The following is a 57,671-nucleotide window of genomic DNA, read 5'->3' on the forward strand; positions in this document are numbered from 1 at the left end:
TGCGATTGATGAGCCATCGACCGGTGATCGGAAAGGCTCCTGAGAACTCCGGCAGTCGTCTCCCCGGGCGGACTGCCGGCGGCCCGCGGTCGGCAGGCGCGCGTTTCAGCTCGAAACCGCGTCGGCCGACCCGTGGAAGGGCGCCGGAGCCGGCCCCGCACCCCCGGCGGGACCGGCTCCGCGCACGGCCCGGAGAACACGGCGGCATGCTCGGAGGAGACGGGACAGATGATCGACAGCGTGATCGACAGCCGGTGGTTCCGCCGTCACCCGGCGGCGGACGGTCCGGCGACCAAGCGGCTGGTCTGTCTGCCGCACGCGGGCGGTGCCGCGAGTACGTTCCACAGTTGGAGCGGCCGCCTCGGGAACGGGGTGGAGCTCCTGGCGGCCAAGTACCCGGGGCGGCACGAGCGGATCGGTGAGTCGAGCCTGGAGAGCATGACGGAGCTCGCCGACGCGGTCACCGAGGCCCTGCTGCCCTTCGCGGACCTGCCGCTGTCCCTCTTCGGCCACAGCATGGGCTCCTACGTCGCCCACGAGGTGGCGTGCCGGCTGGAGGGCGTGCACGGCGTGCGGCTGGAGGGGCTCTACCTGTCCGGCGCCCGGGCGCCGCACCTGTTCGAGCCCAAGGCGGCCTACCTGGGCGGTGACGAGGCCGTCCTCGACGAGGTGCGCCGACTCGGCGGCACGGAGGCCGCGCTGTTGACCGACCCGGATCTGTTCGAGCTGGTGATGCCGGCCATCCGGGCCGACTTCAGGATCATGGGGGCCTACCGACCGAATGCCCTCGTCGTGCACTGCCCGATGGTCGCCTACGTCGGTGACCGGGACCTGGACGTCGCGCCCGCGGACATGGCGGCCTGGGCGGATCTCGCCTCCGGCTCCTTCGACATGACGGTCTTTCCCGGCGACCACTTCTACCTCGTGGGCCAGCCGGACGGGCTGATGCGCGATCTCGCCGCACGGATCGCGTGACCAGATGGACACGGTAACCTCGGGGCCGAGCAGCGGCGTCGGCGTCCTGGACAAGACCTCGCTGCTTCTCGGCGTGCTGGCTGACGGTCCGGCCTCGTTGCGGACCCTGAGCGACGTCACCGGTCTGTCCAGGGCGACCGTGCACCGGCTCGCGCTCGCCCTGGAGAGCATCCGCCTGCTGACCCGGGACGCCCGGGGGCGGTTTGTGATCGGCCCGCGGATCGGTGAGTTGGCCGAGGAAGCCGGCCGTGACCGGTTGATGCAGAGCGCCCGTCACGTGCTGGCGGAGCTGCGGACGCGCACCGGGGCCAGTGCGCGGCTCTACCGGCGTGCCGGCGGCCTGCGGATCTGCGTGGCGACGGCGGAGGGTCCGGGTACCGAGCGGCAAGCCCGGTCGGCGGAGGGCGTGGCGCTGCCGATGAAGGTCGGTGCGGGCGCCCAGGTGTTGCTGGCGTGGGAGGACCCGTGCGAGATCACCCGGGCGGTCCGGGGAGCCGGCTTCGACGTGATGGCCCTGGCCAAGGTGCGTCGGCAGGGCTGGGCGCAGAGCCTGGGAACCGGCGAGCTGGGCTTCGGCGCGGCTGCGGTGCCCGTGCGCGGGACCGCCGGGAAGGTCGTGGCCGCGCTCGTGCTGGACGGACCGGTCACGCTGATGTCCCGCGCTCCGGGTTTGCGGTACGGCCGTCTGTTGATCGACGCGGCCGCCCGACTCGACACCGGGCTGACCTGACCGGCCGACCGCGTCTTCCTGACAGCTAGCTGCAGAACGTCTTGTCCGTGCCCTCGGGAAATCGATAGAAATCCATCTGGCTGTTCATTTGTGAATTCCTTGGAGACAGTGATGGCAAGAAAGCCGCCGCGCTGGTACTTCTCGTTCAGCAGCGCGTACTCGTGGATGGCGTATCGGGATCTGATCACCCGGTACCCGGACGTCGCGGAAGCGGTCGAGTGGCTGCCGTTCTGGGAACCGGACGACGCTCACCACAACCACCTGGAGTCCTCGGGGGTGCAGCTGCCCTACGTGGCGCTGTCCCGGGAGAAGTACCTCTACGTGCTCCAGGACATCCGCCGGCTGGCCCTGGAGAGGGACCTGCAGATGGTCTGGCCGGTGGACCGCGCGCCCAACTGGGAGGTCTCGCACCTGGCCTACCTGGTGGCCAGGGACCACGGGCTCGGCCGGCAGTTCATCGACGGCACCTACCGGGCCAGGTGGGAGGAGGGGCTGGACATCTCCTCCCCCGAGGTCGTCGCCGCCACCGGCGCGCGTATCGGCCTCGACCCTGTCGTGCTCGGCGCCGCGTGGCAGGACCCGGAGGTGCGCGCCCGGGGCCTGGAGACACTCAGCGCCCCGTACCGGGATGGCGTGTTCGGAGTGCCGTACTTCATCGACGGCTTCCAGCGCTTCTGGGGCATCGACCGACTGCCGGGATTCGTCTCCGCGGTGCGCCACCGCATGGCGGCCGCCACCGCGGCCGCCCGCTGATCAACGTCGGCCGACGTCAACGGACGCCGACGAACCGCAACATCCGCAACCACCGACAGGAGCCCGATCCATCATGGCGACCAACCCGTTCGAGGACGACAGCGCCTCCTACTACGTTCTCGTCAACGAGGAGAACCAGCACTCGCTCTGGCCCGCCTTCGCCGAGGTGCCGGCCGGCTGGACCGTCGTGCACGGCCAGGAGAGCCGCGAGTCCTGCCTCGAGTACATCAACACCAACTGGACGGACATGCGCCCGAAGAGCCTCGTCGAGGCGATGGGCGCCTGACCCACGATCACCCCACGGCGGCTCCCCACGGCCGCCTCCACCGCACTCAGGCCCCGGTCCGCCCCCCTTGGGTTCTAACGGTCGTCGCAACACCCCAGCTCAAGGTGTGCGATGGACTTCGAGATCCGCAGGGACCGGAAGCCGCAGGGGCGTAGGAAGCTCCCTGGCGAGCGGGAGGAATACTTCCGGCTCGTGCGACAGGGCTACAGCAACAAAGAGGCGTCCCGGCTCGTGGGAGTTCACGAGCGGACCGGCCGTGAGTGGCGCAACGGCCGGCCCGAGGGCCGCGTGAAGAGGCCTCGGCCGCCCGCGCAACCGGCGCGGGCGGCCGTCCTCTCGCCACGCGGGCCGTCCCGGTACCTGCGTGAGGACGAGCGCATCCACATCGCCGACCGGCTGCGGGAGAAGGCCGCCGTGCGGGCGATCGCGGCCGAGCTGGGCCGCAGCCCGTCCACGGTCAGCCGGGAGATCCGGCGCAACCGCCATCCGGGCAGCGGCAGTTACCGGCCGCACGCCGCGCAGGCCCGCGCCGACGCCCGCCGGCCCCGACCCAAGCCCGGCAAGATCGCCCGGGACCCGCAGCTGAGGGACTTCATCCAGCACCACCTGGACAAGAAGGGGAGTCCGGAGCAGATCTGCCAGGCTCTACGGGACACCTTTCCCGACCGGCCGGAGATGCACGTGGCCCACGAAACCGTCTACCAGGCCCTCTACATCCAGGGCCGCGGCGAGCTCCGCCGGGAGCTCGCCGGCGCCCTGCGCACCGGCCGCGCCCGCCGTGTCCCCCATCGGCAGGCCAACTGCCGCAGGCCTCGCTTCATCGACCCGATGGTCATGATCAGCGAGCGTCCTGCCGAGGCGGAGGACCGGGCGGTGCCACGGCACTGGGAGGGCGACCTGATCCTCGGCAAGGACAACGCCTCCGCGATCGGCACCCTGGTCGAGCGCCACACCCGCTACGTGATGCTCCTGCACCTGCCGAACGGCCGCACCGCCGAGCACGTCCGCGACGCCCTCGTGGAAACCGTGCGGACGCTGCCCGCCCACCTGGTCCGTTCGCTGACCTGGGACCAGGGCTCCGAGATGGCCTCCCACGGCTCGTTCACCGTCGCCACCGGCGTCCCGGTCTACTTCTGCGACCCGGCCAGCCCCTGGCAGCGCGGCTCGAACGAGAACACCAACGGCCTGCTCCGCCAGTACTTCCCCAAGGGCACCGACCTGGCCGTCCACGGCCCCGAACACCTGGCCTTCGTCGCCGCCGAACTCAACGGCCGCCCACGCAAAACGCTCGGCTGGGACACCCCAGCCGAGCGCCTGCATAAACTCATCGCGGCCTGATCAAACCGACCACGTGTTGCAACGACCCCTGGAAACCGCCCCCTCGCGGACCGGGGCCTGTCGTCTGCCCGCTGGCAGGTTGTTGCCATGCTGCCCCTGAGGGTCCGGCTGACCCTCGATCCCGGACCTAGGGTCGGGTTCGAACGATTGTGCCGACGCTTCGTCCGGAGGAACGATGACCACGCTGACCGCCGAGCCCCTGCCGGACTCTCTGGTGGCCCGCCTGGCCCTGACCGACCAGGGGCTCGCCGACCGGCTGCAGCACGGCCTGGCCGACGCCGAGACCCGGCTGCGCGAGGTGGCGGCCGACGTGCCGAACGCACTGGTCGCCGAGTGGTCGCGCTACCTGATCGACGCCGGCGGTAAGCGGCTGCGCCCGCTGCTGGTGCTGCTCGCGGCCGAATTCGGTGCGGCGGCTTCGGAGGACAGGTCGGACCGGGTCCCGGACGCAGCCGCCCTGGTGGAACTGATACACGTGGCCTCGCTGCACCACGACGACGTGATGGACGGCGCCCTTACCCGGCACGGTGTGCCGAGCGCTTCGGCCCGCTGGGGCAACCGGGCGGCCGTGCAGCTCGGCAACCGGCTGCTGATCAGGGCCGGCCGGCTCGCCGCGGACCTGGGCGACGAGGTGGTCAGGCTGCAGGGCGTCGCCGCGGAACGCCTGGTCCGAGGCCAGCTACGGGAGTTGACCGGCGCGGCGGCGGGGGAGTCCCCGCTGACCCACCACTTCACAGTGATCGCGGACAAGACGGCCTCGCTCATCTCCCTGGCGCTGCGCGTGGGTGGCACGGTGGCGGGTGTCCCCGTCCCGGCCGTCCGGGCGCTGGCCGAGTACGGCGAGTACCTCGGTATCGTCTTCCAACTCTCCGACGACCTGCTGGACTTCGTCGCTGACCCGGCGGAGTCCGGCAAGGACGCCGGGATCGACCTCGCCGCGGGGGTGCGGACCCTGCCGGTGCTGCTGGCACTCAGCGAGGACGGGCCGCGCGCGGCCGAGCTGAGCCGGCTGCTGGAAGGCGGGCCGCTCGTCGACGAGGGCGGCCGCCGTCGTGCGGTGGAGCTGCTGCGCAGCTCCACCGCGGAGGCGCGTGCCCGTGAACTCCTGCACTCCTACGCGACGGACGCCCGCGACGCGCTGTCCGATCTACCGGACGTCCCGGCTCGGGCCGCGCTGGCCGCTCTGGTGGGAGTGGTGGAACACCGCACCTCGTGAGCACCACGCCTCCTGAGCCCTGCTGATGCGAGGGGGCCGCCGGGTCGGATTCGACCCGGCGGCCCCCTCGCCGTCGCCGACGCAGGTCAGCCCGTGGTGCGGCCGCTGCCGACCAGAAGGGGCTCCTCGCCGGCCGGGGCCGGCGCCTGCTCCTTCAGCCCGGGCCACCAGGCCCGGCGGCCGAGCAGTGTGGTGGCGGCCGGAACGAGGAACAGCGCCATGACGAAGGCGGTGAGCAGGATGCCGAACGCCACCGCGAAGCCCATCTGCTGGAGCATCGAGTTGTCCGCGAGCATCAGGACACCGAAGGTGCCCGCCAGGATGATCGCCGCGGCGCCCATCGTCGGTGCGGACCGGGCCACCGCGTGCTTGATCGCCGCCCGCGGGTCGTTGCCCTCGCGGATCTCCTCGCGCAGCCGGGCGACCATCAGGATGTTGTAGTCGGTGCCGATCGCGACCACGAAGAGGTAGACCAGGATCGGAAGGCTGAACAGGACACCGTTGGCGCCCTTGACACCCTGGAAGAGCCAGACCGTGGCGCCGAGCGTGCCGGCGAACCCGAGGCCGACGGAGAGCATCAGGAACCACGGCGCGACGACGCTGCGCAGCAACAGGCCGAGGATCAGCATGATGGCGAGGGCGGCGACAGGGAACACCACGGTGTAGTCGTGGTTGGTGGCGGTGCGGATGTTTGCCATGACGGCGGTCATGCCGCCGACCAGGGCGCGGGTGCCGGCCGGTGCGGCGGCGTGTGCCTGGTCCCGCAGGGTGCCGTCGACCAGGTCGATCGCCTTCTCCTCCATCGGCTTGTAGGCGAGCGAGACGCTGAACTGGGCGACGGCGCCGTCGGCCGAGCGCACCGCCGGGGAGACCTGGGCGACACCGCCGATGCCGGCGAGCTTGTCGTGGTAGGCGGTCAGCTGGTCCTCGGCGAGTTGACCGCCGCCGGTGTTCTCCAGGAGCACCAGGGTCGGATCGGCCCGGCCGGCTGAGAAGGCGCCCTGCAGGTCGTCCATCGCCTGCACCGACTCCAGGTTCTTCGGCAGCGAGCTGCCGGAGTCGAAGTCGGCCTTGAACCCGAGGGCACCGGCCGCGAGCACCACCAGCAGACCGCCGGAGACCGCCGCAACCAGCCCCGGACGGCGGGACGTCAGCCCGCCGACCTTCTGGGCCAGCACGTTCCTCGGCTCGCGCTTCCAAGCCTTGGAGGGCCAGAACGCGGCACGGCCGAGCAGCGCGAACACGGCCGGCACCAGCGTGACGCCGGCGACCATGCTGACTCCGACGGCGATGGCGAGTGAGGGGCCCATGGCGCGCAGCATGCCCATGGTGGAGAGGGTCAGCGCGAGGAAGGCCACCGCCACCGCGCCGGCCGCGGAGGCGATGGTCTCGCCGACTCGGGCGACGGCCTCGGCCATCGCCGGGCGCGGTTCCATCCCGGCCCGCAGGAACTCGCGGTAGCGGAAGAGCAGGAAGAGCAGGTAGTCGGTGCCCACGCCGAACAGGACCACGATCAGCATGGTCGAGACGGAGGAGTCGGCGGTCAGCCCGAAGACGGAGCTGGCGGTGGCGATCAGCCCGGTGGCGGTCAGGTACACCATAAGGATCACGAGCACCGGCAGGAACGCGATCAGCGGACTGCGGAAGATGACGCCGAGCAGGACGATGATCAGTAGCAGGGTGGCCATCATGATCATGCCGTCGGTGTTGCTGCCGGACTCCTTGGAGTCCAGCGCCGTGGCGGACTGGCCGGTGACGCCGAGCTTGAGGTCGGTGCCCTTCAGGAGGTCCTTGGCGTCCGCCCGCAGCTGCTTGACGTCGCTGGTGACGGAGTCGTCGTAGAACTCCTTGGTGTCGGCGTAGATGTTCGCCAGGCCGATCTTCCCGTCGGGGGAGACCGCGTTGGGGTCGGTCTGGACCTTCTTCAGGTGTGTGTACTGCTTGGCCTCCAGGCCGGCGGCGATCTTCGCCAGGTCGGCCTTGTCGCCGTCGGTGAGCACGGCGCCGTCGGTCCGCTGGAAGACGGCGATCGCGGCGGGCTGATCGGGCCCGGGGAAGGCCCGCTTCTGCACGTCGGTCACCTGGACCGATTCGTAGTGCGAGGGCAGGAACTCGGCCTGGTCGGTGGTCGATTCCAGCTTGGGCGAGAGGACGGTCAGGGCGACCGCCGCGACCAGCCAGGCGATGACGACCAGCCACGGGCGGCGGACGACGAACCGTCCGATCCGTGTGAACATGACACTCCTTGACGTCCGGCGGTGTCCGGCGGCCCCGGCCGGGCGGGCCAGTGGGGGCGGTGCGGACTGCTGGGTGGTGTGCGATCGAAATGTCGCGATCGCAGTGCGTGGGGATGCAGCATCGCACCGTCACCCGACGGCGCACCTGCACCGTGGCAGCTTGTGGCCACTCCGGGCGGCGCGGAGGCGCGGAGCAGGCCGGCCGGTACAGCTTGCGGACCGGCGCCGGGTGAACCGTGGCGCGCCGCCGCGGGCGCTGCCTACCGTCGGGGGACCGTCGAGGAGCAGAAGGGGGGACGGCCGGTGCCGGACACCACGACGACCGCGGTCGCCGCATCCACCATGCGTGACCGGGTCGAGGAGCTGCGGAGCCTGCGGGCCGGGATCCGCGCGGGAGACCCGAGGGCCACCGAGGCCCAGCGTGACAAGGGCAAGCTGACCGCCCGTGAGCGCATCGAGCTGCTCTTTGACGAGGGCTCGTTCCGCGAGGTGGAGCCGCTGCGCCGGCACCGCGCCACCGGCTTCGGCCTGGAGGCGAAGAAGCCGCACACCGACGGCGTCGTCGTCGGCTGGGGCACGGTGCACGGCCGGACGGTCTTCACCTACGCCCATGACTTCCGGATCTTCGGCGGCGCGCTGGGCGAGGCCCATGCCCAGAAGATCCACAAGATCATGGACATGGCCATCGCGGCCGGTGCGCCGCTGGTGTCGCTGAACGACGGCGCCGGCGCCCGCATCCAGGAGGGCGTCACCGCCCTGGCCGGCTACGGCGGCATCTTCCAGCGCAACACCCGTGCCTCCGGCGTCATCCCGCAGATCTCGGTGATGCTCGGCCCGTGCGCCGGCGGCGCCGCGTACTCCCCGGCCCTGACGGACTTCGTGTTCATGGTCCGCGAGACCTCGCAGATGTTCATCACCGGCCCGGACGTGGTCCAGGCTGTGACCGGCGAGAAGATCAGCCAGAACGGCCTGGGCGGCGCCGACGTCCACTCCGGGGTCTCCGGCGTCTCGCACTTCGCCTACGACGACGAGCAGTCCTGCATCGAGGAGGTCCGCTACCTCCTGTCGCTGCTGCCGCAGAACAACCGCGAGATGCCGCCGACCGTCGTCAACGACGACCCGGTGGACCGCCGCAACGACGCGCTGCTCGACCTGGTGCCGGTCGACGGCAACCGCCCGTACGACATGCGCAAGGTGATCGAGGAGATCGTCGACCACGGCGAGTACCTGGAGGTCCACGAGCACTGGGCCACCAACGTGCTCTGCGTGCTGGCCCGACTCGGCGGCCGGCCGGTCGGTGTGGTGGCCAGCCAGCCGCAGTCGATGGCCGGCGTGCTGGACATCCACGCCTCCGAGAAGGCCGCGCGCTTCGTGCAGTTCTGTGACGCCTTCACCATCCCGCTGGTGACCCTGGTCGACGTCCCGGGCTTCCTGCCCGGCGTCGGCCAGGAGCACGACGGCATCATCCGGCACGGCGCCAAGCTGCTGTACGCCTACTGCAACGCCACCGTGCCGCGCGTCCAGCTGATCCTGCGCAAGGCCTACGGCGGCGCGTACATCGTGATGGACTCCCGTTCGATCGGCGCGGACCTCTCGTTCGCCTGGCCGACCAACGAGATCGCCGTCATGGGCGCCGAGGGCGCCGCCAACGTCGTCTTCCGCCGGGAGATCGCCGCCTCCGACACGCCGGACGCCACCCGCGCCCAGCTGGTCAAGGAGTACACCGCCGAGCTGATGCACCCGTACTACGCGGCCGAGCGCGGCCTCGTGGACGACGTCATCGACCCCGCGGAGACCCGGGCCACCCTGATCGCGGCGCTCGACATGCTGGCGACCAAGCACGCGCTGCTGCCGGCCCGCAAGCACGGGAACCCGCCGCAGTGAGCGCCGTCCACGCCCCCGCCGTCCCCGCCCTCGCCGGGCCCGAACCGGGCGGGTCCGAACCGGGCGGGCCCGAACCCGCCGGGCCCGAACCGGGCGATTGCGGTCCGCGCGGGCCGGTGCTGCGGGTCCTCCGCGGGCGGCCCACCGGCGACGAACTGGCGGTGCTGGCGGCGGTGCTGACCGCGGTGCTGGCGCCGGCCGTCCGCCGGGCGGCGACCGTGCCGCCGGTCCGGCCGGCCCCGCCGGCGCGCTGGGAGCGTGCCGAGCCGCGGCCGGTGCACCGACCGTGACACGTTCCTGCAGGTCCGCTTGTCGCTGCCGAGAAGCGGCTGGTAAGAACGACCAGTCTTGGAAGATCAACAACGGATGCGGCCGGCTCACCACACGGCCGCGGTTGAGGGGAGGCGACTGATGCTCCAGGTGGTTTTCAGGATCCTCGGCCCTCTGGACGTCCAGGTGGACGGCCGACCGGTCCCGCTCTCCGGAGCCCGGCAGCGCACCATCCTCGCCATGCTGCTGCTCTCCGCCGACCACGTCGTCTCGGTCGATACCCTCGCCGAGGCGGTCTGGCAGGGCTCGCCCCCGACGACGTTCGTGAACCAGATCGCGATCTGCGTGTCGGGCCTGCGCAAGGCCTTCAAGGCGGCGGTCGGGGCGGACGACCTGATCGTCACCTCCCACCCCGGCTACCAGCTTGCCACCGGCACCCACCGCATCGACGCCGCCGAGTTCGACCAGCTGGTGGACGAGGCCCGCGAGGCGCGGCGGCGCGGGCGCACCGCCGTGGCGGCCGGGCTGCTGGAGCAGGCGCTCGGCCTCTGGCGCGGCCGCGCGCTCGAAGGCGTGGCGGCCGGGCGGGTGGCGGCCGAGGCGGCCCGGCTCGACGAGCAGCGCCTCGCCGTCCACGAGGAGTTCACCTCGCTCCGGCTCGACCTCGGCCGGCACCGCGAACTCATCGGCGAACTGACGTCGTTCCTCGCCGAGCACGGGCTGCGCGAGCAGGCCCGGGCCCAGCTGATGCTCGCCCAGTACCGGTCGGGCCTGCGGGCCGAGGCACTGGAGACCTACCGGGACGCCCGCCGGCTCTTCGCCGACGAGCTCGGCATCGAACCCGGACCGCGGCTGCGGCAGCTGCACGACGCGGTGCTCGCCGACGAGGCGTGGCTGGCCGGGCCGGCCGTCGAGCCGACGGCCGGGGGAACGCCCCCCGACCCGGGACCGCCGGCCGCCGGTGGGCCACGGTCCGGCCCCGCCGCAGCCGCCGCAGCCGCCGGTACAGCGGACGCCGGTGCGGAACGGAAAGGATTCCGTTCCGCTTTCGAGCCCGTTTCACAGCGTCGCGGCCGCCCGCGGCAGCCCACCGTCCCGGCGGCCCGGACGCGGGGCACGGATCGGCGCTCCGAGCCCGTCGAGGTCCCGCTCGCCCGGTCCCCGCGGAACATCCAACCGGCTGCATCCGCACTGGAGTTCCGGCTGCTCGGGCCGGTCGAGGCGATTGCCGGCGGCCGGGAGATCCCGCTGGACGGTGCCAAGCAGCGCTCCGTCCTGGCCGCCCTGCTCCTGGCCGACGGCCGGTTGCTGCCCGACGACCGGCTCTCCACCCTGATCTGGGGCTGGGAACCGCCGGCCACCTGGACGGCCCAACTGCACACCTACGCCTCCCGGTTGCGCGGGCGGCTCGGCCCGCTCGTCGACCTGGTCCGGCGGGGCCCGGGCTACCGGCTGGACATCGGGCCGGCCCGGCTGGACCTGCGCGAGTTCCGGCGCGACGCCGACCTCGGCCACCGTGCCCTGGAGAACGGCGCCTACGCCCGCGCGGCCGAACTGCTCTCCGCCGCGCTCGGGCAGTGGCGGGGCGAGCCGCTCACCGGCGTCACCCCGCAGCTCGCGGAGAAGGAGCTGCCGGCGTTGGAGGAGAGCCGCCTCGCCGTGCTGGAGGACCGCATCGAGGCGGAGCTCGCCCTCGGCGGCCACCGCGCGGCCGTCCCCGAACTGCTCCGCCTGGTCGCCGAACACCCCACCCGGGAGCGACTGCGCGGCCAGCTGATGATCGGCCTGTACCGCTGCGACCGGCAGGGCGACGCACTGGAGGTGTACGAGGCCGGTCGGCGGCTGCTCGCCGAAGAGCTGGGTGTGGACCCGGGACCGGCGCTGCGGCGGCTCCACCACCAGGTGCTCACCGGGGACCTCACCCACCCCGGGGTGCCCGAGGGATCGGCCGCGGTGCTGGCACCGGCCGTCCGGCTCGCCCCCGCGCCACCGCGCGGCACCCGCCCGGCCGTCGCACCGGCCGGCGGGGAGGAGCGCGGCGGGCTGGTCCCGGCGATGCTGCCACCCGCCACCGCCGACTTCATCGGCCGGGAACGCCACCTCACGGCCCTGGCGGCAGCCCTGCGCGGCGTCCGGCCCGACGGCCCGGCGGCCGCGGCCGCCGTCGAGGACCCGGCCGCCCCGGCAGGGCCGGTGGTGCTGACCGGCAGCGCCGGGACCGGGAAGTCCACACTCGCCGTCCACGCCGCGCACCTCGTCCGGGACGACTTCCCGGACGGGCACCTCTACGCGGACCTGACCGCCCCGGACGGCACCCCGCGCGATCCCGGCGCGGTGCTCGGGGGATTCCTGCGTGCCCTCGGCGCCGACGAGCCCGAGCTGCCGGAAGCCCTGGACGAACGGGTCCGGCTCTACCGCAGCCGGCTCGCCGGCCGGCACGTCCTGGTGGTCCTGGACAACGCCGCCGACGACCGCCAGGTCCGCCCGCTGCTCACCGCGGAGAGCCGCAGCCGGACCCTGGTCACCAGCCGGGCCGCGCTCGGCGTGCTGGAGGGCGCCCGGCGCTTCCAGGTCGGCCCGCTGGACTTCCCCGGCGCCTACCAACTGCTCGCCGCGGCCGGCCGCGAGCGGGTGGCCGCCGACCCCGCCGCGACGGCGCGGATCGTCGAGCTGTGCGAGCGCCTGCCGCTCGCACTGCGGGTCTGCGCCGCCCGGCTGGCCGCCCATGCGCACTGGTCCCCGGCCCGGCTCGCCGACCGGCTCACTCCGGCCGAGCACCGGCTGGACGAGCTGCGCCTCGGCGACCTGGACGTCCGGGCCCGCCTCTGCTCCGGCCTGCCCGGCCTCGACCCCGTCGCCCGGGCCGCCCTGGGCGTGCTCGCCCGGGCGGACGCCGACAGCTGGACCCCCGTGGACGCCGCCGCCCTGCTCGGCTCGTCCGAGCGGGACGCCGAGGAGGTCCTGGAGCTACTGACCGGCGCCCGGCTGCTCACCGCCGCCGAGGACCGGGCCGAGCTGCGGTACCGCTTCGCGCCGCTGGTGCGCCTCGTCGCGCTGGAGGAGTGCCGCACGGCCGTGGCCGTCTGAGCCTGCCCCCGGTCCGTCCGCCCCGCACGTGGCGGGGTGGACGGACCGGCCTCCCCCTGCGGGGCGGGACACGCCCTACCCGCAGCCGCCGGCGTGGCCGACGTCCAGACTGCGGGCCGGCAGCGCGACGGCCAGCAGGTCCGGCTCGCTGAGCAGCAGTTCGAGGTCGAGGTACTGCGGCCACTGCCGTTCTTCGACGGCGGTGTCGGTGCTCGTGGTCTCCATCGTCGCCTCCGGGCTCCGTGCTTCTCGGTGGAGAGAGCATGGGTCCGGCGGCTATGGCGCCCCTATCAATCCTCTGCGGATCGCCTCTGCCGCTCGGGGGATCGGATGAGAGCGCGAATATAGAAATTCTATGGAGGCTTGGGGCAGGGTCGCGGCGGGGACGTCCGGGCCGGTGTACCGGGAGGCGCCCGGGCAGGGCGGCCACCCGGTCACGGCCCCGGTCGGCCCGGTCAGCCGTCGATCAGCCGGGCGAAGACGACGGTGTCGAAGATGTCCTCCATCCGCACCGCCCGGCCGTCGCGGAACGTCCACGAGTGGACGAACGACAGGGTCTCGGTGCGCCCGCTCAGCGAGGTGACGGCGCGGACGCCGAAGACCACCACGCGGTCGCCGGAGTGGACGAACTCCTTCGGCTCCAGCCGCATTCCTCCGAGGACGGTCGGCACCCGGGCCAGGAACTCGCGGACGCCCGCGTGGCCGAGCTTGGTCCCGCCGAGCCCGTACGGGGCCAGCCCGTCGGGGTGGACCCACTCGATGCCCGGGTCCATGGTCGCCAGCAGCGCGGCGAGGTCCCGATCGTGGAAGGCCCGGTACGCGGCGTGGACGACGGCGAGGTTGTCGTGGCTGCCGCGGCGGTCGGCGGCGGCGAGCTCGTCGACAAAGGAAAGGTCGGCGTAGTCGACAGTCATCAGGGTGGCTCTCCTCAGCGGATGTGGTCGGGGTACAGGGCTTCGAGGGTCAGGCGGATGCCCTCGCGCCAGTCGACCTCGCACGGCCCGGTCAGCGCGCGGCGTCGGGTCGGGTCGAACCGGTAGGTCTCCCGCGTGACTTCGCTCGGCACCAGCTCGGCCGGCACGCCGGTGAGCTCCTCGATGTAGCGCAGGCAGTCGGTGATTCCGACCGCCTCGTCGCCGCCCCAGTTGACCAGGGTCGTCGGCACCGAGGCGGCCGCCCACAGGTGCGGGACCTGCCGGACCAGGTCGCTGGTGTACAGCAGCGAGCACCAGTTCTGGCCCTCCAGCGGCACCGGGATCGGCTGGCCCGCGAGCATCCGACGGAAGTACAGCATCGGCACACCGCCGTAACCGCCCGGGCCGTAGGCGATGTTGAGCCGGGCGATGGTGGTCGGCAGACCCAGCACCCGGGCGAGCGCGCGGACCGCCCCCTCGGTGGCGATCTTGCCCACCGGGTAGGCCGGCAACCAGTCCGCGACGCCGTCGATCGGGTCGTCCTCGGTGTAGGCGTGGTCCAGCGTCTGCCGGGCGTAGAGCGCACCGGTCGAGACGTAGAGGAACGACTCCGCAGTTCGGCAGTGCGCCATCAGCCGGCCGGTGGCCGAGACGTTGACGTCGATCGCCCGGTTGAAGTCGCCGTCCTCGCCGCGCCGGACCGCCGAGTGGATGACGTGGGTGAAGTCCTGCGGCACGCCCTTGAGCGCGTACTCGCCGTCGTCCTCCATGTCCCAGCGCCAGGTGGTGATTCCCCGTGCCCGCAGGTCGTCCTCGACGCCCGGCGTGCCGAAGCGGCCCAGGCACCAGACCTCGTTGCCCTGTTCGGCGAGCGCCTCCGCCACCGGCCGGGCGACCTGACCGGTGCCCCCGGTCACCAGGATCTTGCTGCCCTTCACTTGCCCTCTCCCATCGCCAGGTCCAGCTCCTTGCGCAGAATCGCCTGGAACGCCGCCACGTGCTGCGGGCTCATCAGCGTGTAGTGCTCACCGGGCACTTCGACGTACCGGTTCGGTTCCTCGGTGAAGTCGTCCCAGCACCGAAGCTCGTTCTCCAGCCAGTCCTCCTTGGTGCCCCGCAGCGGGATCGCGTAGAAGACCGACATCCGGCGGACGCTGCCCTCCGGCCGGTAGCTGCGCCCCAGGTCGGTGAGCCGGTCGGCGAGCTCCGCCCAGGCCGCGAACTTCTCGGCGTCCAGGTCGAGTTCGGCGATCCGATCGGCCGGCGCCAGGGCCAGCAGACGGTCCAGCTGCAGCTCCCGGGGGAGTCCGCGAAGTCGGGCGGGCAACTCCCGGGCCTGCTTCTTGTCGACGAGCGCGAGGAAGAAGGCCAGGTTGACGGCGGTCTCGGCGAAGTCGAGTTCGTCCATCCGGTACTTGATGTTCGGCGGCAGGTTGAAGCTGCCGACGAAGTCGACCCGCTCGCCCTCCGACTCCAGCACCTTGGCGATCTCGAAGGCGACCGCGCCGCCGTAGGAGTAGCCGGCCACGGCGTACGGACCGTGCGGCTGCCGTTCGCGGATCGCGGCGACGTAGGTGTCGACCATCTCCTCGAAGGTCCGGAACGGCTTCTCACCCTCGTTGAAACCGCGGGCGCGCAGCGCGTAGAAGGGCCGGTCCCCCACGAAGTACTGGGCCAGGTTGACGAAGACCAGCACCTCGCCGACCCCCGGGTGGACGCAGAACAGCGGCGTCTTGTCGCCGCTCAGCTGCATCGGCACGATCGGGTCGTAGGCGGTCTCGCCGGGCCCCCGCAGCCCGGCGAGAGCGCCCGCGAGCGAGCGTACGGTCGGCGCGGTCAGCACCGTGATGATCTGCAGGTCGTCCGCACCCAGCCGCTCCGCGACCTTGCTGCGCAGCCGCAGGATGTCCAGCGACGTGCCGCCCAGGTCGAAGAAGCTGGCGGTGGCGCTGATCCGGGCCGGGTCGAGGTCGAACAGCTCGCCGTAGATCTCGGCGAGGGCGTGCTCGGTGTCACCCTCCGGCGCGGTGTACCCACCGAGCCGACGGTCCGTCAACTCCTCGACCGAGCCGATCTGCTGTGCATAGCAGCCGGTCTCCAGTCGGTGGCGCATCAGAGCCCGCTGGACCTTGCCGAGGCTGGTCTTGGGGAAGGCCTCCTTCGGGAGCGGCAGGATCAGCGCCGGGCGGAAGCCCCAGTGCATCACCACCGTGCTGCGCACCGCGGCCAGCACCCGGTAGCGGCCGGACTCGTCCTCCTTGGGCACCTCGCAGTGGAAGGCCACCACCAGCTGCTCGGTGTCGGCGCCGGCCGGGCGGGTGGGGAAGGCCGCGACGAACGATCCTGCCACGCCCTCCAGTTGCTCCAGCGCGGTCTCGATCTCGTGGCTGAAGTAGTTGACTCCGTTGACGATCACGCTGTCCTTGCTGCGGCCGACGAGGGTGAGCCGGCCCTCGTCGATCCGGCCGAGGTCGCCACTGCGGAACCAGCCGTCGGAGGTGAACGCCCCGCGGGTGGCCGCCTCGTCGTTGTGGTAGCCGCGGGTGATCATCGGGCCGCTGAGCTGGAGTTCGCCGACCTCGCCCTCGGGCAGCGCGCGGTCCTCGGGGTCGGCGACTCTGATCCGCAGACCGGCCACCGGCATGCCGAGGTTGGCGAACTCCTGGCCCTCGTCGCGGTGCGGGAAGCCCAGCGAGTAGATGCTTCCGGCGCAGGTCTCCGTCATGCCGAACGCGGGCCAGAGGGCGTCACGGCTCAGCCCGAACGGCGCGTACCGGTCGAGGAAGGCGGTGCCGGTGGCGCAGACCACCGCCTCGCCGCCGCTGACGATGTGCCGCAGCCGGGAGAGGTCCAGCCGTTCCCGGTCCGCCGCGGGTATCCGATCGGCGGCCGCGTTCAGCAGGCCCAGCAGGAAGTTCGGGGTGAAGGTCATCGTCACCCGGTGCTCGGAGATCAGCCGCAGGAACTCCAGCGGCTCACCGAGCACCACCTGGGCCGGTGCGTGGACCTGCCGGCAGCCGACGGAGAGCGGCAGCAGGTGGCACTCCAGCAGGGCGGCCACGTGGTCGAAGGAGACCCAGTTGAGACTGGTGTCGGCGGCGGTGAGCCGGTGGTAGCCGTTCTTCGCGGCCATCGACGCCAGCAGGTTGGCGTGGCTGAGCTCCACGGCCTTGGAGTTGCCGGTCGAGCCGGAGGTCAGCACGAGGACGGCGACGTCCGACGGCTGCGCCCGGTGCGGCTCCTCGTCGGCCGCCGCGCCGGTGCCCTGCCCGCTCTCCTCGAGCAGGGCGGTGAGCGTGGTGACGGAGAGACCGTCCACCCGTGGCATCTCGGCCGCGAGCGCGTCGCTGGTGATGACCAGCGGCTGGTCCAGCAGATCGTTCGCATGGGTGAGTTGAGCGGCCCAGCGGTCCTGGTCGCCGCGCAGCGGAGCCATCGGGCAGGGGACGAAGCCGCCGAGCACGGCGGCCCAGAAGGCGGGCAGGAAGTCGGGGTGCTGCTCCAGCAGCAGGACGACCTTGTCCTCGGGGCGCAGGCCGCGGGCGCGCAGGCCGACGAGCAGACGGCCTGCCTCGGCGAGGAGTTCGGGGTGGGTCTGGTCGCGGTGGTCGGTGCCGGCGCCGCCCGAGCAGTAACGGACACCGTGGGCGGGCTGCCGCTCGGCGGCGGCGAGTAGCAGGTCGGCGATGGTCTGGGTGGGGACGTCCATCGTTCTCTCCATGGCTCGGTGGATCTCCAGGGCGGTCAAGCGGGGGAGAAGGGCACGAGTCGGCGCGTGCCGGCGCAGCGGTGGACCGAGTGGGGCGAGGGGCGGAAGCGTGACCGTCGGTCGGAGGTGGCCCCAGGGGTCACGGTGAGAACGTAGGGCGACTCTCCGGTGCCGGAACGGGCGGTGGCCTGAAGCGGCGCGGGGCGCTACGGGTGGTGAGGGGGGCGTCGCCCGCGGTGGCGGAAGCGGAGTGGCCGACCATCTGTTCGGGCGGGCGGTGGCATCTTCTTGCCTCACGCGTGACGGGACCGTGTGCCCCCCGTAGGGCCTGGTGTAGCGGCCGGTTTCAGCCTGCGCACATTCGTTGACGCTCAGGGATGGACGAACTAGTGTCAGCGATGATCTATGTCCCGTCGCGCGACCCTTGACACTCATGACGAACGGTCAAGTACCGATCCGGTAGCCGGTGCACCGCACGGCCGCCACCGGCCCGGGTCGCGCGCAGGGAGTAGTACGGGGTGGATCAACGGGGGCGAGGAATGGTGGAGCAGAAGAGCACGGCTGCCCTGGAGGCGGCCATGACACAGGTCCATGCGGAGCGGGTGGAGCAGGCGTTGCTCCAGGCCCGCGCCCTGATCGAGTCCACGGTATCGCTGCACCGGCGACGGTCGGGCGGTCCGCCGCCCGTCGCACGGACGGAGGCCGAGGCGCTCGGCGAGGCGCTCGACCAGCTGGTGAGCGGCGCCCGGCGCTCTGTGAGCCTGGCGCTGCCCACCACCGGCGAGTTCGCTGCCCGCGCGGCGCCCGCGCTGGCCGCGCTGGCGGCCCAGTGGTCGGCGGACCAGGCGCGCGCCGCCGGCGGCGGTCCGGCCGCCCCGTCGGTCCAGGAGGGGCTGGTGGTCCGGGTGCTCTGCGTGGGCAGCGGCATCGACACCGCCCTTGCCCTCGCCCGCCGGCTGCGCGGCCCCCGGGTCGAGATCAGGGTCTCCGAGACCGAGTTGCGCGAGGCGCTGGTCGTCGACGGTCGCGGCGCGCTGGTCCGCTCCGGGGCCGAGCACAGCGGCGGCAACGCCGTGACGGTCAACGACCCGGCCGTCGTCCGCGCGCTCGATCTGCTCTTCGCCAGCGCCTGGACGCGCGCCCGCCCGCTGGTCGACCACCTGGGCCTGAGCTCCAGGCTTGTCAAGGACCCGGCCCGGCGCATCCTGGAGATGCTGAGCGAGGGCCACACCGACGAGGCCGCCGCCCAGGAGCTGAACGTCTCGCTGCGGACGTACCGCCGCCACGTGGCCGAGATCATGCGGGAACTGGGCGCCAACTCCCGCTTCCAGGCGGGGGTCCGGGCCGTCGAGCTGGGGCTGCTGTCCACCTATGGCTGAGACGACCGGAGCAGGCCCCCGAAACGGTGGGGAGCGGGCCCGCGGCGCGGGAGAGACGACGGGCCAAGCCGTCGGGGAGACGAGGAGCGCGGTGCCGAACCAGGCCGAGGACGAGCTGGAGGAGGCCCTGCTCGAAGTCAGCGCGATGATCGAGTCGACCGTCGCCATGCACCGGGACCGCTACTCCACCGACCGGATGCTCAGCACGGTGGACGGCGACTACGACGCCGTCCTCGACACCGCGCACGAGATCATCGTCGGGGCCACGACCAGCATCGACATCGTGCACGCCCGGCGCGTCGCCGGGGAGGGCCGACAGGGGCGCTCCGAGCGGCAGTTGCTCTACAGCGCGGATGCGGCCGTCGGTGTGCGGCTGCTCAGCTCGCCCGAGATGCTCGACGACGAGTTCGTCCGCGAGCAGCTCGGCCGGGAACGCCCGGTCGCGGTGCGCGTCGCGCGGGTTCCGCCGCTGCAGGCGATCATCGCCGACGGGACCACCGCGTTGGTCGTCACCGGCACGGCCGTGGCCCGCCGTGCCTCGGTGATCCGGGTGCCCGAGGTGATCCACACCCTGCACATCCTCTTCGACAACGTCTGGCGCACCGCCGTGCCGGCCAACGAGCGGATCGTCTTCGGCGACCGCGCGCGGGCCGCCTTCGCCCGCCAGATCCTCGGCGCGCTGCGGGCCGGCGTCACCGACGAGGTCGCCGCCCGCGACCTGACCGTCTCGGTGCGCACCTACCGGCGCTACGTGGCGGAGATCATGGCCCTGCTCGGGGCCAACTCCCGCTTCCAGGCGGGGGTGAGAGCGGCCGAGCTGGGCCTGCTGCCCCCGTCCGGCCCGGACGGCCGGCCGCCGGCCCGCAGCGGGGAGTAGCGCGGCCGGCCCGGCGGCCCACCGCCGGGCCGCCGACCGCTGCCCCTCCCGCGTACGGGTCCCCGGTGCCTGCGACGTCACGCCCCGCATGCTACGGGCACCCGGTTTCGCCACTCTTTCGCTCCTCTTTCACGCTCTCCCCCCACCCGTGGCTCACTCCTCCTCGACCTCCGGCGGCTGCGCCGGCTGCGAGGCGATGAGCTCGGTGAGCACGTCGATGTACCTGGCCAGCACGTCTCCCCAGGGTGCGTCGCCGGCCCGCAACTCGGCTTCCTGCTCGGCGTCGTGGTCCTGCTCGATCTGTTCCAGGACGGCAAGCGGGTGCGGGATCTGGACGGAGTCGAACCGGTCGTCGCTCAATGTTTCCTCCTGAAAGTGGCGCCGTTCCCATGGTGCCCCCGCGCCCTCAGGATTCCCTTGACCGATATGGTCTTCCTTGCGGGCGCCTATATTCGCCGTCGCACGGTTCGGACGCGCGGTGCGTCGTCCCCGGTTCCTCGGCGGCCGCGGGCGGCCACGCCCCACACGGTACGTCAGGATGCTTTCTCTGCTTCGCATTTGAACGACGTGGCGCCGCCCGATGGTTCACCGGGCGGCGCCACGCGCCGGCCCTACCGCCCCTGGCGGCCCCGGATCGCCGTGACCAGCTCGTCGATGCCCTGCTCCCGCAGCACGGCGTAGTGGTCGCCGGCCAGCGACAGCACGGTCGGCGGGGTGCTGGCGTAGCCGGACCGGCCCTCCAGGAAGGCGTACTCGTCGCCCGCCGCCTTGACGACGGTCACCGGGGCCGCCAGCCGCCGGTCGGCCAGCTCGCGGAAGCTGTACTCGAACTCGTACGTCTCCTCGACGATCCGGGTGATCCGGCGGATCAACTCCTCGTCCAGCTCCGGGAAGTTGCGGTGCACGAAGGCGGTGAAGCCGTCCGCGTCCCGCACCTGGGCGAGGCAGGCCTCCAGTCCGGGCCCGCTGATCGAGCCGGCGAACACCGAGTACAGGATGGTCAGGTAGGCCGGGTTGCGGTAGGACGACTCGCGCCCGTACCGCTCGCCGTCCGCCCGGCGCACCTCCGGGTTGCCGGGGCAGATCAGCAGCAGGTCCGCGACCTGCTCGCCGGCCTGCTCCAGCTGCCAGGCGGTCTCGAAGGCCACCCGGGCTCCGAAGGAGTACCCCCAGAGGGTGTAGGGCCCCGCCGGCTGCACCCGGCGGATCTCGGCGAGGTCGGCGGCGGCCGTCTCGCGGACGGTCGGGTACGGCGTCTCGCCGGCGTTCAGGCCGTACGCCTGGACGCCGTAGAACGGCCGGCCCGTCCGGCTGCCGAGCAGCCGCAGGTTCATCGGGTAGCCGCCCAGCCCCGGCCAGCAGAACACCGGAGCGCCGGCGCCCTCCCGGTGCAGCGGCACCAGCCGCGAGGCGGGCTCCGCGGTGCCGGCGTCGATCCGGGCGGCGAGGTCCGCCAGCTTGGGGCTGCCGAACAGCACCTGCATCGGCAGCCGGGTGCCGAACTCGCGGTTGACCCGGTTGATCAGCGCCACGGCGCTCAGCGAGTTGCCGCCGACGGCGAAGAACTCGTCCTCCGTCGAGACGTCCGGGTACTTCAGCGCGGCCGACCAGGCCGCGGCGAGCCGCTGCTCGGTCGGCGTGGCCGGGGCCGCGAACGGGCCGCCCGCCGGCGTGCCGCGGACCTCCTCCCGGGAGGCCAGCACCTTCAGGTCGACCTTGCCGTTGGCGGTCAGCGGCAGCTCGTCCAGGACCAGCACCCGGTTGGGGACCATGTAGTCGGGCAGCAGGGCGACCAGGTCGTCCCGGACGATCTCGGCCGGGCCCTTCATGTGGACGGCGTCCTCCACCATGCCCTCGCTGCGGATCTGCTCCTCGCCGACCCGCCCGCCGAGGAAGAAGTACGACGGACCGGTGGCGATCCCGCACTCGGTGAGCACGGCGTCGATCCGCCGGGCCGACGGCAGCGGGTGCCCGGACTTCGAGCTGTAGCCCGAGGACATCAGCCCCAGACCGAGGGTCACGCCCCGGCGCTGCAGGTGGTGCAGCACAGTGCCGAGGCGGAGGTAGGCCAGCCAGGGCTGTTCGGCCCGGCCGAGCGCGGTGATGCCGAACGCCGCCCGCCGGTACACCTGCTGGTTGATCGCGATCACCTGCCGCGACTCCACCAATGCGTCCGAGATCCGGGTCAACTCCCCGTCGGCGTAGCGGTACTGGCCGGCGGGCAGGCCCTCGACCCGGCCCGGGTGGGCCTGGAGGAGCAGCTCGGTGCGGCGCGGCACGGCCCGGCCGTCCTCCGGGGCGATCGTGAAGCTCCCGAGGTAGTGGTCCTGCGGCGCGACGTCCAACCGGCCCTTCACCTCCGGGTGGTGGCCGAGCGGCCGGATCGCCAGCCCGAAGCCGGGCAGCACCTCCTCGAAGACGCCCACCATGTGGCCGGCCTCGAACTCCAGCACCTCCTGGATGTTGTTGCGGTACACCGGCTCGATCGCCCCGCGCCGGCCGAGGAAGTGCACGGCCAGGCCCGGGCCGCCGGCGGCCGCGTCGCCGACCCGCACCAGGGTGTGCTCGACGGGGTGGTGGTAGTACACGCCCGAGGGGAGTCCGGCCGGGCCGCCGGTGCCGTCCGTCTCCAGGTAGAGCTGGGTGGCGTAGAGCGCGCCGGGCGAGGCGTAGGAGTACTTCGGCAGCAGCCGCTCCTCGCTGTGGAACTGCCCGAACCACCTCAGGATCGTGCCGAGTTCGGCGAGCTCCGGCCCGTCCTTCCGGCGTGCGGCCGGGGCGGCCGGACGCGGGGCCAGCAGCGCGAGCAGCTCGTCCCGGGTGACCGGACCGTCCTGGTAGCAGCGGTAGGTCTTGCGGGCGAACGTCTCCCGGCGCTGCTGCTCGGTCTCCCGCCGGCCGGGCAGCGCCACGACGGGCCGGCCGGCCAGGTCCTCCGCGGTCCGGACCCCCGGGTCCGACAGCTGGGCACGCACCTGGACCCGGCCGGCCTTGGACTGGTGGTGGCCGCCGTGGTTGCCCTGGTCCATCAGGGCCGCCTCACGGGGGTTGAGCTCGATGCACGCGACCAGGGTCGGCCGGCCGGTCCGCGGATCGCCGGTGACCACGGCCGCGGCCCGCCGCACCCAGGTGTGCTCCTCGACGGCGAGTGCGACCTCGTCCAACTCGACGCGGTAGCCGCGTAGTTTGACCTGGTTGTCGGCCCGGCCGGTGCACTGCAGGGTGCCGTCCGGGTTCCAGTGGGCGAGGTCGCCCGTGCGGTACAACCGCTCGCCGGGCAGGTGCGGCGAGGAGACGAATCGCTCCGCCGTCAGGTCGGGCCGGTGCAGGTAGCCCCGGGCGAGCTGGACGCCCGCCAGGTGGAGCTCGCCGGTCGCGCCCGGCTCGACCGGCGCCAGGTCCGCGTCCAGGACGAAGCAGCGGGTGCGGTCGACCGGCAGCCCGATCGGCACCGACCCGGCCTCCCCGGCGAGCTCGTCGGGGTCGACCAGGTGCGCGGTCGCGTTGATCGTGCACTCGGTCGGCCCGTAGAGGTTGACCAGGGACGCCCCCGGCAACGCGGTGAGCACCGACCGCGCCAGGCGGCGGGAGAGCGGCTCGCCGCCCGAGTACACCCGGCGCAGCGAGGTGCAGCCGGCCAGCTCCTCGTGCTCCACCAGGGCCTGGAGCAGGGTGGGCACGCACTGCAGGGTGGTCACGCCGTGCTCCCGGACGGTGGCGATCAGGCGCTCGGGGTCGCGGTGGATGCCCGGTGCGCCCATCACCACCCGCGCGCCGGCGGCCGGCGCGAGGATCTCCCACTGCGCGGCGTCGAAGCTCATCGGCGTCTTCTGCAACACCGTGCTGTCGGGGCCCAGGTGGCCCTGGGCGCCCAGCCAGCGCAGCTGGGAGACGATGCTGCGGTGCTCGATCATCACGCCCTTCGGCCGGCCCGTGGAGCCGGAGGTGTAGACGACGTAGGCCAGCGAGGCGGGGTGCGGGCCGGGGGTCGGCTCGCCGGGGCCGTGGCCCTGACCGGGGATCGGGTGCGTGCCGGACTCGGCGTGCGCGTCCGGCGGGGCGCCCCTCTCGGGCTGCGCGGTGCGGCCGGCCGGGATCCGGGGGTGCACGCCGGCGACGACGATCCGGGTTCCGTGCGGGGCGAGGTCGGCCAGCCGGGCCCGGAGGTGCTCCTGGGTGACGACCACCCCGGTCCGGCTGGACTCGATCATGTAGCGGATCCGCTCCTCCGGGTACTCCGGGGAGAGCGGCAGGTACGCGGCCCCCGCGCAGAGGATGCCCCAGACCCCGGTCATCAGCTCCAGCGACGGCTCCACGAACAGGCCGACGCAGTCGTCGGCCCGCACGCCGAGGGGGCGCAGGCGGGCGGCCAGCGCGTCGGCGGCCGCTTCGAGCTGTCGGAATCCGAGGCGTTCGCCGTCGGCGACGACGGCCGTGGCGTCGGGCCGCTCGGCGGCCTGCGCGCGGAGCAGGTCCGGTAGGCACTCGGCGGTGCGGGTGTCGTGCGGGGCGAGCAGCGCGGACTGTGCGGTCATGGTGGGACCTCGGGGGTGGGTGCGGACGGGAGGGGGTCGCCCGGCGAACCGGACTGCCGTCCACGCTCCGCCACCCGTCGTCCCGAACACCCGGGGCACCGGCCGCTTCTCCCGCCCGGACCGGTCCCGGCCCGGGCGCGGCCGCCGCACGGGACCGTCCCGACCCAGCCGGGCCCCGTCCCGGGTGCGCGCCGCGGATCCCCCGGCCCGGCTCGGGCGGCGGTGGAGTGCCCGATCGGGCGGCCGGGCGTCAGGAGGTCGTCAAGGAGCGGCCGGCGGGCGTACGGCCCGCGTCAAGGGCGGCCCCATCCGCACCGGGGCGCGCTCCACTGGAGTCACGGGCCCGGACCTGCGGCCCGCAGCCCCCGGAAGGAAGCGCCCGCCATGAGTGAGAGCCGGACCGCCGTCGCCGATCCGAACGCACTGCCGCTGCGCCGCCGTGTCGCCGCCCCCGCTCCCGCCCCCGGGACGGCTCCGAGCCGCGCCGTCCGCCGGGACCGGTTCGAGGCCGCCCGGGCCGAGGACGGGACGGGGCGGATCGCGGCCGTCGCGGAACCGGCCGGCGACCTCGCGCTGCGCACCCGAGCCGCCCACTGCCGGATCGCCATGCAGTACCTCGACTGATCCCGGCCGACGCACGGCAGACCCGCGGCCGGTCGGCGGCCGATGCACGGCCCGGCCGGACGGCCGGGCAGCGGCCCCGGGCAGGCCCGGGGCGGTTGTGCGGCACCGCCGGGGGTCGCACCAGGGGGTGGGTGCGGCCGTTGGAGGGTTACCGCCGGTGGGGTCCGTCGTTCTCCAAGGCATGAGAAGCGACCGCCCCGCCCTGGCCATCGCCAACGAGGAAACGATTCTGCACGAGCAGGTGCCGATCTTCGCCCACCTCGTCGCGGTCTGGGCCAGGTGCGGCCGCACCGTCCCCGGCCGGGCCGACGACGAGTGGCATGAACTGCTCCAACCACCGCGGTTCTTCCCACCGGCCCCCGCAGCCCCGGGGGAACCGGAATGACCGACCGGGAGACCCCGCGGGTGCCGCCGCAGCGGTCCGGCGCGGAGTCCGCCGTCATGGACCTGGACCTGCGCACGGTGGTCTCCCCCGGTCTCAGCATCCTGGTCCGGGCACGGCTGCGGTACCACCGGGCCGAGCCGTACGCGGTCTACCTCGACAGCCATGTCGACCGGGACGAGCCGATCACCTGGATGTTCGCCCGGGAGCTGCTGGCGGCGGGGCTGGAGGGGTGGGCCGGGGTAGGCGACGTGTCGGTGCACCCCGGCGTGGGCGGCGAGGCCGGGACGGTGTTCATCGCGCTGGGCGGCGACGAGAGCAGCGTCGTGCTGCGGGCCCGGGCCGCTGAGGTCAGGACCTTCCTCGGCCGCACCGAGTGCGTGGTCCCGTACGGCCGCGAGCGCGAGTTCGTCGACCTCGACGTGCTGCTGCGCCGTCTGCTGGAGGCCGGCCCGCCGGAGGCGTGAGCCGGGACCGCCGCCCGCGGGCGGGGCACGGCGCGTGGGCGAGGGGCGGGGCCCGGGCGCGCGCCGCCGGGGTGCCGGTCGATTCGCGGGTGCGCCGCCGGCCCGGGCCGGGGAGGCCCGGGCGGCCGGGTGGCGGCTCACCGCCGGCCGGCGGTGGGCGTCAGCGTCCCTTGGCGGCCTGCTCGGCGGCCTGCTTCTCCTGCTTCTCCTTGATCCGCACGGCCTCCTTGCGGACCTCGGCCTGGAGGGCGCGCTCCCGCTCCAGCCAGGACGGGTTCTCCTCCTTGAGCGCGTCGATCTGCGCGGTGGTGAGCGCCTCGGTGACGCCGCCGCGGGCCAGGCCGGAGACGGACACCCCGAGCTTGGCGGCGACCACCGGGCGCGGGTGCGGGCCGTTGCGGCGCAGGTCGGCGAGCCACGCCGGCGGCTCGGCCTGCAGGGCGTTCAGCTCCTCGCGGGAGACCACGCCCTCCTGGAACTCGGCGGGGGCGGCGTTGAGGTAGATGCCCAGTTTCTTGGCCGCCGTGGCCGGCTTCATGGTCTGGGTGGTCTTCGGCTTGAGCGATGTCATGGTCACCAGGGTAAGCGAGTGCGTGGCGTACCCGGTCACGGTCGGTAGCCTTGGTGCGTGACAGAGAGCGTGACAGAGATGCAGGCGAGCCCCTCGTTCCGGCTGGTGTACGTGCCCGGCGTGACGCCCGGTAAGTGGGTCCGGGTCTGGGAGGAGCGGCTTCCCGACGTCCGGCTCGACCTGGTCGCGGTGCCGGTGGCGGAGGGCGAGCCGACGCTGCTGGGCGGCGGCGCGGACGCCGGCCTGGTCCGGCTCCCGGTCGACCGGGACAGCCTCAGCGCGATCCCCCTCTACACCGAGACCACCGTGGTCGTCTTCCCCAAGGACCACTGGCTGGCGGCGGCCGACGAGGTGCCGGTGGCGGACCTCGCCCACGAGGTCGTCTTCCACCCGCAGGACGACGCCCTCGGCTGGGGGGCCGACCTGCCCGGGCGCCCCGCTTTCGAGCGCCCGGCCACGACGGCGGACGCCGTCGAGCTGGTCGCGGCGAACGTCGGGGTCCTGCTCGTCCCGCAGTCGCTGGCCCGGCTGCACCACCGCCGCGACCTCACCTACCGCCCGGTCCCGGACGCTCCGCAGTCCCAGGTGGCCCTCTCCTGGCCCCAGGACCGGACCACGGACCTGGTCGAGGAGTTCATCGGCATCGTCCGTGGCCGGACGGTGAACAGCTCGCGCGGGCGCGGCCAGTCGGCCCCCGCCGAGCAGCCGAAGCAGCAGCCCCGAGGCGGCACGGGCAAGCCGGCGGGCGGCAAGGCGGCGGGCGGGTCGGCCGGGGCGAAGGCGGCGGGCGGCCGTTCGGGCGGCGGGAGGACCGGCGGCGCCCGGTCTGGCGGGGGCAAGGCCGGCGGAGGCAAGGCCGGCGGAGGCAGGACCGGTACCGGACGCTCCGGGGGAGCCAAGCCGGGCGCCCGCCGGGGCCGCCCCGGCAGGTAGCGCCCGCCGGGGTCGGTAGCGGCCGTTCGGGCTGGTAGCACGTTCCCCGGCCGGGACTCCGGCCCGTCCGCCGCGCCGTTCCCAGGAAGCTCCCAGGAAAGATCAACCGGACGGCAACCGAACAGGCGTTCCCTGCTGTCATCCAGTGAGACCGGGCACACGGGCCCGGACGGCACAGGAACCGGGCGCGAACGCGATGAATCTGACTGGCACTCCCTTCCTCGTCCTCACCGTCGTCCTCTTCGGGGCGTCGATAGCGCTGGCCATGGCCCAATGGCTGGGCAGAGGAGCCTTGTTCGGGCCGGCGCGGACGGCGGAAGGGCGGCGCACGCCGCTGCGCGTGCTCTCCTACCTCGGCACCGTGCTGCTCTGCCAGTTCACCGCCGTGGCCATGGTCTTCGTGATCGTCAACAACGAGAACCAGCTCTACGACAGCTGGGGCGACCTGCTGGGCACCTCCAGTCACGTCCGGGCGGTGCCGGTGCCGCCGAAGGACGAGGGCCTGGCCGGCGACCGGGGTGTCACCCCCGGTGGCCCGTCCGGTGGTCCGTCCGGCGGGCCGTCCGGGACCCCCGCGCCGAAGGTGGCGCAGGCCTTCCACGCGCCCGATTCGGACGCGGTGCCCAGGAGCGTCAAGCAGGCCGACCTCAAGGGCCGGCTCTCCGGCGTCGACGGCGAGGTCCTCGTCTGGACGCCGCCGCAGTACGACGACCCGGCCTACAAGGACAAGACCTTCCCGGTGGTCGAACTGCTCGTGGGCTTCCCCGGATCCTCCAGCGCCTGGTTCGGCGACACCATGAACGCGACCGGGCAGCTCGAACCGCTCATGAAGTCCGGTCAGGTGACGCCGTTCATCCTGGTCGCACCGCGGGTCACCCTCCTCGGCGGCACCGACACCGGCTGCGCCGACGTCCCGGGCAAGGTCAACGCCGAGACCTGGCTCTCGCGGGACGTCCCGCAGATGGTCGTGGACAACTTCCGGGCGGACGCCACGGCGGACCGCTGGGCCCTGTCGGGCTACTCCGCCGGCGCCCACTGCGCCCTGCGCCTGGCACTCGCGCACCCGAACCGGTACCGCGCCGCGATCAGCATGTCCGGGTACAACAATCCGGCGGGCGAGCCGTCCTCGCTGACCGCCAAGGACCCGAAGCTGCGCGAGAGCGCCAACCCGCTCCACATCCTCACCCACGCCCCGACGCCGCCGAACGTCGCCCTCTACCTGACCGGCAAGCGGGGTGACGGACTGGAGGACGCGACGGCCCTCCAGCAGGCCGCGAAGAGTCCGACCACCGTGACGCCGTTCGAGACCACCGGCCCGCACCTGACGTCGACGTGGAAGCCGCTGGTCGTCCCGACCTTCACGTGGCTGACCGGAATCATCCCGCCCCGTTGACCGCGGCGGCGGGTCACCCTTCTGACGGTCCGTCCGGCAGTCCTCCGACAGTCCTCCGACAACCCGCTGACGACCCTTTGGCGACCCTTTGACGGCCCGGCCGGAGACCCTCCGGCCGGGCCCTCCCCTTGGGCGGATCGGAGGGCGGGCGGCCCGGCCGTGACCCGTTCGTCGGCCCCCGCCCGCCCCTGCGCTCAAGGAGCACGGCTGCTCCGGTGGATACGCCGGGGGGTATACCGGCCAGGTATGGGGTCCGGAGCGCGGGCCGGTGGGCCGGCATCCGCAGGCGAACGGGTTGCGATGCATACCCCTGGGGGGTATAAAGAACTCACTCGAGGCAATACCCCCAGGGGGTATGTGCCCAAAGTTCGGAACCAGTCACCCCGTACGGAGGAAACCATGTCCTGCTGCTCCAGCAACGGCACCTGCTCCACCACCGCCACCGTCGAGCCCGCCCCTGCCGCCGTCACCGCCGTCTACGCCGTGGCCGGGATGACCTGCGGCCACTGTGAGCAGGCTGTCGGCAAGGCCGTCGCCGGGCTGCCGGGCGTCACCGCCGTCTCGGTCGACGTCCGGGGCGGCCTGGTGACCGTCTCCGCGGAGGCGGAGCTCGATGAGGCGGCCCTGCGTGCCGCGATCGACGACGCCGGCTACGAGCTGACCGGCCGCGCCTGACCGCCCCGACCCGCTCCGGGTCCGGTACCCCCGGGGGGTTTGCCGGGCGGAGGCCGGCCGGGCGACCCTCCCCGCCTACGCTCCCGCCCGCACCCCCGACCCGTCGCACGACCACTCACGAGGAGTTCAGATGACCACGCAGGCGCCCGCCTCCACCGAGGTGGAACTCCGGATCGGCGGCATGACCTGTGCGTCGTGCGCCGCCCGGATCGAGAAGCGGCTCAACCGGATGGACGGCGTGACCGCCACCGTCAACTACGCCACCGAGAAGGCGAAGGCGGTCGTCGCGGGCGGTGTCGGGGCCGCGGAGCTGATCGCCGCCGTCGAGGCCGCCGGCTACACCGCCGTCCCCCGCCCGGAGGCCGCGGAGCCGGCCGGGGCCCCGACCGCCGGGGCCCCGACCGCCGGCACGCCGGACGGCGGCGGGCCGGACGATCTGGCGCCGCTGCGGCAACGCCTGATCACCGCGCTCGTGCTGGCCGTCCCCGTGGTCGCGATGGCGATGGTGCCGGCGCTGCAGTTCACGAACTGGCAGTGGCTCTCGCTCACCCTGGCCGCGCCGGTGGTCACCTACGCCGCCTGGCCGTTCCACCGGGCCGCCTGGACCAACGCCCGGCACGGCGCGGCGACCATGGACACCCTGGTCTCGCTCGGCACCGGCGCCGCGTTCCTCTGGTCGCTCTGGGCGCTGTTCTTCGGCCACGCCGGGATGCCGGGGATGCGGCACGGGTTCGAGCTGACCATCGCCCGCGGCGACGGCTCGTCCGACATCTACCTGGAGGCCGCGGCCGGCGTCACCGCGTTCATCCTGGCCGGCCGCTATTTCGAGGCCCGCTCCAAGCGCAGCGCGGGTGCCGCTCTCAAGGCGCTGCTGGAACTCGGCGCCAAGGACGTCACCGTGCTGCGGGACGGCGCCGAGGTCCGCATCCCGACCGCCGAGCTGGCCGTCGGTGAGCGGTTCGTGGTGCGTCCCGGCGAGAAGATCGCCACGGACGGCACGGTGGTCGAGGGCGCCTCGGCCGTGGACGCCTCGATGCTGACCGGCGAGTCCGTCCCGGTCGAGGTCGCGGTGGGCGACGCCGTCACCGGTGCCACCGTGAACGCCGGCGGCCGGCTGGTGGTCGCGGCCACCCGGGTCGGCGCCGACACCCAGCTCGCCCGGATGGCCCAGCTGGTGGAGGACGCCCAGAACGGCAAGGCCGCCGCCCAGCGCCTCGCCGACCGCATCTCCGCCGTGTTCGTGCCGATCGTGATCGCCCTGGCCCTGGCCACCCTCGGCTACTGGCTCGTCACCGGCGAGGGCTGGACGGCCGCCCTCACCGCGGCCGTGGCCGTGCTGATCATCGCCTGCCCGTGCGCCCTCGGCCTGGCCACCCCGACCGCGCTGATGGTCGGCACCGGGCGCGGCGCCCAGCTCGGCGTCCTGATCAAGGGCCCCGAAGTCCTCGAGCAGACCCGCCGCGTCGACACCGTTGTCCTCGACAAGACCGGCACCGTCACCACGGGCCGGATGACCCTGCTCGCCGTCCGCACCGCCGAGGGCGTCACCGAGCACGAGGCGCTGCGGCTGGCCGGCGCGCTGGAGCACGCCTCCGAACACCCCATCGCCGCCGCCATCTCCGCTGCCGCCGTCGAGCGCACCGGCACCCTGCCCCCTGTCGAGGGCTTCGAGAACGTGCCCGGCCTCGGCGTCCAAGGCGTGGTGGACGGCCACGCGGTGGTCGCCGGCCGCGAGGCACTGCTCGCCGACTGGGCGCAGTACCTGCCCGAGTCGCTCGCCGAGGCCAAGCGGGCCGCGGAGGCCGCCGGCCGGACCGCCGTCGCGGTCGGCTGGGACGGCGTAGCGCGTGCTGTCCTGGAGGTCGCCGACGCCGTCAAGGAGACCAGCGCCGAGGCCATCGCCCAACTGCGAAAGCTCGGTCTGCGGCCGGTGCTGCTCACCGGCGACAACACCGTCGTGGCCGAGGCGGTCGCCGCCGAGGTCGGCATCGCCCCGGAGGACGTGATCGCCGAGGTGCTGCCCGAGCAGAAGGTCGACGCCGTCCGGCGGCTGCAGGCCCAGGGCCGGGTCGTCGCGATGGTCGGCGACGGCGTCAACGACGCGGCCGCACTCGCCCAGGCCGACCTCGGCCTGGCCATGGGCACCGGCACCGACGCCGCCATCGAGGCCGGCGACCTCACCCTCGTCCGCGGCGACCTGCGCGCCGCCGCCGACGCCATCCGGCTCTCCCGCCGCACCCTCGCCACCATCAAGGGCAACCTCTTCTGGGCCTTCGGCTACAACGTCGCAGCGATCCCGCTCGCCGCCGCGGGCCTGCTCAACCCGATGATCGCCGGCGCGGCGATGGCCTTCTCCTCGGTCTTCGTGGTGGGCAACAGCCTCCGGCTCCGGACCTTCCGCTGACGCCTGCGGTCCCCGGCCGGCCGCCCCTCACTCGTTCGGGTGAGGGGCGGCCGGCATCTCCGGCGGCGGGCCGCGCGGTGGCTAGCGTCGGCGGAAAGCCCGCAGCCGTACCGAGGAGACGCACCGTCGTGAGCACTGAACAGACCCGCAGGATCGTCCTGGTCCGGCACGCCAAGGCCGAGTGGTCGGACGGCGACGACCACGACCGCCCGCTGGCCGACCGGGGGCGCAAGGACGCCCCGGCCGCCGGCCGGTGGCTGGCCGGCGCGGGCATCACACCGGACCTCGCCGTGGTCTCCACGGCGGTGCGCACCCGGGAGACCTGGGGGCTGATCTTCGCCGAACTGCCCACGCGGCCCCGGACCGTCTACGAGGAGCGTGTCTACGAGGCGAGCCTCGGCGAGCTGATCGCGTTGCTCAACGAAGTCCCGGACGAGGTGGCGGACCTGGTGGTGGTCGGCCACAACCCTGGGATGCACGCCCTGGCCGACGCGCTCGCCGGCGAGGCCGACGGCGACCTGCTGGCCCGGATGAACCGCTCCGGGTTCCCGACCGCCGCCGTCGCCGTGCTCACCTTCACCGGCTCCTGGAAGAGCGTCGAGCACGGAGTCGCCGGGCTGGCCGCGTTCTGGGCACCGCACGCCTGACCAGCGCAGCGCGGGGCGGCCCGCCCCGCCGTGCCCTGTCGTGCCCCGCCCCGCCCCGCCCCGCGCGCTCCCGCCGTCGGCTACCGCACCGGCACGAGCAGATGCCGGCCGACCACCGGGCGGGCCTTCGCCACCTGAGCGTCGGTGCCCGGGCGCCGAAGGCGGGCGGGCGCCGGGCGCGCGGCGGCCGACGCGGCCCGTGACCCGGCACGGGGCCAAATCGCTGGCCAGGGCCGACCGGCCGCTGGCATGCTGACCGGGTGGAGAGACCGGAGATCTGGCTGAGTTTCGCCCCGGAGCTGCACCTCTTCGTCGCTTCGCGGCGGCGGGCGGCCCCGACGGCCGTGCGGACGGACGGCGCCTCGACCCTCGGCCACCTGGTGCAGTCGCTCGGCGTCCCGCTGACCGAGGTCGGCAGCCTGCTGGCGGACGGGAGGCCGGTGGACGACGCGCACGTCCCCGGCCACGGCGAGCGGATCGCGGTGCACGGCGTCACCCGCCCGCAACCCTCCGCCGCCCCGCTGCGGTTCCTGCTCGACGTCCACCTCGGGACGCTGGCCCGCCGGCTGCGCCTGCTCGGCATCGACGCGGCCTACGAGAACCCGGACATCGGCGACGCCGCGCTCGCCGCCCGCTCGGCCGCCGAGCGGCGGGTGATGCTCTCCCGCGACCGAGGCCTGCTGCACCGCCGCGAGCTCTGGGCCGGCGCGTACGTCTACAGCCACCGGCCCGACGAGCAACTGCGGGACGTGCTCTCCCGGTTCGCGCCGCCGCTCGCTCCCTGGAGCCGCTGCACCACCTGCAACGGCACGCTGCGCAGCGTCGCCAAGACCTCGGTGCGCGACCAGCTCCGGGACGGTACCGAGCGCTCCTACGACGCCTTCGCGCAGTGCACCGCGTGCGGCCAGGCCTACTGGCGCGGGGCCCACCACGCCAGCCTGGACGCCATCGTGGCCGACGCCGTGCGCGAGTTCGGCGGCGGGCGCCCCGTCGCCGAAGGGCCCGACGGTGCGGCCCGGACGGCGGCCGCCGGCTGATCCTGCCGCGGCGGCGGCCCGGCGGCGTCCCTTGACAGCCGGTGCGGCTGCTGGGTTACTGGGGCGTGCCCGCGCTGACCGAATGATCGGTCGGGTTCGGGAGGGGTCGGCCACGACGGAGGAGGCGCCATGAGCAGCAGACCGCCCGCCCCGGCGCGCCTGGGCGAGCCGCTGCCGGTGGAGCTGCTGGACGCCGGGGAGCGGATGACCGGCGAGGAGCTGCGCGCCCACCAGCTCGAGCGGCTGCGGGCCACCCTGCGCCACGCCTACGACCACGTCGAGCTCTACCGGCGGAAGTTCGACGCGGCCGGGGTCGGTCCCGAGGACTGCCGCACCCTCGCCGACCTCGCCCGCTTCCCGTTCACCACCAAGGCCGACCTGCGCGACACCTACCCGTTCGGCATGTTCGCCGTCCCCATGGCCGACGTCCGGCGGATCCACGCCTCCAGCGGCACCACCGGGCGGCCGACCGTGGTGGGCTACACCGAGCACGACCTCTCGGTCTGGGCCGACGTGGTCGCCCGCTCGATCCGGGCGGCCGGCGGCCGGCCCGGCCACAAGGTCCACATCGCCTACGGGTACGGGCTGTTCACCGGCGGCCTGGGCGCGCACGCCGGCGCCGAGAGGGCCGGCTGTACGGTGATCCCCGCCTCCGGCGGCATGACGGCCCGCCAGGTGCAGCTGATCCGGGACTTCGGGCCCGAGGTCGTCATGGTCACCCCCTCCTACCTGCTCACGCTGCTGGACGAGTTCGAGAAGCAGGGCGTGGACCCGCGCACCACCGCGCTGCAGGTCGGCATCCTCGGCGCCGAGCCGTGGACGGAGGAGATGCGCCGCGAGATCGAGGAGCGGACGGGCATCCACGCCGTCGACATCTACGGACTCTCCGAGGTGATGGGCCCGGGCGTCGCCCAGGAGTGTGTGGAGACCAAGGACGGCCTGCACATCTGGGAGGACCACTTCTACCCGGAGGTGGTGGACCCGCTGACGGACGAGGTGCTGCCCGACGGGGACCGCGGCGAGATCGTCTTCACCTCGCTCACCAAGGAGGCGCTGCCGGTCATCCGCTACCGGACCCGTGACCTGACCCGGCTGCTGCCCGGCACCGCCCGCCCGGTCTTCCGGCGGATGGAGAAGGTCACCGGCCGCAGTGACGACCTGATCATCCTGCGCGGGGTGAACGTCTTCCCCACCCAGATCGAGGAGATCCTGCTCCGCGTCCCGGCCGTGGCGCCGCACTTCCAGCTCCGGCTCACCCGGCGGGGCCGGCTGGACCACATGACGGTCCGGGTCGAGGCCCGCCCGGACACCGGGCCGGAGCAGCGCGCCGCCGCCGCGGCGGAGATCGTCGGGGCGGTCAAGGACGGCGTGGGCGTCACCGTGGAGGTGGAGGTGCTCGACCCGTACACGCTGGAGCGCTCGGTGGGCAAGATCAAGCGGATCGCGGACCTGCGCGAGCAGGACGGGTAGCGGCCCGCGGTCCGGAGGGTGGGCTCCCCCCGGACCGCGAGCGTCGTCCGGGCGGTCAGTCGGCCGTGTGGACCAGCTGCCCGCCGACGTACGTCCGCAGGACGCGCGCCTCGGCGATCTCCTGAGCGGGGGCGGTGAGGATGTCCCGGTCCAGCACCACCAGGTCGGCCAGGTGGCCCGCCCGCAGGCTGCCGGCGTCGTCGTGGCCGTTGACGTGGGCGGAGCCCGCCGTGTAGGCGGCCAGGGCCGACACCAGGTCGAGCCGCTGCTCGGGGAGGAAGACCCGCCCGTCGGTGGCCTCCGGCTCCATCCGGTTGACCGCCACGTGCAGCCCGGCCAGCGGATCGGGGCTGCTGACCGGCCAGTCGCTGCCGGCGGCCAGCGTGGCGCCGGCCCGCAGCAGGTCGCCGAACGGGTACTGCCAGGAGGCGCGCTCGGGGCCGAGGAAGGGGATGGTCAGCTCGTCCATCTGCGGCTCGTGCGCGGCCCAGAGCGGCTGGATGTTGGCGATGGCGCCGACCCTGGCGAACCGGGCGACGTCCTGCGGGTGGACGACCTGCAGGTGGGCGAGGTGGTGGCGGGTCGCCCGGCGGCCGTTGGCGGCCCGGGCCGCCTCGACGGCGTCCAGCGCCTCCCGCACGGCGCGGTCGCCGAGCGCGTGGAAGTGCACCTGGAAGTCCAGCGCGTCCAGCGCGGTGACGTACTCGCGCAGGGCTGCCGGGTCGACGAAGCTCAGGCCGCTGTTGCCGGTGGCGCAGCCGCAGCCGTCCAGGTAGGGGCTGGTCATGGCGGCGGTGAAGTTCTCCGCGATGCCGTCCTGCATGATCTTCACCGAGCCGGCCCGGAACCGGCCGTGGCTCAACTCGGTTCGCCGGGCGACCAGTTCGGGGATCTGATCGGCGCCGCGGTCGCGTTCCCACCAGAGCGCACCGGTGACCCGGGCGGTCAGCGTGCCGGCCCGCGCGGCGGCCAGGTAGGCGTCGGAGGGGTCGGGCTGGCCGTTGAACACGCCGAGCAGCGCGTCCTGCCAGCCGGTGATGCCGAGCGAGTGCAGCAGCTGCTGCGCCCGCAGCAGTCCGGCCAGCCGGTCGGCGGCGGTGGACGGCGGCACCAGCCGGGCGACCAGGGCGGTGGCGCCCTCCTGGAGGACGCCGCTGGGGGAGCCGTCCGCCTCGCGCTCGATCCGCCCGTCCGCCGGATCCGGGGTGTCCTTGGTGAGGCCGGCGAGTTCGAGCGCCCGGGTGTTGGCCCAGGCGCCGTGGTGGTCGCGGTTGGTCAGGTAGACCGGGCGGTCCGGGACCACCGAGTCGAGCAGCTGCCGGGTGGGCAGGCCGCCCTCGAAGCTCTCCATCGACCAGCCGCTGCCGGTGATCCAGGCCTGGTCGGGGTTGGCCTCGGCGTACGCGCGGACCCGGGCGAGGTAGTCGTCCACGCCGACGGTGCCGGTGAGGTCGCAGGCGGCCAGCTCGGTGCCGCCGTAGACGGCGTGGACGTGCGCGTCCTGGAAGCCGGGGATCAGCAGCTTGCCGGTGAGGTCGACGACCTCGGTGCCCGGCCCGATCAGTTCCCGCACCTCGTCGTGGCCGACGGCGGTGATCCGCTCGCCGGCCACGGCCAGGGCGGTGGCCCGGGTGCGGGCGGGGTCGCCGGTGTGGACGGGGCCGTGGGTGAAGACCAGGTCGGCCTTGTTCATGCGTGGTGCTCCAGACGGATCTTGGTGCGGGCGGTTCGGTCGGTGCGGGTGCGGGTGGTGCGGGACCGGCTCGGCGCCGGTCGTCGGGTCCGGGCCGGCCGGGAGTCGGGTACCCCGGGACGCTCCCGCGGTACCCGCTCGCGCGGCCGGTCCGGCCGTCCGGCCGTCGCCGGACGGCCGCGGGGCGTCCGACGGGCGGACGGTCGGTGCTCAGGCGGCCGGCGCCGGGGCCGCGGGGGCGGCGTCGTCCCCGGCGGGCCGCAGGAAGTACGCCGAGCGCCGCCGCCAGCGCGCCCAGGCCGCGGCCACCAGGCCGGTGCCGATCATCAGCACCGGGACCAGCAGCTCGAACCAGCCGTTGTCGGCGGAGAGCTCGAAGTGGTCGGCGGAGTCGTAGAAGGTCCAGGCGAGGTAACCGCCGACCAGCAGCAGCACCACCGCGCCCAGCAGCGGGCCGACCACCGCGCGCAGGCCTTCCAGCGGCGCGGTGCGCAGCAGGTGGCGGAAGCGCACGGCCGAGGCGACGGCGGTGAGCGCGTAGTAGAGCGCCACCACGATGCCGATCGCGTTGACGGCGGCCGAGATGAGGTCGCCGACGGTGGGGATGGCGATCGAGAGCAGCGCCAGCACGCAGGCGATGCCGGTGATCAGCAGGGTGCCGGCCGCCGGGGTCAGGTGCTTGGCGTGCAGCCTCGTCCAGACCGGGCCGAGCACGCCGTCGCGTCCCATGGCGTACAGGCCGCGGGCGGTGGGGATCACCGAGGCCTGCAACGAGGCGACGGCGGAGAGCGTCAGCGCGATCAGCGGCAGCGCGGCCAGCGGCTGGTCGGCCAGCTTGGAGCCGAAGTAGGCGAGCCCCTGCGCGCCGTTGTCGGCCAGTTCGTCCAGCGGCAGCACCCGCTGGAAGGCGGTGCCGGCGAGCAGGAAGAGCAGCATCATCACCACCAGGGCGAGCAGGCCCGCGCGGGAGGCGTCCCGCGGGTCGCGGACCTCCTCGCCCACGCTGAACACCGACTCGAAGCCCCAGTAGCAGAACACCGCGAGCACCATGCCCTGGGCGAGCGCGCTGAGCGAGGGGATGTCGAAGGGGTTGAACCACTGCAGCGAGAAGGGCTGGTCCCCGGCGAAGAGGCCGTAGCCGCAGAACGCGAGCAGCACCCCGTACTCGAAGACCAGCAGGTACTTCTGCAACCGGGCGGCGAGGTCGAGCCCGCGGACGGCGACCAGCGAGGCGGCGATCAGGACGGCCAGGCCGATCAGGGTGCACTGGAGCGTGGAGTCCGGGTCCAGGCGCAGACCGGCGACGGAGTGGACGGTGGCCTGGCCGAGCAGCTGGACGATCGCGGAGCCGGTCACGGTCGTCGTGTAGGCCATGAAGACCACGGTGCCGACGGTGTTGACCCAGCCGGTGAGGAAGCCGAGCCAGGGGTTGAGGGTGCGGCCGACCCATCGGTAGCTGCTGCCGGCGTCCGGGTCGACCTGGTTGAGGCGCCCGTAGCCGCCGGCGATGGCGAGCACGGGGAGGAAGGCGAGCAGCATGATCGCCGGGAGGTGGAGGCCGACGACGCCGGCCGTCAGCCCCAGGCCGATGCCGATGCTGCTGGTGGCGGCCGTGCTGGAGGCGGCGATCGCCGCCCCGTCGAGCAGGCCGAGGGACTTGCGCATGGAGACGGGGGAGTCGGGCGAGCCGAATCTCGCGCCGGAACCCGTGTCCTGGACGGTTTCTGCCAAGGGAACACCGCCTTGCGTGGTGGGGGAGGAGTGGGGGCGGCCGAACGGCCGGTGGCTGGCCATGAAACCGTTGCACCCGTTACACGTCAATGCTGTTGTCATAAGCTCGGGCCATGGCAGAACGAGTGGTTCCGGAGCCGCAGCGGCGGCGCAGGCGGCCGACCAAGCAGGGCACCGTGCTCTCGGCCGACATGATCGTCGAGACCGCGCTGCGGCTGGTCGGGCAGCACGGCGCCGAGGCGCTGACCGTCCGCCGGCTGGGGGCGGCACTGGGGGCCGATCCGAGCGCGATCTACCGCTACTTCCACAGCACGGACGACCTGCTGCTGGCCCTCGCCGACGAGCTGGTGGGCCGGGCCCAGGACGGCTGGCGGCCCACCGGTGACTGGCGGGCCGACCTGCGCTCGATCGGCCTGCGGATCCACGCCGCCTACCAGGCCCACCCGCAGGCCGCGCTGCTCGCCGCGCACCGGACCACCGGGCGCGGCCACGAGATGCTGGCGGTCGAGCGGATCCTCGGCGTGCTGCGCCGGGCCGGCTTCCCCGACCACGAGGCGGTGCCGATCTACCACGCCTTCGTCGACCAGGGCCTGGCTTTCGCGGCCCTCGACGCGGCCGCCCTGGCGCTGCCGGCCGCCGCGGCGACGGCGGACCTCCAGGTCTGGCCGCAGCGCTACGGCCGGGTGGGCGCCGACACCCACCCCAACATCGCGGCCACCGCGCCGCTGCTGGAGGCGGAGATGCGGCGCAGCGGCTACCCGTTCGCGCTGGAGCTGCTGCTGGACGCGGTGGCGGCCCGCCACCCGGGCGCGGGCGCAGGCGCGCCGGCGGGCACCGGTGCGGCGGAGGCGCCGGTGCAGGGCGGGGCGCGGGTACGGGCCGAGGCACCGGTGCAGGACGTCGCGCCGGTACGGGCCGAGGCACCGGCGCGGGGCGTGGAGCGGGCCGCGGACCGGACGCCGGAGAAGGCCGCCCTGCGGCCCCGAGTGGCCCAGGATCAGGGCGGCCGATCGGACCTGCCGGCCGGTCCACCCGCTCCGTAGCATCGGTCGGGTGACCACCAGAGTCGACTTCTACTTCGATCCCGTCTGCCCGTTCGCCTGGATCACCTCCCGCTGGATCCTGGAGGTCGAGCGCCGGCGCGAGCTCGACCTCACCTTCCGGGTGATGAGCCTGTCCGTCCTGAACGAGGGCCGCGATGACCTCCCCGAGCGGTACCGCCGGCTGCTCGACACCGGGTGGGGGCCGGTGCGGGTCTGCATCGCCGCCGCCGAGCGGTTCGGCGAGCACGTCCTGCGCGACCTCTACACCGCGCTCGGCACCCGCCTGCACGAGCAGGACCGGGAGGCCGACGACACCGTCCTGCGCGAGGCCCTGGTCGAGGCCGGCCTCCCCGAGGAACTGGCCGGCGCCGCCACCAGCACCGCGTACGACGTCGCGCTGCGCAAGAGCCACCACGAGGGGATGGACCCGGTCGGGGAGGAGGTCGGCACGCCGACCATCCACGTCGACGGCACCGCCTTCTTCGGGCCGGTGCTCACCGCGATCCCGCGCGGCGAGGAGGCCGTCCGGGTCTTCGACGGCGTCCGGCTGCTGGCCGGCCATCCGAAGTTCTTCGAGCTCAAGCGCACCCGGACCGGCTCGCTGGACTTCTCCTGAGGCCTGCGCCCGGGGCCGCCCGGCCTGGACGGCGGTCCGCGCCGGCGAGGGCCGGGCCGTGCCCGCCGCGCGGATGAGCCCCACCACGGGCGGCCCTTACGATGGCGCCATGAGCGGGAGCCTTCGGCTGTCAGATGCACAGAGGTCGCAACAGCACGTCCACGGCCGGCCGGGCGGCGAGGGCCGGACCGGGAACGACGAGCGGCTGGAGACGGCCGCGGGCATCCTGGCGCTGTTGGCGGACCGGACCAGACTGGCGCTGATGCAGCGGCTGAGCGAGGGCGAGGCCGACGTGACCACGCTGACCGAGGCCTGCGGTGCGGCCCGGCCCTCGGTCAGCCAGCACCTGGGCAAGCTGCGGCTGGCCGGCCTGGTGAGTACCCGCAAGGACGGGCGGCGGGTGGTCTACGCGCTGCGGCACGGGCACCTGCGCCGCCTCGTCGACGAGGCGCTGAACGTGGCGGACCACCAGCTCGGCGGGCTGCCGCCGCACGACTGAGCCGAGCCGGCCCGCTGCGCCGGCCGGGGTCACCGGCGGTCGCAGCGGGCCGGGGGCGGCCCGTCCGGAACGTGTCCCACACCCGCCCCGGACGGGCCCTTCCGACCGGGGCTGAACCGGCCGGGCGCCGGCCCGGTGCCGCGGTGGGGCGCGCGCCGGGCCGGCTCACCCTGCTCCGTCACCGGCGCAGGGGGCCTTCGCAGGTGTAGTCGGCGGTGCCGGCCCGGCCGTCCGGCCAGACGTCGACCTTGCCGAACCAGCAGTTCATGTCGGCGAGGTTGTTGGCGGCGCCGCCGCCGCGCGCCAGCAGGTAGTAGTCGACCGTCGAGGCCATGTCCTGGCGGATCCGGCCGGTGTCGGCCGCGTCGGTGAGGTTGGCGGTGATGCGTCCGCTGCAGCTGAAGCGCATCTTGTTGTCCCAGTCGGCGTTGTCCTTGCAGACCGGGGTGTTCGAGGTGGCGGCGGCGAAGGCCGACTGCACCTCCGAGGCCCACGCGTAGGCGAGCGCACCGTTCGGGGCGAAGGTGGTCGCCGGTACGTAGAGGTCGTCGGCCTGCGGGATCCGTGCGTCCAGGTAGGCGGTGTACTCGGCCTGGAGTCCGGCGTCGCGGCCGAGGCGGTCGCGCCAGGCGTCGTAGCCGGCCCTGTCGTCGGCGCGCAGCAGCCGGTACATCTCGGCCAGCCGGTCGGGGTGCTTCTCGCCGAGCAGGTTGAAGAACGTCGCCGCGTACGGGTAGGCGCGGAACCCCTGGCTGTCCCAGGTGGCGTGCAGGATCTGGTCGACGGTCAGGCGCGGCGTCCCGGCCTGGTCGTCCCACCCGACCTGGCGGACCATGTACTTGCGCGCCTTGACGCCGTCGTCGCGGGTGGCGCCGGCGAAGTACTCGGCGGTGCCCTCGTTCATGGCGAAGGTGGCGTCCCCCGGCCAGCGGGTGGTGTAGCCGGACTCGGGGATGGCCCAGCGGGCGTTCAGGTAGTGGGTGTACTCGTGCCGGAACAGCTCCTCCAGGCTGAAGTACGACTCCTGGGCGGTGCGCTGGTAGGTGTAGAAGGTGGAGCGGTCCTCCAGGAACATGCCGCCGTTGTTGACGTCGCCGATGCCGAACAGCAGGCTCTGGAAGGCCTGGTAGTTCGTCTTGGTGTCGTAGAGCTGGACGGTGAGCACGGGGTGCTCGTCACCGGCCAGCGGCTGGTCGGTTCCGATGGTGCGGAAGAACTGGGCCTTGACCTGCTTGGTGGCGTAGTAGAGCTGGTCGGCGGTGGCGCGGTCGAGCGCCGTGCGAACGACCAGGGCGCCGTTGTCGTAGCTGTAGGTGTGGGGGAAGAGCTGCCGTTCGATGTCGGCGCGGCAGACCCCGTACTGGCTGCAGAGGCCGAGGTCGTTGACCGGGCCGACCAGGTTGGCCCACGGGCGGCTCATCCGGCCGAAGCCGGCCTCGACCTGCTGGAGTTGGCCGCCGATCCGCTGGGTGAGCTCGGGCCGGAGCGCGGCGATCTGGCCGAAGCGGCCGTACTCCAGCATCGCGTCGGCGACCGCCCACTCGCTGGACGTGCCCTTGAGGTGGGTGTAGCCGGCGTAGGCGCGGAAGGCCTCGCGGTAGTCCGCGTCGGCGGCGACGGCGGCCCGGAAGAGGCCCTGCGGGTCCTCGCCGACGTTGGCGATGCCCTGGAAGTCGAGCTGGAGGGCGCCCTGGACGGCCCAGTTCCACCCGGGGTTGCCGACGGCCGCGCTGCCGGGTGCGAACATCCGCATCACCTGCTTGACCAGCCCGAGGCGGTTGGTGCGCAGGCCGGGCGCGGTGGCGGCCTGCAGCAGCTCGCCCATGGTGTCGCCGTTGGCCGTGGTGGGTTCGAAGACCCGGGGGTTGGCGGTGTAGTCGCGGATCGCGCGGTCGATCGCCGCGACGGTGGCGCCGTCGCTGATGTCGACCTCGGGGTGGTAGAAGTCGAAGTACACCGCGACGTGCAGGAAGTACCAGAGCTCGTGCTGGTTGCGGTTGTCGGCGCTGTCGAAGGACGGTGCCAGCTCGCTCACCCGGGCGGCGACGGCCTGCACGTGCGCGGGCGTCATCACCTTGGCGGTGCGGACGTCCCAGTTGACCAGCAGCGGCCGCAGGCAGTCCTGGTAGGTGTGCGCCGGGTCGGCCAGGAAGTCGGCGAGCGCGGCGGGGCCGAGGGCGGTGAAGGCCTCGGGGGTGCAGGTCGTGCCCGGTGCGGTGGTTGCGGCGGTCGCCGCCGGGCCGACCGGAGCGCCGGGCTGGGTGCCGGTGGTCGGCTGCAGGGCCGCGGCGCCGGGCCAGCCCTGCGGCCCGATCGCGGACGTGCCGCCGGGGGCTGCGCGGTGACCGACCCGGTCGGCGGCGGCCGGGTCGGGCGACGATGCGGGCGACGACGCGGTGGCGGCCCGGGGGGCCGCGGCCTGCGTGATGGCGGCCGGGCCGGGGTCGGCGGCGGCCTGGACGGTCTGCACCAGTGGCGTCGCCAGGGCGGCCGCCAAGGCGGCGGAGAGCAGGGTGTTGCGCACGGTGACGGTCGGGGGCACCGGTTCTCCTCGGTGAGGTGTGGGGGCGTCATATCTGAGGTCCGCCGGGGGAGTGGGGTCCGGGCGGCGGAGCTTCCTGTCCGGTTGAGAGCCGGAGGGGGATGACGCAATGCAACATAGTAATGTGAAATTGCACTGACAAGAGGATGGCGGCCCGTTATCGATTCGTGTCCAGCCGAGTGCTCCACCTCGGCTCGCATGCTCTTGACCGCCCGTCACCCGCCTCGGCGGCCCTCGTCGGGCGCCTCGGCGGACGTCGGTGCGGCGGAGCCCTTTCTGCTGCAGGGGGCTTGACGCCGCCGGTGGTGCGGGCGTTTCCTGTGGGCCAACGCGTTGGAACGTGTTTGGTTCTGGTCTGTTCTGTCAGTTTGAACGTTCAAATCGAAGGGTACGGTGCAGCATGCTGGTGCGGACGACCCTCCCGGTCACCGACTACCTGCGGCAGTTCGACGAGCCTGCGGGCTACCTGGACTTCGCGCGGTTCGGCCCGGTGTCGGCCGGGGTGCTCCAGGTGCTGACCAGGGCGGCCGGGCGGATGCACAGCGGGCACGGCTGGGACACCCTGGCCGAACTGGACGCCGCCACGCTCGACGCCGCCCGGTCGGCGGCCGACCTGCTCGGTGCCCGCCCGGAGGAGATCGCCTTCGTCGGCTCCACCTCGCACGGCCTGTTCGCCGCCGCCCACGCCCTCGCCGGCGCAGCGCCGGCGCCGGGGGCGGGGCAGGGGCCCGGCGCGGGGCCGGGAGCCGATCGGGCGTCAGGATCGCGCCCTGCGGCGGGAGGCGGCGGAGCCTCCGGCGCGGGAGCCGCACCCGGTACCGTCCTGGTCGGCCGGCGGGACTTCCCCGGCGCCGTCTACCCCTGGCTGCGCGCCGCCGACCACGGAGGCCTCGCGGTCCGCCCGATCGACGGCCCGGTCACCGCCGACGCCGTCCGGGCGCACCTGGACGGCACCGTGCGCGCCGTCTCGGTCTGCGCGGTGGACGCGGCGACCGGCTTCCGGGCGCCGCTGGCCGAGATCCGGGAGGTGGTCGGCCCGGACCGGGTGCTGGTCGTGGATGCCGTCCAGGCGCTCGGTGCGGTCGACCTCGACGCCGGCCCCGCGGACGTGCTGGCCTGCGGCGGACAGAAGTGGCTGCGCGCCGGCTGGGGCGCGGCGCTGCTGCTGGTCCGCGACCGGGTCGCCGACCGGCTCCGGCCCGGGCTCTCCGGCTGGTCCGGGGTGGTCGACCCGATCGACGCACCGCACCACCCCCGCCCGCCGCGGCCCGGCGCGGTCGCCCACACCCTCACCAACCCGGACGGGCCGGCCGTCGCCGCGCTCGGCGCGGGGCTCGACCTGGTCCGGTCGGTCGGTCCGGCCCGGCTCGCCGCCCTGGTGGCCGAGGCGCTCGACGGCCTGCTCGACGCCGCCCTGTCCGCCGGTGCCGAGGTGGCGCGGCCGGTCGGCGGCAGCGGGATCGGGCGGCTGCGGCTGCCCGGTGCCGACCCCCGGGCGGTGCACCGCACGCTCACCGACTCCGGCCTGGCCACCACCCTGCGCGGCGGCTGGATCCGGCTCTCCCCGCACGCCTCCACCGGACCGGAGGCGGCCGCGCGGCTCGCCGGGGCGCTGCGCTCCGTCCCCGTGACCTGACCGGCCGCGGCCCGGCGGCCCGGCGGCCCGCCGACCCGTCGACCCGTCGACCCGTCGACCCGCCGGACCGTCCTCCGCCTCCGCCCGTCCCGTACGCCGTCCGACCCGCCCGGTTCCGACCCGCACCGCCCCGAAGCCCTGACGGCCGACGTCCCGCACCCCCGAAGCCCCGCACCTCCGCACCGACCCCCGGCCCGGCGCCTCGTCCCGGCCGTCCGACCCCCGCCCGTGCCGAGGTACCCGTCCCGCGGCCGCAACGGGGGCCGCCACCCCTCAGAGAGGACTGCCATGTCACACCTTTCCCGCCGCGACCTGCTGCGCGCCTCCGGAGCCGGCCTGTTCGCCCTGGCCGCCGGCGGCTCCCTCGCCGCCTGCGGCTCGGGCTCCGACTCCGGTTCCGGCTCCGGCGGCGACGCCGCCACCGGCACCGTCACCGTGTGGTCCTGGACCACCGCGGCCGAGGCCCTGCGCGGCGTCGTCCCGGCCTTCGAGAAGGACAACCCGGGGATCAAGGTGGACGTCCAGGACGTCGGCAACCCGGCGATCTGGGACAAGATCACCGTCGGCCTGGCCGCCGGCGGCCAGGGCCTCGCCGACGTCCTCCACATCGGGTGCGACTACCTCCCCGGCTACCTGGAGAAGTTCCCCGGCGGCCTGGCCGACCTCTCCGCGCTCGGCGCCGACGCCCACAAGGAGAAGTTCTCCAAGGGCCTCTGGCCGGTCGTCACCGGCAAGGACGGCAAGGCCTACGCGCTGCCGTGGGAGGTCAACTCGCTCGGCTTCTTCTACCGCAAGGACTACTTCGACAAGGCCGGCCTCGACCCCAACACCTTCGGCACCTGGGACGACGTGCTCGCCGCCGCGCCGCAGTTCAAGGCGGCCAACCCCGGCGTCTCGCTGATCGCCATCAACAAGCCCGCCGCCCCGGCCGAGGACCTCGACTTCCTGCAGTCGCTGATGCAGCTCCAGGGGTCGTTCTACTTCGACCTCAAGGGCAAGGTGACCATGAGCTCGCCCGAGGCGGTCCGGGCGCTCACCATCATCAAGCGCCTCGACGAGGCCGGCCTGGTCGGGGACGCCGCAGGGGACCACGGCTGGGTCAACCTGCTGAAGGCCGGCAAGGTCGCGGTCTGCCCCAACCCCGCCTGGGCCGTGCACTACCTGGAGACCAAGGTCCCCGACCAGAAGGGCAACTGGCGGCTCGCCAAGCCCCCGGCCGTGGTGACCGGCGGCAAGCGGACCGCGATCGTCAACTCCACCCACCTGGCCGTCGCCGCCTCCAGCCCGCGCCGCGTCGCCGCCTGGCGGTTCGTCGAGTACGCCCTCACCCGGCCGGCCTCGGTCAACAGCATGTTCAACGCCGGCGGGGTCTTCCCCGCGCTCACCGCCGCGTACGCCGACCCGATGTACTCCGCGCCCAGCCCCTTCTACGGCGACCAGCCCGTCCTGAAGACCTTCACCGACCTGCTCGGCGAGGGGGCCGACGCCACCAACTACTCCGGCGACTACGCCCGCGCGCTCAAGCTCGCCAGCGACGCCCAGGTCAAGGTCTTCCTCAAGGGCGGCGACCCGGCGACGGTGCTCCAGGACGCCGCCAAGCAGCTGGCCCAGCAGACCGGCCGCACCATCGCATGACCACCGCCACCCGCCTCGCCGCCCCCGCCGCGACCGCGCCCGCCCCCACCGGCTCCGCCGGCCGGCGGGCCGCCCGCCTGCGCCGCCGGGCCCTGCCCTACCTGCTGCTGGCCCCGGCGCTGATCCTCTTCGGGTTCTTCAAGGCCTACCCGGTCGTCTCCTCCCTGCTGCTCTCGCTGACCACCGGCTCCGGCGCCGCCACCCGCGACGCCGGCCTGGCCAACTACCGCCGGCTGCTGGACGATCCGCTGTTCTGGACGGCCCTGCGCAACACCGCGGAGATCCTGGTGCTGCAGGTGCCGCTGATGCTGGGCCTGGCCCTGCTGCTCGCCGTCGGGATCAACTCGGCGCTGGTCCGCTGGCGCGCGGTCTGGCGGCTCGGCGTCTTCATGCCCGCCGTCACCGGCCTGGTCGCGACCGGCGTCCTGTTCGCCTTCCTGCTGCGCACCGACCACGGCGCCGTCAACTGGCTGCTCGACCTGGTCGGCCTGCCCGCCGTGGACTGGCTCGGCAGCCCGTTCTGGTCCCGGATCGCCATCGTCCTCGTGCTGACCTGGCACTACACCGGCTACAACGCCGTCATCTACCTGGCCGGGCTCCAGGGCATCCCCAAGGAGCTGTACGAGGCCGCGATGGTCGACGGCGCCGGCCCGCTGCGCCGCTTCCGGTCCATCACCGTACCGGCGCTGCGCCCGGTGCTGCTCTTCACCGTGGTGCTCTCGACCATCGGCACCCTGCAGCTGTTCGACGAGCCCTACGTGCTGACCCACGGCGGGCCGGACAACGCCACGCTCACCGTCTCGATGTACCTCTACCAGAACGGCTTCCGCTACTTCGACTTCGGCTACGCCTCCGCCATCGCCTACGCGCTCACGCTGCTGGTGTCGGTGCTCGGCGCGGTCCAGATGCGCCTGATGGGAGAACGCGAATGACCACCGGTCCCACCACGGCGCGCCCCCGCACGCCGGCCCCCCGCACCCCGGGCGGCGCCGCCGCGCCCGTCCCCACCGGCCGGGCCGGCCGCCGCTCCGGCCGGTGGCGCGGGTGGCCGCTCACCTTCCTGCTGGCGGCCGTCGCCGGGCTCTCGGTGGGCCCGTTCTACTGGCTTCTGGTCGCCGCCACCCACAAGGACTCGGAGATCTTCTCCTGGCCGCCCAGCCTGCTCCCGGGCGGCAGCCTCGGGGACAACCTGGACCGCCTCCAGGCCAAGATCGGCGTGGGCCGGGTCCTGCTCAACTCCCTGCTGGTGGCGGGCCTGCAGACGGTCGGCGCACTGATCGTGGCGCTGCTGGCCGGTTACGCCTTCGCCAAGTTCCGCTTCCCCGGCCGTTCCCTCTTCTTCGTCCTGCTGCTCTCCACCCTGGTGGTCCCGGAGCAGGTCATGCTGGTCCCGCTGTTCAAGATGATGCGGAGCTTCGGCCTGCTCGACAGCTACCAGGCGATCGTGCTGCCCGGCCTCTGCGTCCCGTTCGCGATCTTCCTGATGCGCCAGGCGCTCGCCGGGATGCCCGACGAGCTGCTGGACGCGGCCCGGGTCGACGGCGCCGGCGAGTTCCGGGTGCTGTGGAGCGTGGTCGTCCCGGTCATGCGCCCCGTGCTGGCCGCGCTGTCGATCTTCCTCTTCCTGGGGGCGTGGAACCAGTTCGTCTGGCCGCTGATCGCGCTGCGCAGCCCCGAGATGCACACCCTGCCGGTGGCCCTCGCCACCCTCCACGGCGTGGAGTCCTCCACCGACTACGGCGCGATCCTCGCCGGTACCGCGCTCTCCACCGTGCCGATGATGGTCCTCTTCCTGGTCCTCCAGCGGCAGTTCATCTCCGGCCTGCTGGCCGGCGCCACGAAAGGCTGATCATGACCGACATCTGGGAACCGCACGCCCCCGCGGCCGGCGGCGGGCTCCGGCCCCTGGACGCCGACGGCCTCACGCTCTCGGTCAGCGGCGCCGCCACGGCCCGGACCACCGGTGCGGGCGTGGTCGAGGTGACCGCCGACCACGAAGGGGACGTCCGGATCGAGTGGCGCGTCCCCTGCGTGGACGCCACCGCCTTCTGGACGCCCGACACCAAGGCCACCGGCTGGCTGCCCGCGGCCTGGAGCGCGCCGCACCGGGTCACCCTCACCCGCGGCGCCCCGGTGGCCGCCCTGGTCGGCACGGGTGACGTCGCCATCTGCGCCTTCGCCGCCGACCGCGACGACGTGCTGGCCGGCGCCGGTGTGGTCGAGGAGACCGGCGAGTTCCGGTTCTGGGTCCAGGCCACCGGCCGGCTCACCCTCCGGATCGACACCTCCCGCCGCCACTTCGCCCGCTGCCTGGCCGGCATCGCCGGCTGGTGGTGGGCCGACCGCGAGGTGTACGTCCCCGCCGCCGCCCGCCTGCCCGCGTACTCGACCTGGTACTCGCTGCACCAGAACGTCAGCCCCGAGGCGGTGGAGACCCAGGCCGCGCTCGGCAAGGAGCTCGGCCTCGACACGATCATCGTCGACGACGGCTGGATGACCCGCGACCGCACCCGCGGCTACGCCCACTGCGGCGACTGGGAGCCCCTCTCGCTGCCGGACACCGCCGCGCACGTCCGGCGCGTGCACGAGCTCGGCGTCGCGTACCTGCTCTGGTACGCCCTGCCGTTCATCGGCAAGGACAGCGAGGCGTTCGAGGAGCTCGGCGGGTACGCGCTGGCCGACGCCGGCTACATGGGTGCGATCGTCGCCGACCCGCGCTACCCGCAGGTGCGCGAGCACCTCGTCGGCCGGCTCGCCCGCGCCGTCGAGGAGTGGGGCATGGACGGCCTGAAGATCGACTTCATCGACTGGTTCGGCGTCACCGACCCGCCGGAGCCCGGCCCCGAGGCGGACAGCGCCACCGTCGACGAGGGCCTGGTGAAGCTCCTCGCCGAGCTGCGCCGCCGGATCACCGCCGTCCGGCCCGAGGCCATGCTGGAGCACCGCCAGCCCTACGTCAGCCCCGGGCTCTGGCCGTACACCACCATGATCCGCGCCACCGACTGCCCGCTCAGCCCGGGTGAGAACCGGCAGCGCACCGTCGACACCCGGCTGGTGGCCGGGCCGGTCGCGGTCCACGCCGACATGCTGATGTGGCACCCGGAGGAGTCGGCCGAGCAGGTCGCCTGCCACCTGATCAACGTGCTCTTCTCGGTCCCGCAGATCTCGGTGGACCTCGCCGCCCAGACCGCTGAGCAGCGGGCCGCGCTCGCCTTCTGGCTCGGCGTGTTCCGGGAGCACCTCGCCACCCTGCAGCTCGGCGAGCTCCGCCCGGCCCGGCCCGACCTCGGCTACCCGATGGTCACCGCGGCCGGTCCGTCGACCGTCGTGGTGGCCCGGTACGCGCCGCTGCCGGTGCAGCTCGGCGGGCCGCCGTGGCAGACCCTGCTGGTGGCCAACGCCGATCCGGACCAGGACGTCCGGCTGGTCGGCGGTGAGGGGGCGGCCGAGGCCACCGTCCAGGACGCCCAGGGGCGTATCGTCCGGCAGGGCACCGTCGACCTGGCCGGGGACGGGGCCGCCGTCGCGGTTCCGCGCGGTGGCCTGCTGACCCTGCACCGGCTCTGACCGGCGGCCCCGCCGGTTTCGCCGGCCGCCCGACCGGCGGGAAGCCGGGCCGCCCGACCGCCTGACCTCGACCGCCCGATCGACCTTACGGAGGACCCGTGCCCCAGGGAGCGCCCCGACCGCGCCGCGCCGCCGCCACCATCGAGGAGGTCGCGCGCGCGGCCGGGGTCTCCCGGCAGACCGTCTCCAACGCGCTCAACGCCCCGCAGCGGGTGCGGCCGGACACCCTGGCCAGGGTCCGGGCGGCGATCGAGCGGCTCGGCTACCGGCCGGACCAGTCGGCCCGCTCGCTGCGCACCGGGGCCCGCCGCACCCTCGGCTACCTGGCCCCGGTGGACGACCCCTACGACCCCAACCCGCTGATGGCGGGGTTCCTGGAGGCGCTGGTCGACGCCGCCGCGGCCGCGGGGTACCGGCTGCTGCTGTTCCGCCCGGCCCCGGGGACGACGGACGCCCGGCCGGCCATCGACGAGCTGATCGCCGCCCGGCAGGTGGACGGTCTGGTGCTGGCGGACGTGCTGCGCGACGACCCGCGGGTCGGCCACGTCGCCCGGGCCGGAGTCCCTTTCGCCACCTTCGGCCGGACCGGTCCCGGCGAGCCGCAGCACTGGGTGGACATCGACAACGGCGCCGCGACCGCCGGTGTCGTCCGGCACCTGGCCGACCGCGGCCACCGCCGGATCGCCTTCGCCGGCCCGGCGGGGGAGGCGCTGCCGTGGATGGCCGCCCGCCGGGCCGGCTTCGCCGCGGAGGCGACGCGGCTCGGGCTCACGGCCCTACTGCCCGGGGCCGTACCGCCCGGGGCCGCCTTGCCCGCTGCCGGGCGAACCGCGGCGGCTGCCGCCTCCGGGCCCGGGGTGGCGCAGGTCCGGGCGTTGCTGCAGGGCCCCGACCGGCCGACCGCGGTGGCCGCCGGCAGCGACCTGGCCGCCCTCGCCGTGTACGAGGCGGTCCGCGCCGAGGGTCTGGTCGTCGGCCGGGACGTCGCGGTGGTGGGCTTCCACGACACGCCGCTCTGCCGGCACCTGCACCCGGCGCTGAGCTCGGTGCGGCTGCCGCTGAGGGCGATCGCGGCCGGGTTGGTCGGGCTGCTGCTGGCGCAGATCCGCGGCGAGACCGTACGGGGGGAGGGGCTGGTCCTGCAGACGGAGCTGGTGGTGCGCGCGAGTTCGGGCTGACCGGTACGGACGCAGGACGGACACGGCGGTGTCCGGCTCCGCGCGGTGCACCGCTGCGCGGAGCCGCCGGGCACCTGAGAGGACACCCCGCCGGTTCGGCGGGGGAGCGGCCGGGCTGCTTGGGGCGCCCGGCCGGGCCGGGGTCGCGCGGGTGGGGTGCGGCCGCGGCGGGGGCGGCGTGGACGGGTGGGGCCCGTGCGCGCCGCCCTCTGGCGTTCCCCCTGCACCGCCGCGCGCCGGCGACCGACCGCCAGCGACCGGCCACCGCCCGCACCGACAGCAGGCAGGTCCTTCCTCTGATGCCGTCCTGTTGGTTAATGTTCGATATTGTTTGTTCGTGTGGCAGTGGGAGGAGGAGTCGCGGATGGTGCCGACAGAAGCCGGACCGACGACCAGGACGGTGGTCGCGCTGGCGGACGGCCGGGAGTTGATCTACTTCGACCGGGGGGAGGCGGCCGGGCGCGACGCCGTCGACAAGCGCCCGCTGGAGCCCGGTCGGTCGGCCTCGCAGGTCCGCCGCGACCCGCTCACCGGGGCCTGGGTGACCATCGCCGCGCACCGCCAGGTCCGCACCTACCACCCGCCGGCGGACGAGTGCCCGCTCTGCCCGTCGCGCGACGGCCGGCTGAGCGAGATCCCGGCCGAGGACTACCAGGTGGCCGTCTTCGAGAACCGCTTCCCCTCCCTGGCCGGCGACGCCGGCGGCGAGGCGGCGCCACCGGACGGCGACCCGCTGCGCCTCGCGCGCCCGGGCGTCGGCCGCTGCGAGGTGGTCTGCTTCACCGCCGACCACGGCGCCTCCTTCGCCGCTCTCGACGAGGACCGTGCCCGGCTGGTGCTGGACGCCTGGACCGACCGCACGGCCGAGCTCTCCGCCCGCCCCGACGTCGAGCAGGTCTACGTGTTCGAGAACCGCGGTGCCGAGATCGGCGTCACCCTGGCCCACCCGCACGGCCAGATCTACGCGCTGCCGTTCACCACCCCGCGCACCGCCCGGACGATCGAGCAGGCCGCCCGCCACCGCGCCGCCACCGGCCGCAACCTCTTCGAGGACCTGCTGGCCGCCGAACGGGCCGACCCCGTCCGGGTGGTGGCCTCCGGCGAGCACTGGACCGCCTTCGTCCCGTTCGCCGCCCGCTGGCCCTACGAGGTGCACCTCTATCCGCACCGCCGCGTCCCCGACCTCACCCGCCTGGACGAGGCCGAGCGCGCCGAGCTGCCCGGCCTCCTCCTCGACCTGTTGCGCCGCTTCGACCGGCTCTTCGGCAGCGCCGAGGCCCCCGTCCGCGCCCCGTACATCGCGGCCTGGCACCAGGCGCCCGCCACCGGCGGCGAGGAACTCGCCCTGCACCTGGAGCTGTTCACGATCCGCCGCACCACCGACAAGCTCAAGTACCTGGCCGGGACGGAATCCGGCATGGAGGCCTTCATGAACGACGTCGCCCCCGAGTACGCCGCCGAGCGGCTGCGCGAGGTGGCCGGATGAGCGCCGCCGTCTTCCGCGGGCTGTTCGGCCACGACCCCGAGGGGGAGTGGGCCGCGCCCGGCCGGGTCAACCTGATCGGCGAGCACACCGACTACAACGACGGCTTCTCGCTCCCGATCGCCCTGGAGCAGACCGTCCGGGCCTGGGCGCGCCGCCGTGACGACGGCCTGCTCAGGCTCGCCAGCACCCGGACGCCGGGCCGGGTCGTCGAACTGGACGTCGCCGCCCTCGTCCCGGGCGGCGACGAGGGCTGGGCGGCCTACCCGGCCGGCGTCGTCTGGGCGCTGCGCCGGGCCGGCCACGCCGTCGGCGGCGCGGACGTGCTGATCGACAGCGACGTGCCGGCCGGCGCCGGCCTCTCCTCCTCCGCCGCCCTCGAGTGCGCCGTCGCCACGGCCTACGCGGACCTGCACGGCCTCGCCCTCGGACCCAGGGAACTGGCGCTGCTCGCCCAGCGGGCCGAGAACGAGTTCGTCGGCGTCCCCTGCGGGGTGATGGACCAGATGGCCTCGATGTGCTGCCGGGCCGGCAGCGCCCTCCACCTCGACGCCCGCGACCTCGCCACCCGCGACATCCCGTTCGACCCGGGCGCGGCCGGGCTGGTGCTGCTGGTCGTCGACACCCGGGTCCACCACGACCTCGGGGACGGCGCCTACGCCGCGCTGCGGACCGGCTGCGAACGGGCCGCCGCCCTGCTCGGCCTGCCCGCCCTGCGCGACCTCGCCCCGGCGGACCTGGACGCCGCCCTCGGCCGCCTGCCGGCCGAACTGCGGCCGCTGGTGCGCCACGTGGTCACCGAGGACGAGCGCGTCCGGCAGGCGGTGGACGTGCTGGAGAAGGATCCGGCGGCCCTCGGCCCGATCCTCACCGCGGGCCACGCCTCGCTGCGCGACGACTACCGGGTCTCCTGCGCCGAGACCGACCTGGTCGTCACCACGGCCGTCGCGGCCGGAGCGCTCGGCGCCCGGATGACCGGCGGGGGCTTCGGCGGCTCGGTGGTCGTCCTGGTCGAGCAGGGCGCCGCCGCCGGGGTGGCCGAGGCGGTCACGGCGGCCTTCGCCGCCGCCGGCCACACCGCGCCCGGGATCCACACCGCCACCCCGTCCCGCGGCGCGCACCGGGTCCGCTGAGTACGGCCGGGGCCGGCCGGACCGGTCCCGGCCCGGCCGGCCACCCGGCTGCCTGGTCCTGACAGGGCCAGGCAGCCGCACGGCGCCGTGCGGGAGACTGGCCGGGTGAGCGCTTCGAACACCCTCAGCGAGTTCCTCCGGACCCGGCGCGCCCGGCTCCGCCCCGAGGACGTCGACCTGCCGGAATTCGGCGGCCGCCGCCGGGTGGCCGGCCTGCGCCGGGAGGAGCTCGCCCAGCTCGCCGGGGTGAGCGTCGACTACTACACCAGGCTGGAACAGGGCCGCGTCGGCAACCCGTCCGACGCCGTCCTCGACGCCGTCGCCCGCAGCCTGCGGCTCGACCCCGACGAGGCCCGGCACCTGCACCGGCTGGCCCGTCCCCGTCCGGCCGGCCGCGCCGCGGCCGAGCCGCCGGCGCCGCGCGGCCCGCAGCCGGTCCGGCCGATGCTCGCCCGTCTGCTGGAGCAGCTCCACGACACCCCCGCCATGGTGATGGGCCGCCGGATGGACGTCCTGGCCTGGAACCCGGCCGCCACGGCGCTGTTCGGCGACTACGCCGCGCTCGCCCCCGCCGAGCGGAACATCGCCAGGATCACCTTCCTCGACCCCGCCTCGCGCGAGCTCTACGCGGACTGGGCCGCCTGCGCGCGGGAGAACGTGGCCTTCCTCCACCTGGAGGCCGGCCGCCGGCCCGAGGACCGCAGGCTGGCCGCGCTGATCGGCGAACTCTCCATGCGCAGCGAGGAGTTCCGCCGCTGGTGGGCCGAGCACCCGGTGCGGGACAAGACGTCCGGCCGCAAGTGCTTCCACCACCCGCTGGTCGGCCGGCTCGACCTCGCCTACGACACCCTGCGTCCGACCGACGACCCAGACCAGGCCCTGATCACCTACGCCGCGGACCCGGGCAGCCCGTCCGACGACGCCCTGCGGATGCTCCTCACCTGGGCGGCCACCCCGGTCGGCTGACGGACCGGTCCCGCTGCGTGGCGCGCGGGGACGACGGAGGGCCCCGCCGTACGGCGGGGCCCTCCTGGTCCGGTGCGCGGCGCCCGCGTGGTGCGGGGCGCTCCCGGCTACTGGTACTGCGTGGTGACGGTGACGCCGCTGAAGTCCTGCTGCCCGGCGGCGAGGCTGAAGTAGACCCAGCCGGCCGGCGGGTTGCTGATGGTCAGCGTCTCGTTGTTGCCGGCGTTGGTGGACTTCGCCAGGTAGTTGCCGGTGGTGGCCCAGCTGCCGCCGCCGTAGTACAGGTCGGCGTTGCCGGTGCCGCCGCTGCTGGTGATGGTCAGCTGCTTGACGCCCGCCGGCAGGTTCAGGAAGTGGTAGCTGTAGTTGCCGGCGGTGGCCGAGAGGTTGTCCCGCCGGCAGTTGTTGTCGAACTGCCGGGTGTCGGCGATCGTGCAGACCGGGGTGGTCGGGGCGACCGGGGCGTCCGGCAGCGGGCCGCAGTCGTTGCCGGCGCAGGCGCTCAGCCAGGCGTCGAAGCCGGCGTCGTAGCGGGTGCCGATGGTCTGCTTCAGGATGGCGCGGGCGCCGTTCCAGTCACCCGTGCGGTACTTGGCGAGCACGGCGTCCATGTCGGCGCGGTGCTGCTGCAGCATGTAGCGGGTGGCCAGCCAGCCCCAGCGGTAGACACGCACGGAGTTGACGGTGGCGTCGCCGGTCTGGTCGTAGACGGTGTCGAACAGCTCGCTGAGCTTGTAGGTCTTCTTCGCCGCCTCGGTGATCGCGTCGGCGTTGCGCTCGTTGCGGTAGCCGTAGGAGATGTTCTCCGCGATGCCCTCGACCCACCAGATGGTCGGGGTGACGATGCCGGCGTCGAAGTCGCCGTACATGTTGTAGCGGCCGTCGAGGTAGTGGGTGTACTCGTGGTTCAGGTTCCAGATCGAGAACGACGGCCGCAGCCAGGACGCCTCGTGGGCGATGAAGCGGGCCTGGTTGCCCGGCTTGGACGGGTCGCCCTCCTCGTACATGCCGCCGTTGTCGACGTCGATGTTGTAGAAGGCCCAGGCGTACAGCGAGTACTGGTCGTAGTCGTCGAAGACGACGACCTCCAGGTTGGTGTTCACGTCGCCGGGGATGGCGCCCTTGTCACCGATGATCCGGTGGAAGTAGGCGTCCTGGTTGATCAGGCTGGTGCAGGTGGTGGCGAGCTGCGCGGGCGACATGTCCTGCGCCTTGATCCTCAGACCGTCGTTGCAGGTCTGCTGGATCGGCAGGACCACCGGGATGAGGCGGGTGCCCAGGTCGCAGATGCCGTAGTCGGCGCAGTGGTTCTTGTCGAACTCACGGGTGGCCCAGCCCAGGTTCATGGTGATCGGGGCGGTGGGGCCCGTGTTCGGGTAGCGGTTGATCAGGTCCTTCAGCATCGGCCGCAGCTGGGTCTGCAGCTCGGGGACCTGCAGCGCGTAGCCGAGGTAGCGGCCGATGTTGCTGACGACGTCCCAGCGGTTCAGCAGCGAGTCGTTGCGGGTGATGAAGCCGGACCAGGAGGTGAGGATGCCGGTGTCGGCCTTGAGCGCGGCCTTCCAGCCGGTGCCGTCGTTCGTGGACGCGAAGCCGTCCTTGAGGACCCAGTCGAACTCGGCCACGGTGGCCGTCATCCGCTCGGGCCAGGTACCCGTGTAGTGGTCGAGCAGCCACTTGAAGAAGCCGGCGTAGCGGCCCAGGGTGTCGGTCTGGCCGATCACCTTCACGACCTCGACCAGGAGCTCGCCGTTGGCGGTGGTGGCGTCCTTGCTGTGCGCGTTGGCGAAGAAGGCGTCCAGCGCGCCACGGGTGGCGGCGGCCAGGGTCGGGCTGTAGCTGCCGACGGCGCCGGGGTTGATCGACTGCTGGTAGTAACCCGCCCGCAGGAAGAGGACCAGCTGACCGACGGCCGTGCCGTTGTCGCCCGGGTAGGCCGGGGAGGCGTCGCGCAGCGCGTTGGCGACGGTCACCATGTTGGACTCGCGGAACGCGGTCGCGGCGGTGTTCGCGTCGACGTTGAACAGCGGGTAGGTGCAGTCGACCCGCGGCAGCGCCTTGAGCTGCTGCACCAGCGCGCCGCCGGTGGCGTTGATCACGCCGGACAGGTCCGGACACGGGTCCCCGGCGGCGGCCGAGAACTGCTTGGCGGCCTTGACGGGGGCGGTGGCCGGGGCGGCCGGCGGGGCGTGCTCCTCGGTGCTGTCCTGCGCGGAGATCTTGAAGGGGCTGTTGCTCCTGGCGTCGGGCGACTTGGGCACCGGGATCGACCGCGGGGCGGCGGCGCCGGTGGCGCTGGTGTTCGCCGGGGCCGCGGTGCTGGCCGGGGCGGCCTGGCTCGCCGGGGCGAAGAGGCCGAGCGCGATGAAGAAGGCCGCGCCGAGCGCAGGGAGCCTGCGCGCGTTGGCCTTGGATATCCGGAAGGGACGCATCTGTGGGGGCCTCCGGGGCCGTTCGGGGCCGCGGAATGGGGCGCGGCCTCTCGATGTGTGACATGTAAAATGTCACACCCGCGCCACGGCGGGAAGCCCCCCGCGGAGATTGCCGCGCGCCGCAACCGAAACGTTGTCAGGGATCCCCCGTCCCACTGCCCGAAGCGGGGTGATTCGGGCGCATGGCCTCCGCCCGACCCGCCGCCGCTCCTGCAAGCTGCCGACGGCCCGCTCCGCCTGACGGGTCGTGAGGCCCGGCCGTGCGTGGCGTACGACGGCGTGTGACGTCCGAGGGCGTGTCCAGTTCGACGGCGTGTGAGCTCGACGGCGTGTGAGTTCGACGGCGTGTGAGGAATAAGCAGGAGCCCATACTTCGTTCTTGCAACTCATACGCAATAGTGTGGTGCCGGCACGATCACCACCCGTCGAACCCGCCGAAAGGGGCTTGTCCCACCATGGGCACCTACTCGCTTCCCGACCTGCCGTACGACTACTCCGCGCTGGAGCGGGCGATGTCCGCCGAGATCCTGGAGCTGCACCACTCCAAGCACCACGCGGCCTACGTCAAGGGCGCCAACGACACCCTGGAGCAGCTCGCCGAGGCGCGCGACAAGGAGCAGTTCGGCGGCCTGGTCGGCCTGCAGAAGACCTTCGCCTTCCACCTGTCCGGCCACGTGCTGCACTCGCTGTTCTGGCAGAACCTCTCGCCCGAGGGCGGCGACCG

The 57,671-nt window shown here is 73.8% G+C and carries 45 protein-coding genes and 1 pseudogene (1 of these 46 only partly in view); 34 read left to right on the top strand and 12 right to left on the bottom strand.

The annotated features are described in order from the left end of the window. The first annotated feature begins 228 nt into the window (after nt 1-228). The 6 genes from MCM47_RS13180 to MCM47_RS13205 all read left to right on the top strand — a co-directional run bounded on the left by MCM47_RS13180 (nt 229) and on the right by MCM47_RS13205 (nt 5,298). Nucleotides 229-975 (top strand): thioesterase II family protein, encoded by a 747-nt coding sequence (locus tag MCM47_RS13180; protein ID WP_238861743.1) that lies wholly within the window; start codon nt 229-231, stop codon nt 973-975. A 4-nt stretch (nt 976-979) separates the two neighbouring features. After that, nucleotides 980-1,705: an IclR family transcriptional regulator gene (locus MCM47_RS13185; RefSeq protein WP_238861744.1), complete on the top strand. Its 726-nt coding sequence runs from the start codon at nt 980-982 to the stop codon at nt 1,703-1,705. Nucleotides 1,706-1,816: 111 nt separating this feature from the next. Next, complete coding sequence (locus tag MCM47_RS13190) at nt 1,817-2,458, top strand: 2-hydroxychromene-2-carboxylate isomerase (RefSeq protein WP_238861745.1); 642 nt, start codon at nt 1,817-1,819, stop codon at nt 2,456-2,458. A gap of 73 nt (nt 2,459-2,531) precedes the next feature. Continuing rightward, nucleotides 2,532-2,744 (top strand): MbtH family protein, encoded by a 213-nt coding sequence (locus MCM47_RS13195; RefSeq protein WP_238861746.1) that lies wholly within the window; start codon nt 2,532-2,534, stop codon nt 2,742-2,744. A 111-nt stretch (nt 2,745-2,855) separates the two neighbouring features. Next, nucleotides 2,856-4,082 (top strand): IS30 family transposase, encoded by a 1,227-nt coding sequence (locus tag MCM47_RS13200; protein WP_238861747.1) that lies wholly within the window; start codon nt 2,856-2,858, stop codon nt 4,080-4,082. A 175-nt stretch (nt 4,083-4,257) separates the two neighbouring features. Continuing rightward, nucleotides 4,258-5,298 (top strand): polyprenyl synthetase family protein, encoded by a 1,041-nt coding sequence (locus tag MCM47_RS13205; protein ID WP_238861748.1) that lies wholly within the window; start codon nt 4,258-4,260, stop codon nt 5,296-5,298. Between the two features lie 86 nt (nt 5,299-5,384). Here the strand turns inward: MCM47_RS13205 and MCM47_RS13210 are convergent, their stop codons facing one another. Beyond that, nucleotides 5,385-7,535 (bottom strand): MMPL family transporter, encoded by a 2,151-nt coding sequence (locus MCM47_RS13210; RefSeq protein WP_238861749.1) that lies wholly within the window; start codon nt 7,533-7,535, stop codon nt 5,385-5,387. A 342-nt stretch (nt 7,536-7,877) separates the two neighbouring features. Here MCM47_RS13210 and MCM47_RS13215 point away from each other — a divergent pair, with 342 nt between their 5' ends. From MCM47_RS13215 to MCM47_RS13225, 3 genes are all read left to right on the top strand, one after another. Then, nucleotides 7,878-9,419 carry an acyl-CoA carboxylase subunit beta gene (locus tag MCM47_RS13215; RefSeq protein ID WP_238862132.1) on the top strand — a complete coding sequence of 514 codons (1,542 nt, stop codon included), beginning with the start codon at nt 7,878-7,880 and terminating at the stop codon, nt 9,417-9,419. Next, nucleotides 9,416-9,709 (top strand): acyl-CoA carboxylase epsilon subunit, encoded by a 294-nt coding sequence (locus MCM47_RS43225; protein ID WP_238861750.1) that lies wholly within the window; start codon nt 9,416-9,418, stop codon nt 9,707-9,709. Before MCM47_RS13215 ends, MCM47_RS43225 begins: the two co-directional genes overlap by 4 nt. A gap of 121 nt (nt 9,710-9,830) precedes the next feature. Then, complete coding sequence (locus tag MCM47_RS13225; protein WP_238861751.1) at nt 9,831-12,776, top strand: BTAD domain-containing putative transcriptional regulator; 2,946 nt, start codon at nt 9,831-9,833, stop codon at nt 12,774-12,776. A gap of 75 nt (nt 12,777-12,851) precedes the next feature. Here MCM47_RS13225 and MCM47_RS13230 read toward each other — a convergent pair whose 3' ends face one another. The 4 genes from MCM47_RS13230 to MCM47_RS13245 all read right to left on the bottom strand — a co-directional run bounded on the left by MCM47_RS13230 (nt 12,852) and on the right by MCM47_RS13245 (nt 17,399). Next, on the bottom strand, nt 12,852-13,001 hold the full coding sequence (locus MCM47_RS13230; RefSeq protein WP_238861752.1) for a hypothetical protein: 150 nt from the start codon (nt 12,999-13,001) through the stop codon (nt 12,852-12,854). Between the two features lie 230 nt (nt 13,002-13,231). Beyond that, nucleotides 13,232-13,690 (bottom strand): nuclear transport factor 2 family protein, encoded by a 459-nt coding sequence (locus MCM47_RS13235; protein WP_238861753.1) that lies wholly within the window; start codon nt 13,688-13,690, stop codon nt 13,232-13,234. Between the two features lie 14 nt (nt 13,691-13,704). Continuing rightward, nucleotides 13,705-14,628 (bottom strand): NAD(P)-dependent oxidoreductase, encoded by a 924-nt coding sequence (locus MCM47_RS13240; RefSeq protein WP_238861754.1) that lies wholly within the window; start codon nt 14,626-14,628, stop codon nt 13,705-13,707. Then, entirely contained in the window at nt 14,625-17,399 is a 2,775-nt protein-coding gene (locus MCM47_RS13245) for a non-ribosomal peptide synthetase (RefSeq protein ID WP_238861755.1), read from the bottom strand. Before MCM47_RS13245 ends, MCM47_RS13240 begins: the two co-directional genes overlap by 4 nt. Nucleotides 17,400-17,977: 578 nt before the next feature. Here MCM47_RS13245 and MCM47_RS13250 point away from each other — a divergent pair. Both MCM47_RS13250 and MCM47_RS13255 read left to right on the top strand, forming a co-directional pair. After that, entirely contained in the window at nt 17,978-18,778 is an 801-nt protein-coding gene (locus MCM47_RS13250; protein ID WP_238861756.1) for a LuxR C-terminal-related transcriptional regulator, read from the top strand. A gap of 91 nt (nt 18,779-18,869) precedes the next feature. Then, complete coding sequence (locus tag MCM47_RS13255) at nt 18,870-19,655, top strand: TrmB family transcriptional regulator sugar-binding domain-containing protein (RefSeq protein ID WP_238861757.1); 786 nt, start codon at nt 18,870-18,872, stop codon at nt 19,653-19,655. A gap of 153 nt (nt 19,656-19,808) precedes the next feature. On the opposite strand, the gene MCM47_RS13260 is transcribed toward MCM47_RS13255, so the two are convergent. Further along, complete coding sequence (locus MCM47_RS13260) at nt 19,809-20,015, bottom strand: DUF6269 family protein (protein WP_238861758.1); 207 nt, start codon at nt 20,013-20,015, stop codon at nt 19,809-19,811. A 251-nt stretch (nt 20,016-20,266) separates the two neighbouring features. Beyond that, complete coding sequence (locus tag MCM47_RS13265; protein ID WP_238861759.1) at nt 20,267-24,190, bottom strand: amino acid adenylation domain-containing protein; 3,924 nt, start codon at nt 24,188-24,190, stop codon at nt 20,267-20,269. Between the two features lie 384 nt (nt 24,191-24,574). Here MCM47_RS13265 and MCM47_RS13270 point away from each other — a divergent pair, with 384 nt between their 5' ends. The 3 genes from MCM47_RS13270 (at nt 24,575) to MCM47_RS13280 (ending at nt 25,663) form a co-directional block, all read left to right on the top strand. Next, the gene (locus MCM47_RS13270) at nt 24,575-24,814 is read left to right on the top strand and encodes a hypothetical protein (RefSeq protein WP_238861760.1); all 240 of its coding nucleotides are present in this window, start codon (nt 24,575-24,577) and stop codon (nt 24,812-24,814) included. Nucleotides 24,815-24,995: 181 nt separating this feature from the next. Continuing rightward, a complete protein-coding gene (locus tag MCM47_RS13275; RefSeq protein WP_238861761.1) occupies nt 24,996-25,199 on the top strand; it encodes a hypothetical protein in 204 nt (67 codons plus the stop codon). Next, a complete protein-coding gene (locus tag MCM47_RS13280) occupies nt 25,196-25,663 on the top strand; it encodes an SsgA family sporulation/cell division regulator (protein WP_238861762.1) in 468 nt (155 codons plus the stop codon). The genes MCM47_RS13275 and MCM47_RS13280 overlap by 4 nt, the downstream gene beginning before the upstream one ends. A gap of 160 nt (nt 25,664-25,823) precedes the next feature. On the opposite strand, the gene MCM47_RS13285 is transcribed toward MCM47_RS13280, so the two are convergent. Beyond that, nucleotides 25,824-26,234, bottom strand: coding sequence for a DUF5997 family protein (locus tag MCM47_RS13285; RefSeq protein WP_238861763.1), 411 nt, complete (start codon nt 26,232-26,234; stop codon nt 25,824-25,826). A gap of 69 nt (nt 26,235-26,303) precedes the next feature. Between MCM47_RS13285 and MCM47_RS13290 the strand changes: the two genes are divergently transcribed. The 7 genes from MCM47_RS13290 (at nt 26,304) to paaK (ending at nt 34,793) form a co-directional block, all read left to right on the top strand. Further along, nucleotides 26,304-27,167 carry a LysR family substrate-binding domain-containing protein gene (locus MCM47_RS13290; RefSeq protein ID WP_238862133.1) on the top strand — a complete coding sequence of 288 codons (864 nt, stop codon included), beginning with the start codon at nt 26,304-26,306 and terminating at the stop codon, nt 27,165-27,167. 196 nt (nt 27,168-27,363) lie between these two features. Next, nucleotides 27,364-28,560, top strand: a complete 1,197-nt coding sequence (locus MCM47_RS13295) for an esterase family protein (RefSeq protein WP_238861764.1) — start codon at nt 27,364-27,366, stop codon at nt 28,558-28,560. A gap of 399 nt (nt 28,561-28,959) precedes the next feature. Further along, nucleotides 28,960-29,235 carry a heavy-metal-associated domain-containing protein gene (locus MCM47_RS13300; protein ID WP_238861765.1) on the top strand — a complete coding sequence of 92 codons (276 nt, stop codon included), beginning with the start codon at nt 28,960-28,962 and terminating at the stop codon, nt 29,233-29,235. 130 nt (nt 29,236-29,365) lie between these two features. Further along, nucleotides 29,366-31,639: a cation-translocating P-type ATPase gene (locus MCM47_RS13305; RefSeq protein WP_238861766.1), complete on the top strand. Its 2,274-nt coding sequence runs from the start codon at nt 29,366-29,368 to the stop codon at nt 31,637-31,639. A gap of 128 nt (nt 31,640-31,767) precedes the next feature. Further along, nucleotides 31,768-32,286 (top strand): histidine phosphatase family protein, encoded by a 519-nt coding sequence (locus MCM47_RS13310; protein ID WP_238861767.1) that lies wholly within the window; start codon nt 31,768-31,770, stop codon nt 32,284-32,286. A gap of 260 nt (nt 32,287-32,546) precedes the next feature. Continuing rightward, a complete protein-coding gene (locus MCM47_RS13315) occupies nt 32,547-33,323 on the top strand; it encodes a Mut7-C ubiquitin/RNAse domain-containing protein (protein WP_238861768.1) in 777 nt (258 codons plus the stop codon). Nucleotides 33,324-33,452: 129 nt separating this feature from the next. After that, on the top strand, nt 33,453-34,793 hold the full coding sequence (paaK, locus tag MCM47_RS13320) for a phenylacetate--CoA ligase PaaK (protein ID WP_238861769.1): 1,341 nt from the start codon (nt 33,453-33,455) through the stop codon (nt 34,791-34,793). A 55-nt stretch (nt 34,794-34,848) separates the two neighbouring features. Here paaK and MCM47_RS13325 read toward each other — a convergent pair whose 3' ends face one another. After that, nucleotides 34,849-36,486 carry an amidohydrolase gene (locus tag MCM47_RS13325; protein WP_238861770.1) on the bottom strand — a complete coding sequence of 546 codons (1,638 nt, stop codon included), beginning with the start codon at nt 36,484-36,486 and terminating at the stop codon, nt 34,849-34,851. Nucleotides 36,487-36,696: 210 nt separating this feature from the next. Further along, nucleotides 36,697-38,151: an APC family permease gene (locus MCM47_RS13330; RefSeq protein WP_238862134.1), complete on the bottom strand. Its 1,455-nt coding sequence runs from the start codon at nt 38,149-38,151 to the stop codon at nt 36,697-36,699. A 179-nt stretch (nt 38,152-38,330) separates the two neighbouring features. Between MCM47_RS13330 and MCM47_RS13335 the strand changes: the two are divergent. The 3 genes and pseudogenes from MCM47_RS13335 to MCM47_RS13345 form a co-directional block, all read left to right on the top strand. Beyond that, nucleotides 38,331-39,032: pseudogene (locus MCM47_RS13335) on the top strand (TetR/AcrR family transcriptional regulator); the annotation flags it as partial. A 238-nt stretch (nt 39,033-39,270) separates the two neighbouring features. Continuing rightward, nucleotides 39,271-39,876: a disulfide bond formation protein DsbA gene (locus MCM47_RS13340; protein ID WP_238861771.1), complete on the top strand. Its 606-nt coding sequence runs from the start codon at nt 39,271-39,273 to the stop codon at nt 39,874-39,876. A 109-nt stretch (nt 39,877-39,985) separates the two neighbouring features. Beyond that, entirely contained in the window at nt 39,986-40,375 is a 390-nt protein-coding gene (locus MCM47_RS13345; RefSeq protein WP_238861772.1) for a helix-turn-helix transcriptional regulator, read from the top strand. Between the two features lie 178 nt (nt 40,376-40,553). Here MCM47_RS13345 and MCM47_RS13350 read toward each other — a convergent pair whose 3' ends face one another. Continuing rightward, a complete protein-coding gene (locus tag MCM47_RS13350; RefSeq protein ID WP_238861773.1) occupies nt 40,554-42,917 on the bottom strand; it encodes a collagenase in 2,364 nt (787 codons plus the stop codon). Between the two features lie 400 nt (nt 42,918-43,317). Between MCM47_RS13350 and MCM47_RS13355 the strand changes: the two genes are divergently transcribed. From MCM47_RS13355 to MCM47_RS13395, 9 genes are all read left to right on the top strand, one after another. After that, nucleotides 43,318-44,553, top strand: a complete 1,236-nt coding sequence (locus tag MCM47_RS13355; protein ID WP_238861774.1) for an aminotransferase class V-fold PLP-dependent enzyme — start codon at nt 43,318-43,320, stop codon at nt 44,551-44,553. A 288-nt stretch (nt 44,554-44,841) separates the two neighbouring features. Further along, nucleotides 44,842-46,188 (top strand): sugar ABC transporter substrate-binding protein, encoded by a 1,347-nt coding sequence (locus MCM47_RS13360; RefSeq protein WP_238861775.1) that lies wholly within the window; start codon nt 44,842-44,844, stop codon nt 46,186-46,188. Then, complete coding sequence (locus tag MCM47_RS13365) at nt 46,185-47,120, top strand: carbohydrate ABC transporter permease (RefSeq protein WP_255752136.1); 936 nt, start codon at nt 46,185-46,187, stop codon at nt 47,118-47,120. Before MCM47_RS13360 ends, MCM47_RS13365 begins: the two co-directional genes overlap by 4 nt. Continuing rightward, nucleotides 47,117-48,037, top strand: a complete 921-nt coding sequence (locus tag MCM47_RS13370) for a carbohydrate ABC transporter permease (protein WP_238861776.1) — start codon at nt 47,117-47,119, stop codon at nt 48,035-48,037. Before MCM47_RS13365 ends, MCM47_RS13370 begins: the two co-directional genes overlap by 4 nt. 2 nt (nt 48,038-48,039) lie before the next feature. Then, nucleotides 48,040-49,755, top strand: coding sequence for a glycoside hydrolase family 36 protein (locus MCM47_RS13375; protein ID WP_238861777.1), 1,716 nt, complete (start codon nt 48,040-48,042; stop codon nt 49,753-49,755). Nucleotides 49,756-49,853: 98 nt separating this feature from the next. After that, on the top strand, nt 49,854-50,933 hold the full coding sequence (locus MCM47_RS13380; protein ID WP_238861778.1) for a LacI family DNA-binding transcriptional regulator: 1,080 nt from the start codon (nt 49,854-49,856) through the stop codon (nt 50,931-50,933). Nucleotides 50,934-51,297: 364 nt separating this feature from the next. Beyond that, nucleotides 51,298-52,419, top strand: coding sequence for a galactose-1-phosphate uridylyltransferase (gene galT / locus MCM47_RS13385; RefSeq protein WP_238861779.1), 1,122 nt, complete (start codon nt 51,298-51,300; stop codon nt 52,417-52,419). Next, nucleotides 52,416-53,549: a galactokinase gene (galK, locus tag MCM47_RS13390; protein ID WP_238861780.1), complete on the top strand. Its 1,134-nt coding sequence runs from the start codon at nt 52,416-52,418 to the stop codon at nt 53,547-53,549. Before galT ends, galK begins: the two co-directional genes overlap by 4 nt. A gap of 105 nt (nt 53,550-53,654) precedes the next feature. Then, a complete protein-coding gene (locus tag MCM47_RS13395) occupies nt 53,655-54,515 on the top strand; it encodes a helix-turn-helix domain-containing protein (RefSeq protein ID WP_238861781.1) in 861 nt (286 codons plus the stop codon). 107 nt (nt 54,516-54,622) lie between these two features. Here MCM47_RS13395 and MCM47_RS13400 read toward each other — a convergent pair whose 3' ends face one another. Beyond that, nucleotides 54,623-56,947 carry a M9 family metallopeptidase gene (locus tag MCM47_RS13400; protein WP_238861782.1) on the bottom strand — a complete coding sequence of 775 codons (2,325 nt, stop codon included), beginning with the start codon at nt 56,945-56,947 and terminating at the stop codon, nt 54,623-54,625. A gap of 455 nt (nt 56,948-57,402) precedes the next feature. On the opposite strand from MCM47_RS13400, the gene MCM47_RS13405 reads away from it, so the two are divergent. Then, nucleotides 57,403-57,671: the 5' end (the start) of a superoxide dismutase gene (locus MCM47_RS13405; protein WP_238861783.1), read on the top strand. Its footprint extends 334 nt past the window's final position; 269 of the gene's 603 nt are visible here — the first part of the coding sequence; it begins with the start codon at nt 57,403-57,405; its stop codon lies off the right edge, out of view.

The organism is Kitasatospora sp. A2-31 (genome assembly GCF_022288725.1).
Lineage (GTDB): Bacteria > Actinomycetota > Actinomycetes > Streptomycetales > Streptomycetaceae > Kitasatospora.

Coding starts and splice junctions, on each gene's coding strand:
- MCM47_RS13180 (WP_238861743.1), top strand. CDS start 229: ATGATCGACAGCGTGATCGACAGCCGGTGGTTCCGCCGTCACCCGGCG.
- MCM47_RS13185 (WP_238861744.1), top strand. CDS start 980: ATGGACACGGTAACCTCGGGGCCGAGCAGCGGCGTCGGCGTCCTGGAC.
- MCM47_RS13190 (WP_238861745.1), top strand. CDS start 1,817: ATGGCAAGAAAGCCGCCGCGCTGGTACTTCTCGTTCAGCAGCGCGTAC.
- MCM47_RS13195 (WP_238861746.1), top strand. CDS start 2,532: ATGGCGACCAACCCGTTCGAGGACGACAGCGCCTCCTACTACGTTCTC.
- MCM47_RS13200 (WP_238861747.1), top strand. CDS start 2,856: ATGGACTTCGAGATCCGCAGGGACCGGAAGCCGCAGGGGCGTAGGAAG.
- MCM47_RS13205 (WP_238861748.1), top strand. CDS start 4,258: ATGACCACGCTGACCGCCGAGCCCCTGCCGGACTCTCTGGTGGCCCGC.
- MCM47_RS13210 (WP_238861749.1), bottom strand. CDS start 7,535: ATGTTCACACGGATCGGACGGTTCGTCGTCCGCCGCCCGTGGCTGGTC.
- MCM47_RS13215 (WP_238862132.1), top strand. CDS start 7,878: ATGCGTGACCGGGTCGAGGAGCTGCGGAGCCTGCGGGCCGGGATCCGC.
- MCM47_RS13225 (WP_238861751.1), top strand. CDS start 9,831: ATGCTCCAGGTGGTTTTCAGGATCCTCGGCCCTCTGGACGTCCAGGTG.
- MCM47_RS13230 (WP_238861752.1), bottom strand. CDS start 13,001: ATGGAGACCACGAGCACCGACACCGCCGTCGAAGAACGGCAGTGGCCG.
- MCM47_RS13235 (WP_238861753.1), bottom strand. CDS start 13,690: ATGACTGTCGACTACGCCGACCTTTCCTTTGTCGACGAGCTCGCCGCC.
- MCM47_RS13245 (WP_238861755.1), bottom strand. CDS start 17,399: ATGGACGTCCCCACCCAGACCATCGCCGACCTGCTACTCGCCGCCGCC.
- MCM47_RS13250 (WP_238861756.1), top strand. CDS start 17,978: ATGACACAGGTCCATGCGGAGCGGGTGGAGCAGGCGTTGCTCCAGGCC.
- MCM47_RS13265 (WP_238861759.1), bottom strand. CDS start 24,190: ATGACCGCACAGTCCGCGCTGCTCGCCCCGCACGACACCCGCACCGCC.
- MCM47_RS13270 (WP_238861760.1), top strand. CDS start 24,575: ATGAGTGAGAGCCGGACCGCCGTCGCCGATCCGAACGCACTGCCGCTG.
- MCM47_RS13275 (WP_238861761.1), top strand. CDS start 24,996: ATGAGAAGCGACCGCCCCGCCCTGGCCATCGCCAACGAGGAAACGATT.
- MCM47_RS13280 (WP_238861762.1), top strand. CDS start 25,196: ATGACCGACCGGGAGACCCCGCGGGTGCCGCCGCAGCGGTCCGGCGCG.
- MCM47_RS13285 (WP_238861763.1), bottom strand. CDS start 26,234: ATGACATCGCTCAAGCCGAAGACCACCCAGACCATGAAGCCGGCCACG.
- MCM47_RS13295 (WP_238861764.1), top strand. CDS start 27,364: ATGAATCTGACTGGCACTCCCTTCCTCGTCCTCACCGTCGTCCTCTTC.
- MCM47_RS13300 (WP_238861765.1), top strand. CDS start 28,960: ATGTCCTGCTGCTCCAGCAACGGCACCTGCTCCACCACCGCCACCGTC.
- MCM47_RS13305 (WP_238861766.1), top strand. CDS start 29,366: ATGACCACGCAGGCGCCCGCCTCCACCGAGGTGGAACTCCGGATCGGC.
- paaK (WP_238861769.1), top strand. CDS start 33,453: ATGAGCAGCAGACCGCCCGCCCCGGCGCGCCTGGGCGAGCCGCTGCCG.
- MCM47_RS13325 (WP_238861770.1), bottom strand. CDS start 36,486: ATGAACAAGGCCGACCTGGTCTTCACCCACGGCCCCGTCCACACCGGC.
- MCM47_RS13330 (WP_238862134.1), bottom strand. CDS start 38,151: ATGCGCAAGTCCCTCGGCCTGCTCGACGGGGCGGCGATCGCCGCCTCC.
- MCM47_RS13345 (WP_238861772.1), top strand. CDS start 39,986: ATGAGCGGGAGCCTTCGGCTGTCAGATGCACAGAGGTCGCAACAGCAC.
- MCM47_RS13355 (WP_238861774.1), top strand. CDS start 43,318: ATGCTGGTGCGGACGACCCTCCCGGTCACCGACTACCTGCGGCAGTTC.
- MCM47_RS13360 (WP_238861775.1), top strand. CDS start 44,842: ATGTCACACCTTTCCCGCCGCGACCTGCTGCGCGCCTCCGGAGCCGGC.
- MCM47_RS13365 (WP_255752136.1), top strand. CDS start 46,185: ATGACCACCGCCACCCGCCTCGCCGCCCCCGCCGCGACCGCGCCCGCC.
- MCM47_RS13370 (WP_238861776.1), top strand. CDS start 47,117: ATGACCACCGGTCCCACCACGGCGCGCCCCCGCACGCCGGCCCCCCGC.
- MCM47_RS13375 (WP_238861777.1), top strand. CDS start 48,040: ATGACCGACATCTGGGAACCGCACGCCCCCGCGGCCGGCGGCGGGCTC.
- galT (WP_238861779.1), top strand. CDS start 51,298: ATGGTGCCGACAGAAGCCGGACCGACGACCAGGACGGTGGTCGCGCTG.
- galK (WP_238861780.1), top strand. CDS start 52,416: ATGAGCGCCGCCGTCTTCCGCGGGCTGTTCGGCCACGACCCCGAGGGG.
- MCM47_RS13400 (WP_238861782.1), bottom strand. CDS start 56,947: ATGCGTCCCTTCCGGATATCCAAGGCCAACGCGCGCAGGCTCCCTGCG.